The 56749-nt window shown below is 71.9% G+C and carries 53 protein-coding genes (2 of these 53 cut by a window edge); 27 read left to right on the top strand and 26 right to left on the bottom strand.

Going from position 1 to position 56749, the window contains the following annotated elements; all coding sequences use genetic code 11:
* A protein-coding gene (locus ACIQID_RS11850; protein ID WP_400285747.1) for a glycosyltransferase crosses the window boundary here: on the top strand, positions 1 to 540 show its final stretch. 687 nt of this gene lie to the left of the window's left edge; only the last 540 of its 1227 coding nucleotides appear in the window; the start codon falls outside the window, past its left edge; its stop codon occupies positions 538 to 540.
* Between the two features lie 3 nt (positions 541 to 543).
* Here ACIQID_RS11850 and ACIQID_RS11855 read toward each other — a convergent pair whose 3' ends face one another.
* A complete protein-coding gene (locus ACIQID_RS11855) occupies positions 544 to 1122 on the bottom strand; it encodes a hypothetical protein (protein ID WP_400285092.1) in 579 nt (192 codons plus the stop codon).
* A 37-nt stretch (positions 1123 to 1159) separates the two neighbouring features.
* Entirely contained in the window at positions 1160 to 1321 is a 162-nt protein-coding gene (locus ACIQID_RS11860) for a hypothetical protein (RefSeq protein ID WP_331201380.1), read from the bottom strand.
* Positions 1322 to 1407: 86 nt separating this feature from the next.
* Between ACIQID_RS11860 and ACIQID_RS11865 the strand changes: the two genes are divergently transcribed.
* Positions 1408 to 2376: a helix-turn-helix domain-containing protein gene (locus ACIQID_RS11865; RefSeq protein WP_312674726.1), complete on the top strand. Its 969-nt coding sequence runs from the start codon at positions 1408 to 1410 to the stop codon at positions 2374 to 2376.
* Between the two features lie 518 nt (positions 2377 to 2894).
* On the opposite strand, the gene ACIQID_RS11870 is transcribed toward ACIQID_RS11865, so the two are convergent.
* Positions 2895 to 3593, bottom strand: coding sequence for an NRDE family protein (locus tag ACIQID_RS11870; protein WP_400285097.1), 699 nt, complete (start codon positions 3591 to 3593; stop codon positions 2895 to 2897).
* Positions 3594 to 3693: 100 nt separating this feature from the next.
* Between ACIQID_RS11870 and coaBC the strand changes: the two genes are divergently transcribed.
* Positions 3694 to 4893: a bifunctional phosphopantothenoylcysteine decarboxylase/phosphopantothenate--cysteine ligase CoaBC gene (gene coaBC / locus ACIQID_RS11875; RefSeq protein ID WP_400285100.1), complete on the top strand. Its 1200-nt coding sequence runs from the start codon at positions 3694 to 3696 to the stop codon at positions 4891 to 4893.
* Positions 4894 to 4978: 85 nt separating this feature from the next.
* Positions 4979 to 7198 (top strand): AAA family ATPase, encoded by a 2220-nt coding sequence (locus ACIQID_RS11880; protein WP_312674729.1) that lies wholly within the window; start codon positions 4979 to 4981, stop codon positions 7196 to 7198.
* A gap of 69 nt (positions 7199 to 7267) precedes the next feature.
* On the opposite strand, the gene ACIQID_RS11885 is transcribed toward ACIQID_RS11880, so the two are convergent.
* Positions 7268 to 7855, bottom strand: a complete 588-nt coding sequence (locus ACIQID_RS11885; protein ID WP_071329262.1) for a nitroreductase family protein — start codon at positions 7853 to 7855, stop codon at positions 7268 to 7270.
* Between the two features lie 99 nt (positions 7856 to 7954).
* Positions 7955 to 8863, bottom strand: a complete 909-nt coding sequence (locus ACIQID_RS11890) for a LysR family transcriptional regulator (RefSeq protein ID WP_400285105.1) — start codon at positions 8861 to 8863, stop codon at positions 7955 to 7957.
* 138 nt (positions 8864 to 9001) lie between these two features.
* Here ACIQID_RS11890 and ACIQID_RS11895 point away from each other — a divergent pair, with 138 nt between their 5' ends.
* Complete coding sequence (locus ACIQID_RS11895; RefSeq protein WP_400285108.1) at positions 9002 to 12520, top strand: bifunctional proline dehydrogenase/L-glutamate gamma-semialdehyde dehydrogenase; 3519 nt, start codon at positions 9002 to 9004, stop codon at positions 12518 to 12520.
* A gap of 84 nt (positions 12521 to 12604) precedes the next feature.
* Here the strand turns inward: ACIQID_RS11895 and ACIQID_RS11900 are convergent, their stop codons facing one another.
* From ACIQID_RS11900 to ACIQID_RS11920, 5 genes are all read right to left on the bottom strand, one after another.
* A complete protein-coding gene (locus ACIQID_RS11900) occupies positions 12605 to 13687 on the bottom strand; it encodes an ABC transporter permease (protein ID WP_400285111.1) in 1083 nt (360 codons plus the stop codon).
* Positions 13684 to 14568 carry an ABC transporter ATP-binding protein gene (locus tag ACIQID_RS11905; RefSeq protein WP_400285750.1) on the bottom strand — a complete coding sequence of 295 codons (885 nt, stop codon included), beginning with the start codon at positions 14566 to 14568 and terminating at the stop codon, positions 13684 to 13686. Before ACIQID_RS11905 ends, ACIQID_RS11900 begins: the two co-directional genes overlap by 4 nt.
* 106 nt (positions 14569 to 14674) lie before the next feature.
* Positions 14675 to 15856: a benzoate/H(+) symporter BenE family transporter gene (locus ACIQID_RS11910; protein WP_312674737.1), complete on the bottom strand. Its 1182-nt coding sequence runs from the start codon at positions 15854 to 15856 to the stop codon at positions 14675 to 14677.
* A 38-nt stretch (positions 15857 to 15894) separates the two neighbouring features.
* Positions 15895 to 16584, bottom strand: a complete 690-nt coding sequence (locus ACIQID_RS11915) for a response regulator transcription factor (protein ID WP_312674739.1) — start codon at positions 16582 to 16584, stop codon at positions 15895 to 15897.
* Positions 16581 to 17834: a sensor histidine kinase gene (locus tag ACIQID_RS11920; RefSeq protein WP_331201372.1), complete on the bottom strand. Its 1254-nt coding sequence runs from the start codon at positions 17832 to 17834 to the stop codon at positions 16581 to 16583. Before ACIQID_RS11920 ends, ACIQID_RS11915 begins: the two co-directional genes overlap by 4 nt.
* Positions 17835 to 18025: 191 nt before the next feature.
* Here ACIQID_RS11920 and ACIQID_RS11925 point away from each other — a divergent pair, with 191 nt between their 5' ends.
* Both ACIQID_RS11925 and ACIQID_RS11930 read left to right on the top strand, forming a co-directional pair.
* Positions 18026 to 20050, top strand: coding sequence for a carboxypeptidase regulatory-like domain-containing protein (locus tag ACIQID_RS11925; RefSeq protein WP_400285116.1), 2025 nt, complete (start codon positions 18026 to 18028; stop codon positions 20048 to 20050).
* 34 nt (positions 20051 to 20084) lie between these two features.
* Positions 20085 to 21272 (top strand): MFS transporter, encoded by a 1188-nt coding sequence (locus tag ACIQID_RS11930; protein ID WP_331201370.1) that lies wholly within the window; start codon positions 20085 to 20087, stop codon positions 21270 to 21272.
* Positions 21273 to 21287: 15 nt separating this feature from the next.
* Here the strand turns inward: ACIQID_RS11930 and ACIQID_RS11935 are convergent, their stop codons facing one another.
* A complete protein-coding gene (locus ACIQID_RS11935; RefSeq protein WP_331201369.1) occupies positions 21288 to 22094 on the bottom strand; it encodes a Cof-type HAD-IIB family hydrolase in 807 nt (268 codons plus the stop codon).
* A gap of 28 nt (positions 22095 to 22122) precedes the next feature.
* On the bottom strand, positions 22123 to 22968 hold the full coding sequence (locus ACIQID_RS11940) for an exodeoxyribonuclease III (RefSeq protein ID WP_187662601.1): 846 nt from the start codon (positions 22966 to 22968) through the stop codon (positions 22123 to 22125).
* Between the two features lie 37 nt (positions 22969 to 23005).
* Here ACIQID_RS11940 and pyrE point away from each other — a divergent pair, with 37 nt between their 5' ends.
* Positions 23006 to 23566 (top strand): orotate phosphoribosyltransferase, encoded by a 561-nt coding sequence (gene pyrE, locus ACIQID_RS11945; protein WP_025104912.1) that lies wholly within the window; start codon positions 23006 to 23008, stop codon positions 23564 to 23566.
* Positions 23563 to 24465 (top strand): ROK family protein, encoded by a 903-nt coding sequence (locus ACIQID_RS11950; RefSeq protein ID WP_400285125.1) that lies wholly within the window; start codon positions 23563 to 23565, stop codon positions 24463 to 24465. The genes pyrE and ACIQID_RS11950 overlap by 4 nt, the downstream gene beginning before the upstream one ends.
* Positions 24466 to 24473: 8 nt before the next feature.
* On the opposite strand, the gene ACIQID_RS11955 is transcribed toward ACIQID_RS11950, so the two are convergent.
* From ACIQID_RS11955 to ACIQID_RS11965, 3 genes are all read right to left on the bottom strand, one after another.
* The gene (locus tag ACIQID_RS11955; RefSeq protein WP_400285128.1) at positions 24474 to 24842 is read right to left on the bottom strand and encodes a hypothetical protein; all 369 of its coding nucleotides are present in this window, start codon (positions 24840 to 24842) and stop codon (positions 24474 to 24476) included.
* Positions 24843 to 24964: 122 nt separating this feature from the next.
* The gene (locus tag ACIQID_RS11960) at positions 24965 to 26107 is read right to left on the bottom strand and encodes an MFS transporter (RefSeq protein WP_400285131.1); all 1143 of its coding nucleotides are present in this window, start codon (positions 26105 to 26107) and stop codon (positions 24965 to 24967) included.
* A gap of 1 nt (position 26108) precedes the next feature.
* Positions 26109 to 27011, bottom strand: a complete 903-nt coding sequence (locus tag ACIQID_RS11965; RefSeq protein ID WP_085605640.1) for a MurR/RpiR family transcriptional regulator — start codon at positions 27009 to 27011, stop codon at positions 26109 to 26111.
* A 166-nt stretch (positions 27012 to 27177) separates the two neighbouring features.
* Here ACIQID_RS11965 and ACIQID_RS11970 point away from each other — a divergent pair, with 166 nt between their 5' ends.
* The 8 genes from ACIQID_RS11970 to ACIQID_RS12005 all read left to right on the top strand — a co-directional run bounded on the left by ACIQID_RS11970 (position 27178) and on the right by ACIQID_RS12005 (position 36574).
* Complete coding sequence (locus ACIQID_RS11970; protein ID WP_136052925.1) at positions 27178 to 28728, top strand: ABC transporter substrate-binding protein; 1551 nt, start codon at positions 27178 to 27180, stop codon at positions 28726 to 28728.
* Between the two features lie 67 nt (positions 28729 to 28795).
* A complete protein-coding gene (locus tag ACIQID_RS11975; RefSeq protein WP_071329247.1) occupies positions 28796 to 29767 on the top strand; it encodes an ABC transporter permease in 972 nt (323 codons plus the stop codon).
* Positions 29764 to 30651 carry an ABC transporter permease gene (locus ACIQID_RS11980; protein WP_312674752.1) on the top strand — a complete coding sequence of 296 codons (888 nt, stop codon included), beginning with the start codon at positions 29764 to 29766 and terminating at the stop codon, positions 30649 to 30651. Before ACIQID_RS11975 ends, ACIQID_RS11980 begins: the two co-directional genes overlap by 4 nt.
* Positions 30648 to 31553, top strand: a complete 906-nt coding sequence (gene murQ, locus ACIQID_RS11985) for an N-acetylmuramic acid 6-phosphate etherase (RefSeq protein WP_400285137.1) — start codon at positions 30648 to 30650, stop codon at positions 31551 to 31553. Before ACIQID_RS11980 ends, murQ begins: the two co-directional genes overlap by 4 nt.
* Complete coding sequence (locus ACIQID_RS11990) at positions 31553 to 32743, top strand: anhydro-N-acetylmuramic acid kinase (RefSeq protein ID WP_400285140.1); 1191 nt, start codon at positions 31553 to 31555, stop codon at positions 32741 to 32743. The genes murQ and ACIQID_RS11990 overlap by 1 nt, the downstream gene beginning before the upstream one ends.
* Positions 32740 to 33867 carry an enolase C-terminal domain-like protein gene (locus tag ACIQID_RS11995; RefSeq protein ID WP_400285143.1) on the top strand — a complete coding sequence of 376 codons (1128 nt, stop codon included), beginning with the start codon at positions 32740 to 32742 and terminating at the stop codon, positions 33865 to 33867. Before ACIQID_RS11990 ends, ACIQID_RS11995 begins: the two co-directional genes overlap by 4 nt.
* Entirely contained in the window at positions 33864 to 34946 is a 1083-nt protein-coding gene (locus tag ACIQID_RS12000; RefSeq protein WP_400285146.1) for a serine hydrolase domain-containing protein, read from the top strand. The genes ACIQID_RS11995 and ACIQID_RS12000 overlap by 4 nt, the downstream gene beginning before the upstream one ends.
* Positions 34943 to 36574, top strand: a complete 1632-nt coding sequence (locus tag ACIQID_RS12005) for an ABC transporter ATP-binding protein (protein ID WP_400285149.1) — start codon at positions 34943 to 34945, stop codon at positions 36572 to 36574. The genes ACIQID_RS12000 and ACIQID_RS12005 overlap by 4 nt, the downstream gene beginning before the upstream one ends.
* 24 nt (positions 36575 to 36598) lie before the next feature.
* Here ACIQID_RS12005 and ACIQID_RS12010 read toward each other — a convergent pair whose 3' ends face one another.
* From ACIQID_RS12010 to ACIQID_RS12030, 5 genes are all read right to left on the bottom strand, one after another.
* Positions 36599 to 36763, bottom strand: coding sequence for a hypothetical protein (locus ACIQID_RS12010; RefSeq protein WP_168429049.1), 165 nt, complete (start codon positions 36761 to 36763; stop codon positions 36599 to 36601).
* Positions 36760 to 37329: a YdeI/OmpD-associated family protein gene (locus ACIQID_RS12015; RefSeq protein WP_312674759.1), complete on the bottom strand. Its 570-nt coding sequence runs from the start codon at positions 37327 to 37329 to the stop codon at positions 36760 to 36762. The genes ACIQID_RS12010 and ACIQID_RS12015 overlap by 4 nt, the downstream gene beginning before the upstream one ends.
* A 1-nt stretch (position 37330) precedes the next feature.
* The gene (locus ACIQID_RS12020; RefSeq protein WP_025104898.1) at positions 37331 to 38140 is read right to left on the bottom strand and encodes an HAD-IIA family hydrolase; all 810 of its coding nucleotides are present in this window, start codon (positions 38138 to 38140) and stop codon (positions 37331 to 37333) included.
* Between the two features lie 95 nt (positions 38141 to 38235).
* Positions 38236 to 38868 (bottom strand): metal-dependent transcriptional regulator, encoded by a 633-nt coding sequence (locus tag ACIQID_RS12025; protein WP_312674760.1) that lies wholly within the window; start codon positions 38866 to 38868, stop codon positions 38236 to 38238.
* A gap of 9 nt (positions 38869 to 38877) precedes the next feature.
* Positions 38878 to 39546, bottom strand: coding sequence for a TetR/AcrR family transcriptional regulator (locus ACIQID_RS12030; RefSeq protein WP_400285154.1), 669 nt, complete (start codon positions 39544 to 39546; stop codon positions 38878 to 38880).
* Between the two features lie 70 nt (positions 39547 to 39616).
* Here ACIQID_RS12030 and ACIQID_RS12035 point away from each other — a divergent pair, with 70 nt between their 5' ends.
* Together ACIQID_RS12035 and ACIQID_RS12040 are read left to right on the top strand one after the other, a co-directional pair.
* Entirely contained in the window at positions 39617 to 41230 is a 1614-nt protein-coding gene (locus ACIQID_RS12035; RefSeq protein WP_400285157.1) for an amidohydrolase, read from the top strand.
* Between the two features lie 52 nt (positions 41231 to 41282).
* Positions 41283 to 42728, top strand: coding sequence for a Na+/H+ antiporter NhaC family protein (locus ACIQID_RS12040; RefSeq protein WP_400285160.1), 1446 nt, complete (start codon positions 41283 to 41285; stop codon positions 42726 to 42728).
* A 1-nt stretch (position 42729) separates the two neighbouring features.
* On the opposite strand, the gene ACIQID_RS12045 is transcribed toward ACIQID_RS12040, so the two are convergent.
* Both ACIQID_RS12045 and ACIQID_RS12050 read right to left on the bottom strand, forming a co-directional pair.
* Positions 42730 to 43029, bottom strand: a complete 300-nt coding sequence (locus tag ACIQID_RS12045) for a hypothetical protein (protein ID WP_400285163.1) — start codon at positions 43027 to 43029, stop codon at positions 42730 to 42732.
* Positions 43030 to 43049: 20 nt separating this feature from the next.
* Positions 43050 to 44336: an Nramp family divalent metal transporter gene (locus tag ACIQID_RS12050; protein WP_400285165.1), complete on the bottom strand. Its 1287-nt coding sequence runs from the start codon at positions 44334 to 44336 to the stop codon at positions 43050 to 43052.
* A gap of 103 nt (positions 44337 to 44439) precedes the next feature.
* Here ACIQID_RS12050 and ACIQID_RS12055 point away from each other — a divergent pair, with 103 nt between their 5' ends.
* Entirely contained in the window at positions 44440 to 45105 is a 666-nt protein-coding gene (locus ACIQID_RS12055; protein WP_331201358.1) for a TrmH family RNA methyltransferase, read from the top strand.
* A gap of 27 nt (positions 45106 to 45132) precedes the next feature.
* Here ACIQID_RS12055 and ACIQID_RS12060 read toward each other — a convergent pair whose 3' ends face one another.
* Together ACIQID_RS12060 and ACIQID_RS12065 are read right to left on the bottom strand one after the other, a co-directional pair.
* On the bottom strand, positions 45133 to 45471 hold the full coding sequence (locus tag ACIQID_RS12060; RefSeq protein ID WP_071329417.1) for a hypothetical protein: 339 nt from the start codon (positions 45469 to 45471) through the stop codon (positions 45133 to 45135).
* A 119-nt stretch (positions 45472 to 45590) separates the two neighbouring features.
* Positions 45591 to 46913: an MATE family efflux transporter gene (locus tag ACIQID_RS12065; protein WP_312674766.1), complete on the bottom strand. Its 1323-nt coding sequence runs from the start codon at positions 46911 to 46913 to the stop codon at positions 45591 to 45593.
* Between the two features lie 94 nt (positions 46914 to 47007).
* On the opposite strand from ACIQID_RS12065, the gene ACIQID_RS12070 reads away from it, so the two are divergent.
* From ACIQID_RS12070 to ACIQID_RS12085, 4 genes are all read left to right on the top strand, one after another.
* Positions 47008 to 47553 carry a DUF1992 domain-containing protein gene (locus tag ACIQID_RS12070; RefSeq protein WP_400285170.1) on the top strand — a complete coding sequence of 182 codons (546 nt, stop codon included), beginning with the start codon at positions 47008 to 47010 and terminating at the stop codon, positions 47551 to 47553.
* A gap of 45 nt (positions 47554 to 47598) precedes the next feature.
* The gene (locus ACIQID_RS12075; RefSeq protein WP_400285173.1) at positions 47599 to 49584 is read left to right on the top strand and encodes a M13 family metallopeptidase; all 1986 of its coding nucleotides are present in this window, start codon (positions 47599 to 47601) and stop codon (positions 49582 to 49584) included.
* Positions 49585 to 49695: 111 nt separating this feature from the next.
* A complete protein-coding gene (locus tag ACIQID_RS12080; protein WP_312674769.1) occupies positions 49696 to 50661 on the top strand; it encodes a serine hydrolase in 966 nt (321 codons plus the stop codon).
* 397 nt (positions 50662 to 51058) lie between these two features.
* Positions 51059 to 51457: a hypothetical protein gene (locus ACIQID_RS12085; protein ID WP_400285176.1), complete on the top strand. Its 399-nt coding sequence runs from the start codon at positions 51059 to 51061 to the stop codon at positions 51455 to 51457.
* A gap of 90 nt (positions 51458 to 51547) precedes the next feature.
* Here the strand turns inward: ACIQID_RS12085 and ACIQID_RS12090 are convergent, their stop codons facing one another.
* Positions 51548 to 52990 (bottom strand): MFS transporter, encoded by a 1443-nt coding sequence (locus tag ACIQID_RS12090; RefSeq protein ID WP_400285179.1) that lies wholly within the window; start codon positions 52988 to 52990, stop codon positions 51548 to 51550.
* Positions 52991 to 53046: 56 nt separating this feature from the next.
* Here ACIQID_RS12090 and ACIQID_RS12095 point away from each other — a divergent pair, with 56 nt between their 5' ends.
* Together ACIQID_RS12095 and ACIQID_RS12100 are read left to right on the top strand one after the other, a co-directional pair.
* Positions 53047 to 53667 carry a hypothetical protein gene (locus ACIQID_RS12095; protein ID WP_312674772.1) on the top strand — a complete coding sequence of 207 codons (621 nt, stop codon included), beginning with the start codon at positions 53047 to 53049 and terminating at the stop codon, positions 53665 to 53667.
* A 48-nt stretch (positions 53668 to 53715) separates the two neighbouring features.
* Positions 53716 to 54405: a GNAT family N-acetyltransferase gene (locus ACIQID_RS12100; RefSeq protein WP_400285183.1), complete on the top strand. Its 690-nt coding sequence runs from the start codon at positions 53716 to 53718 to the stop codon at positions 54403 to 54405.
* 12 nt (positions 54406 to 54417) lie between these two features.
* Here the strand turns inward: ACIQID_RS12100 and ACIQID_RS12105 are convergent, their stop codons facing one another.
* Positions 54418 to 55887, bottom strand: coding sequence for a peptide MFS transporter (locus ACIQID_RS12105; RefSeq protein WP_312674774.1), 1470 nt, complete (start codon positions 55885 to 55887; stop codon positions 54418 to 54420).
* Positions 55888 to 56003: 116 nt separating this feature from the next.
* On the opposite strand from ACIQID_RS12105, the gene ACIQID_RS12110 reads away from it, so the two are divergent.
* A protein-coding gene (locus ACIQID_RS12110) for a glycine--tRNA ligase (protein ID WP_400285187.1) crosses the window boundary here: on the top strand, positions 56004 to 56749 show its 5' portion. The gene runs 640 nt beyond the window's last position; only the first 746 of its 1386 coding nucleotides appear in the window; its start codon is at positions 56004 to 56006; its stop codon lies off the right edge, out of view.

The following is a 56749-nucleotide window of genomic DNA, read 5'->3' on the forward strand; positions in this document are numbered from 1 at the left end:
TGGCTCGGGCGGATGAGTCCGGAGAAGCGCCTCCTCCCGTTCCTCCAGGCCTGGGTGGACGCGGGCATCGACGCAGAGCTCGAAGTGATCGGCGGCGGTGGGCAGCGCGCCGCGGCCGCACGCATCGTCGCGGGGCGCACGGACGTGCGCTTCGCAGGCAGGCTCTCCTATGCGCAGACCCTGGAGCGGATCGCCGCCGCCGACGCGCTCGTGCAGACGTCCATCGGGTTCGAGACCCAGGGCATGACGCCGTTCGAGGCGGCCACCCTCGGCACGCCCTCCGTCGTGTGCGACCCCGACATCGCTGCGGAACTCCAGGGCGGGCTCTGGGCGGTGCCGACGGCGGATCCGCACGCGCGCGGGCGGGACCTCGAGGCGCAACGGATCGACGCGCTCGCCGCGACGCTGCGGCAGGCGGCCGCGGACATCGCGGACGGGACCGCCCCACAGCCGGTGCCGGCTGTGGCGGACGCCTTCCGGCAGTCGTCGCGGACGGCCGCCATGATCGAGGTCTACGAGCGGGTGCTCACCCGATCCTGAAGATCACAGGAACCCGTAGAAGCTCGACGAGAGCCAGCTCAGCACGATCGTCAGCAGACCGGCGCCTGAGATGCCGATGGCGATCCCGGCGAGCAGCCGCGGACCCGGGCGTCGCGCCGCGATGAGGCCGAGCACGAGCGCAGCCCCGTAGCCGAGGAAGGTGAGGATGCCCGACGCCCCCTCGATCAGCCCGATGATGCTGTAGGTCCGGTCCGACATGTAGACGAACGGCCGCGCGAGGATCAGGAACACGTCGATCGCCAGGGTCGCCAGTGCGACGATGAGCGCGGCGCGCCCGAGGCCGTCGCCGGCTGCGCGGGGGCCCGGTGCCGCGGAGGGTGGGAAGCCGGCGGATCCGGGGGCGGCCGGGTACGACTGCGGGGCCGCGGTGGGGAAGGCCTGCGGAGTGGCGGTGGGGAAGACGTGACCCCCGCCGGGGGCGGGGGCGTACGGCGCTCCCGGTGCGGGAGCTTGCGCGCCGGGGTACTGCGGCTCCGCCGGGAGCGACGGAGGGATCGGGGCCGCGGCCGGGTCGACGGCGCCGTCGCGCGAGGGGTGTCCGGGCTGCTGGGGGTCGCTCATGACCCGAGCGTAGCCCTCCTCCCGGACAGTCGGGAGGTCAGCGGTAGACGTGGCCGGGGTCGGCCTGCGAGAGGGCGTCCTGTCCGGTGACGCGGCTCCAGTCGGTGGGGGTGGGGCGGTAGCCGTCGCGCCGCAGTTCGACGAAGGTGGCGACGACCGCCCAGATGACGAGGGCGAGGAGGAGGATGAGGAGTACCATGGCAGAAAAGCTACGCGCGGTCTGATGCTGCCACGAGAGGCAGATCGGGCACTGTTCGTAGGAAAACTGCCATTCCGGGAGCTGTGATGAAGACCGTCGCGTGCGTGGTGCAGGACGGCTTCGCGCCGTTCGAGTTCGGAGTCGCCTGCGAGGCGTTCGGCTTGGACCGATCGGCCGACGGGGTGCCGAACTTCGACTTCCGCATCGTCGCCCCGCACCCCGGGGTCGTGCGCTCCAAGATCGGCTTCTCCATCAACGTGGAGCACGATCTGTCGTTCGCCGCGGAGGCCGATCTCGTGGTGTTCTGCCCGGTGCCGCGCGAGGTCTGGGGTGACATCGACCCGCTCCTCGTCGAGGTCGCCCGTGCGGCGGTGGCGCGCGGCGCCTGGGTCATGAGCGTGTGCAGCGGGTCGTTCATCCTCGCCGCGGCCGGAGTCCTGGACGGGCGGCGGGCGACGACGCACTGGATGTACGCGCACACGATGGCCGACATGTACCCCGCCGTCGACATCGATCCGGACGTGCTCTTCGTCCAGGACGGCCGCATCATCACCAGCGCGGGCACCGCCGCGGGCATCGACGCCTGCCTGCACCTGCTGCGACAGGAGCTCGGGGCGGAGATCACCAACCGGATCGCGCGTCGGATGGTGGTGCCGCCGCAGCGGGACGGGGGTCAGGCGCAGTTCATCGATCGCCCCATCCCGGTCGCGCCCACGGACTCGCTCGCCGCGGTGGCCGACTGGGCGGTGGAGAACCTCCGCGAGGAGCTGACGGTCGACCAGCTCGCCGCGCGGGCGCTCATGTCGCCGCGGACCTTCGCGCGCCGCTTCAAGGCCGAGTACGGGGCGACCCCCGCCGCGTGGCTCGGTCGGCAGCGGATCATCCAGGCCCAGCGCCTCCTCGAGCGCACCGACCTCCCGCTCGAACACATCGCGACGGACTGCGGCTTCGGATCCGCGGCCGTCCTCCGGCAGAACTTCGCCCGCGTGCTGGGCGTGACCCCCACCGCCTACCGCGCCCGCTTCTCCTGCGCCGACGCCCTCCCCGCCGCCTGACCCCCTCCCTCCTGTCCTCCCGTCCTTCAGCCGCGCGGGATCGATCTCGTGCCCCGTCTCCACGCACCCGGGCCACTTCCCGTCCCGCTACCGGCCCCCGCTGACGTGCGGGATCGAAAACGCGCGGCACCGAGCCGGGTCCGGAGCGTTTACCGTCCCGCATCAGGCCGAACTGTCGCGCGACAGGCCGCGGCATTCTGGTCCAGCCCCGCCGGCGGGCATCGCCGCCACGCTCCGCAGCGGATCTCGTCGAACTGAGGGGTCGATCGCCCGCATCGGGGCGGGATCAGAAAGGCCCCGCGGGATGGACGGCCGGGTGCGTTTTCGATCCTGCGCGGGAAGCAGCGGGGCGGGCGGGATCAGGAAGGCCCCGCGGGATGGACGGCCGGGTGCGTTTTCGATCCTGCGCGGGAAGCGGCGGGGCGGGCGGGATCAGAAAGGGGCCGCGGGTGGAGGGCGGGGGTGCGGTTTTCATCCCGCGGCGCGAGGGCGGAGGGGCGGAGGGGGGAAGAGAGGGGTCAGTGCCAGTGGGCGGGGGAGGGGAGGGTGACGTCGCGGACGTCGACCCCGGCGGGCGTGACCGTGGCGACCGCGTAGAGGAGGGACTGCGTCGGGTACCCGTGCGGGCGGTTGTCGCGGATGATGGCGCGGTCGTCTTCCGGGGGCAGGGCCGCAGAGGATCCGAGGAGCGCGGTCCACTCGGCCGCCCAGTCGGCGCTCGCCGCGGCGGGCCCCAGTGCGCGGAACTCCGGGAGCCAGGCGGCGATGCGCGGGGTCTCCTCGTCGTCGAGGTCGTCGTGGGCGATCATGTGGGTCCCGGGCTCGACCGGGGTCTCCCGCAGCTCGGCGCCGTCCCAGGAGAGCACCCTGGCGCCGTCCGGACCGACCTCGAGCAGATTGAAGCCGTGCATCGGCGGCGCGCCCTGCGGGGAGCGACCGGTGACCGCGGCGAGCGGAAGGGTGCCGCGGGAGACCGCCGCGGTCGCGGAGAGGTCCTGCACGTCGGCGCGGTTGAGGAGCACGGCGAGGCGTCGTTCGGCGGGGTTCGCAGCGAGCCAGGCTCCACCGGCGCGGCGGTCGCGGATGCCGATCACCCCCGGATACTCCTCGGGCCACCACTCGCCCAGGGCGTCCCACTCCCGGGCCGGGTCCTCGTCGCGGACGGCCAGCAGCCGCGCGGATCCCGCAGCCTCGACATCGATCACCACCGTGCACACGTCTCCGAGTCTAGGTCGAGGTCGGCCGAGGCGGCCGGGGTCGGGGAGCGAATCCGTGCACGACGACCCGGGCGTCCGCACCCTGGGGCAGAATCGAGGCGTGAACATCGTCGTCGGAGTCACGGGCGGCATCGCCGCGTACAAGACGGTGCACCTCGTGCGCCTGCTCACCAAGGCCGGTCATGATGTGTCCGTGGTGCCCACGGAGGACGCGCTGCGCTTCGTGGGTCTGCCCACGTGGGAGGCGCTGAGCCGGCACCCGGTGACGACGAGCGTGCATGAGGACGTCGCCCGCGTCCGGCACGTGGCCCTGGGGCAGGGGGCCGACCTCGTCGTGATCGCCCCGGCCACGGCGAACTCCCTCGCGAAGATGGCCGCGGGCCTGGCCGACGATCTCCTCGGCACGACGCTGCTCGCCACCGAGGCGCCGGTGCTCGTCGCGCCCGCGATGCATGCGGAGATGTGGCGGAACCCGGCCACGCAGGCGAACATGGCGACGCTCCGGGAGCGCGGCGTGCACGTGGTCGGACCGGCCGACGGCGAGTTGGCCGGCGGCGACAGCGGCCCCGGTCGCATGGTCGAGCCCGAGGAGATCCTCGCCGCAGCGCAGGCACTGCTGGCCCCGGGTGACCTCGCCGGCGTGCGGGTCGTCGTCTCGGCGGGTGGGACGCGGGAGCCCATCGATCCGGTGCGCTTCCTCGGCAACCGGAGCAGTGGCCGCCAGGGGGTCGCGCTCGCGGCGGAGGCGGCGGCGCGCGGCGCGGAGGTGGCGCTCGTCGCGGCGAACGTCTCCGGGGACGTGCTCGCGGAGGCCCGCCACCCGCACGTCCGGATCGTCCGGGTCGGCACGGCGTCCGAGCTGTCCGCGGCGATGAAGGAGGCGTGCGCGGCGGCCGACGTCGTGCTGATGGCGGCGGCCGTGGCCGACTACCGACCGGTCGAGGTCTCCGCGCGGAAGCTCACCAAGGACCGCGGCGGCGTCGGCACGATCGAACTCGTCGAGAACGAGGACATCGTCGCCGCGCTCGTCGAGGCGCGGCGGGAGGGGCAGCTCATCGTCGCGTTCGCGGCGGAGACGCCGGAGGACGAGGCCGAGATGCTCGCCCGCGCACGCGGCAAGCAGGAGCGCAAGGGGGTCGACCTGCTGGTGGTGAACGAGGTCGGCTGGGAGCAGGGTTTCGAGCGTGGCGAGAACGCCGTGCACGTCCTCGGTCGCGGAGGAGCCCTGGCGCGGACCGCGGCCGGGACCAAGCGCGAGGTAGCGGCGGCCGTCTGGGACGAGGTCGCCCGCGAGAGGTGAGGGACGGTGGAGCCGCGCACCGCAGAATGCTAAACTTGAGCCAACCAAACTCAACTTTCAGAAGGAGCATCTCCAGGAGGAGCGCATGACCACCCCGCAGACCGGATCCCCGAACCAGGAACAGCAGTCCGCCCTCGAGCAGTTCGGCATCAACCTGACCGACCGCGCCCGGGAGGGCAAGCTCGACCCCGTCATCGGACGGGACAGTGAGATCCGGCGCGTCAGCCAGGTGCTCACCCGCCGCACCAAGAACAACCCGGTGCTGATCGGTGAGCCCGGCGTCGGCAAGACCGCGGTGGTCGAAGGCCTCGCGCAGCGCATCGTCGCGGGCGACGTCGCCGAGTCCCTCAAGGACAAGGAGCTCGTCTCGCTCGACATCTCCGCGCTCGTCGCGGGTGCGATGTACCGCGGCCAGTTCGAGGAGCGCCTGAAGCAGGTGCTCAAGGAGATCACCGAGTCGGACGGCCAGGTCATCACGTTCATCGACGAGCTGCACGTGCTCATGGGCGCGGGCGGCGGCGAGGGCTCGGTCGCGGCCTCGAACATGCTCAAGCCGATGCTGGCCCGTGGCGAGCTGCGGCTCATCGGCGCCACCACGCTCAACGAGTACCGCGAGTTCATCGAGAAGGACGCCGCCCTCGAGCGGCGCTTCCAGCAGGTGTACGTGGGCGAGCCGACGGTCGAGGACACGATCGCGATCCTCCGCGGGCTCAAGGGGCGCTACGAGGCGCACCACGGGGTGACCATCTCCGACAGCGCGCTCGTGGCCGCAGCCTCCCTCTCCAACCGCTATCTGCCCGCGCGGCAGCTTCCGGACAAGGCCATCGACCTGATCGACGAGTCGATGTCGCGACTGAAGATGGAGATCGACTCCTCTCCCGTCGAGATCGACCAGCTCAAGCGTCAGGTCGACCGGCTGAAGCTGGAGGAGCTCGCGCTCAAGCGGGAGAAGGACGCCGCGTCCAAGGAGCGGCTCGGCACCCTCCGCGAGAACCTCGTCGAACTCGAGAAGGAGCTCGCCGGACTCGAAGCGCGGTGGGCGCGGGAGCGGCAGGGCCTGAACCGGGTCGGGGAGCTGAAGAAGCAGCTTGACGACGCGATCACCCAGCGCGACCTCGCGATGCGCAACGCCGACTACACGAAGGCGTCGAAGCTCGAGTACGAGACGATCAAGCGCCTGGAGCGTGACATCGCGGAGGCGGAGCAGGCCGAGGCCACCGCCTCGAGCGAGCCGCGCATGGTGAACGAGCAGGTCACCGAGGAGGACATCGCGGCCGTGATCGCGGCCTGGACCGGCATTCCCGTCGGGCGGCTGCTGCAGGGGGAGAGCGAGAAGCTCCTGCACCTGGAGAACGAGCTCGGCAAGCGTCTCATCGGCCAGAAGGACGCCGTCAAGGCCGTGTCCGACGCCGTGCGCCGCTCGCGCGCGGGCATCAGCGATCCCGGTCGGCCGACCGGATCGTTCCTGTTCCTCGGACCGACCGGTGTCGGCAAGACGGAGCTGGCCAAGGCGCTCGCGCAGTTCCTCTTCGACGACGAGCACGCCATGGTGCGCATCGACATGTCGGAGTACGGCGAGAAGCACTCGGTCTCGCGACTCGTCGGCGCCCCTCCGGGATACGTCGGCTACGAGCAGGGCGGTCAGCTCACCGAGGCCGTGCGGCGTCGGCCGTACAGCGTGATCCTGCTCGACGAGGTCGAGAAGGCACACCCCGAGGTGTTCGACGTGCTGCTGCAGGTACTCGACGACGGGCGGCTGACCGACGGGCAGGGGCGCACGGTCGACTTCTCGAACGTGATCCTCATCCTGACCTCCAACCTGGGCTCGCCCATCCTCATCGACCCCGTGCTCTCCGTGGAGGAGAAGCGGGAGCAGGTGATGGCGCTCGTGCGCCAGGCGTTCCGGCCCGAGTTCCTCAACCGTCTCGATGACATCGTGATGTTCCAGGCGCTCACCGAAGACGACCTCGCGCAGATCGTGGAGCTGTCGGTCGACCAGCTGCACGACCGGCTGCGCGATCGTCGCCTCACGCTGGCGGTCACTCCCGGGGCGCGGTCGTGGCTGGCCGAGCGGGGTTACGACCCGGTGTTCGGCGCCCGCCCGCTGCGTCGCCTCATCCAGACCGAGGTGCAGAACAAGCTGGCGACCGCCCTCCTCTCGGGCGGCGTCCACGACGGCGACACCGTCCGGGTGGACGTGGCGGCCGACGGTACGGGCCTCGTGCTCACCGCGACCGCTCCGGAGCCGGAGCCCGAGGACGAGGACGACGACGACGTGATCGAGGCCGAGCTGCTCGACGACTGATCGGGATCGGCAGGGACGACGAAAGGCCCGGTAGGCGTGACGCCTACCGGGCCTTTCGCGTGTCGGCGCTCAGGCGCTGAGGACGACCGTCTCCGCGATCGGACGGCGCACCCGCGGGGCGACCTCGCGCTCCTGCAGCACCTCCGGCAGGGCCTCGATGTCGCCGAACTCGCCGACGGCGATGACGGTGGCGGGGGTGAAACGGGCGTCCAGGTCGGCGAACTCGCGGACGACCTCGGGGTCGAAGCCGCTCATCTGGTGCACGACGAGGCCGTCGTGGTGGGCCTGCACGGAGAAGTGCGCCACGGCCTGGCCGAGGTCGTAGAACGCGTGGCTGATCGGCGTGCCGTCGGCGGTCGCGGTCTCGGCGATCGCGACGACGAGCACGGCCGCGTTGCCGGCCCAGGCCTGGTTGAAGCCCATGAGCGCGTCGACGATCTGGGCGTGCAGGGCGGTGCCGCGGCGGGCGACGATGAAGCGCCAGGGCTGGATGTTGTTGGCGGAGGGGCTCCAGCGGGCGGCCTCAAGGGCGGTGGCGAGCTTGGCCTCGTCGATCGGGTGCTGCGCGTCGTAGGCGCGGGGGCTCCAGCGGCCGGCGAGGACGTCGAGGACGGGGTGCTCGGTCGGGGCGGTGCGGTCGATGACGGGAGTGCTCACGGAAGTGCCTTTCGGACGGAGGGGATCGGACGCCGTCGTCCGGGTACACGGGGGATGAACCGATGCATGTGCATGCATATTCCCGGAGGTCGGTTCGCGTCAGTCCAGGAGGTTGCGGGAGGCGGCGTCGGCGAGCGCGGCGCGGACGGCGCGGATCGACGGGGCGTCCGCGGAGACCCGACGCGCGGAGGAGAAGATCTCCCGGCGCGGCTCCTGCGGCAGCGGTGCGAGGTCGACCGTCGGGGTGTCGCCCGCCCACACGAGCTCGGGGAGCAGTCCGACCGCGAGTCCCGCGTGGATGAGCCGGACGTGCGCGGTGAGGTCGGCCAGCTCGAAGCGCACGTCGGGCTCGAACCCGGCGGTACGGCAGAGCTGCTCGGCCCAGGCGCGGGAGGCGGTCCCGGCGGGTTCGAGCACCCACGGCTCGGCGCGGGTCGCCCACAGGGTGGCCACGGGGTCGGCGACCCCCGGGGCTCCGGGGCGCCGGGCAAGGGCGATGGCATCGTGCGCGAGCACGACGCGGTCGAGGTCGGCGTGGATGGGGCGCGTGCGGCCCGGATACTGCTCCGCGAGGATGAGGTCGTAGTCGCGGCTGGAGACGCCCACCAGTCCCGACTCGGGGTCGCGCTCCGTCACCTCGACGCGCAGGGCGGGGTGGCGCTCGCCGAGGGCTGCGAGGGCGCGGGGCAGCAGGGAGTGCGCGGTGGACTGGAACACCGCGAGGCGCACGGTGCCGGTCACCTCGGTGAGCGACTCGGCGACCGCGACCTGGGCGTGCTCGAGCTGATCGAGGATGCCGATGGCCTCGGCCACGAGCACGTTCCCCTGCGGTGTGAACTGCACGCCGCGACCGACCCGACGCAGCAGCGGCACCCCGACATCGCGCTCCAGCGCGGCGAGCTGCTGCGACACGGAGGCCTTGCTGTAGGACAGCGCATCGGCCACGGCGGAGAGTGTGCCGCGGCGCGACAGCTCCACCAGCAGACGCAGGCGATGGACGTCGAGCACGGCCGTTCCGATCGTTCGGGATGAGTGAACAGAATCCACTCGAATCGGTTGATAGACGGAGTCTACCGAGCGGCTGGACAATGATCCAGCCGCACACGACACCCGGGTGTGCGAGGCCGAGGAAGGTACCCCCGCTTCATGACCGTCATCGACGACACCACCCCCCGCACCGAAGAGGTCGCCGCGCTCGTGCAGCGCTGGCTCGCCGAGAGCGAGACCCACCCGGTCGAGCCGGCCGCCCAGCGCCTCTCCGAGGTGCTCAAGGACCCGAACGGTCTGGCCTTCACCGTCGGCTTCGTCGACGGCGTCATGCGTCCGGAGGATCTGCGGGTCGCCGGCCGCAAGCTCGCCGAGCTCTCCGACATCACGCCCACGCTGCTTCCCGGCTACCTCCGGGCCGCCATCAAGGCCGGCGGGTTCTGGGCGCCGAAGCTCCCGAACGTCGTCGTGCCGATCTCGCGGCGCGTGCTGCGCGCCATGGTCGGCCACCTCGTGCTCGACGCCACGCCGTCCAAGCTCGGACCCGCGATCGCGAAGCTCCGCAAGACCGGCAACCGTCTCAACCTCAACCTCCTCGGCGAGGCCGTGCTCGGCGAGCGCGAGGCGGGACGTCGGCTGCAGGGCACGTACGACTTCCTCGCCCGTCCGGACGTCGACTACGTCTCGATCAAGGTCTCGAGCGTCGTCAGCCAGCTCTCCATGTGGTCGTTCGACGAGGCCGTCGCCGACGTCGTCGAGAAGCTCACCCCGCTGTACCGGCTCGCGGCGAAGGCCGAGGCGAAGGGTGCCCGCACCGGCACCCAGAAGTTCATCAACCTCGACATGGAGGAGTACCGCGACCTCGACCTGACGATCGCGGCCTTCACGAGCATCCTCGACCAGCCGGGCCTGGAGGACCTTGAGGCGGGCATCGTGCTGCAGGCGTACCTCCCGGACGCGCTCGGCGCCATGCAGCGGCTCCAGGAGTGGGCCGCCGCACGCCGCGCCAAGGGCGGAGCCCCGATCAAGGTGCGCGTGGTCAAGGGCGCGAACCTCGCGATGGAGGAGGTCGACGCGAAGGTGCACGGCTGGCCGCTCGCGACCTACGGCACCAAGCAGGACTCCGACACGAACTACAAGCGCGTGCTCGACTGGGCGATGACGCCCGAGCGGCTCGATGCCGTGCGCATCGGCGTCGCCGGTCACAACCTCTTCGACATCGCCTACACCTGGCTGCTCGCGAAGGCCCGCGGTGTGACCGACCCTTCGACAGGCTCAGGGACCCAGGGGGGCGCGGCCTCAGGACCTCAGGGGCAGAAGGGCGCCCTCGTGGAGTACGAGATGCTGCTCGGCATGGCGACCGGGCAGGCCGAGGCCGTCCGCAAGGACGTCGGCCGTCTCCTCCTCTACACGCCGGTCGTGAACCCGGCGGAGTTCGACGTCGCGATCGCCTATCTCGTGCGGCGCCTCGAGGAGAACGCGAGCCCCGAGAACTTCATGTCGGCCGTGTTCGAGCTGGCCTCGAACCCGACCCTGCTCACCCGCGAGCGGGAGCGCTTCGAGCGCTCGCTCGCCGCGCTCGTCGCCGACCCGTCGGTGCCGGGCCCGAACCGCACGCAGGACCGCACGGCTCCGCGCCCCGAGAACACCACGGACGGCTTCGCGAACGAGCCCGACACCGATCCCGCACTCGCCGCGAACCGCGCGTGGGGTCGGGAGATCCTGCACCGCTCGGTCTCCTCGACGCTCGGCCGGGACGCGATCGCCGCCGGGCGCATCGAGACCGACGCCGAGGTGGACGCCGTGTTCGCCGCCGCCACCTCCGCCGCCGAGAAGTGGGCGGCGCTCCCCGCCGCCGAGCGCGCCGCCGTCCTGCACCGTGCGGGCGACGAGCTCGCCGCCCGCCGCGGCGAGCTGCTGGAGATCATGGCGCACGAGGCCGGCAAGACCATCGCCGAGGCCGACCCCGAGGTCAGCGAGGCGATCGACTTCGCGCACTACTACGCCGAGAGGGCGAAGGATCTCGAGGCCATCCCCGGCGCCGAGTTCGTGCCGTCGAAGGTGACCGTGGTCACGCCGCCGTGGAACTTCCCCGTGGCGATCCCCGCCGGCGGTGTGCTCGCCGGCCTCGCCTCCGGATCCGGCGTGATCATCAAGCCCGCGAAGCTCACCCAGCGGTGCGGCGCGGTGATGGTCGAGGCGCTGTGGGCCGCGGGCGTCCCGCGCGATCTGCTCGCCCTCGTCGACCTCGCCTCCCGCGACCTCGGCACCCGACTGGTCGCGAGCCCCCAGGTCGACCGGGTCATCCTCACCGGGGCCTACGAGACCGCGCAGCTCTTCCGCTCCTTCCGGGCCGACCTTCCGCTGCTCGCCGAGACCAGCGGCAAGAACGCCATCATCGTGACGCCGTCGGCCGACCTCGACCTCGCGGCCGCCGACGTCGCCCGCAGCGCGTTCGGCCACGCCGGGCAGAAGTGCTCGGCCGCGTCGCTGGCGATCCTCGTCGGGTCGGTGGCCGACTCGAAGCGCTTCGAGCGGCAGCTCGTGGACGCGGTCACCTCGATGCGCGTCGGGCTTCCCGATGACCCCGCCACGCAGATGGGGCCGATCATCGAGCCCGCGAACGGCAAGCTCCTCACCGCGCTCACCACGCTCGACAAGGGCGAGCGCTGGCTCGTGGAGCCCCGGAAGCTCGACGACGAGGGGAAGCAGTGGACGCCGGGGGTGAAGACCGGCGTGCGCGAGGGCTCGTATTTCCACCTGACCGAGTTCTTCGGACCCGTGCTCGGCATCATGCACGCGAAGGACCTCGACGAGGCCATCCGGCTGCAGAACGCCGTCGACTACGGCCTCACCGCGGGGCTGCACTCGCTGGACTCCGCCGAGGTCGCGACCTGGCTGGACCGCGTCGAGGCCGGCAACCTGTACGTGAACCGGGGCATCACCGGCGCCATCGTGCAGCGTCAGCCGTTCGGCGGCTGGAAGCGCTCGGCCGTGGGCGCCGGAGCCAAGGCCGGCGGCCCGAACTACCTCTTCGGACTCGGTGAGTGGCGTGCGGGCGAGCTGCCCGCCGCGGCATCGGGGGCGGCGGTGACCCCTGCCGTGACCGGGCTGCTGGAGGCGGCTGCTCCCGAGCTCGACCCCGTGGGCATCGAGTGGCTGCACCGTGCCGCGGCCGCCGACGAGCGCGCGTGGATCGACGAGTTCGGCGCCGTGAGCGACAAGTCCGGACTCGGCGTCGAGCGCAACGTGTTCCGGTACCGTCCGGTGGCCGTCGACGTGCGCATCGCCGAGGACGCGACGCTCGCCGAGGGGGTCCGCGTGCTCGCCGCGGCCCTGCGCAGCGGCAGTCCGTTCACCGTGTCGGCCGCGTCGCTGCCGTCCCGCGTGGAGAAGGCACTCAAGGCCCAGGGTGTGACCGTGAAGACCGAGTCCGATGCCGCGTGGACCAAGCGCTACGCGAAGGGCGCCCGGTCGTGGCAGCGGGTGCGGCTCGTCGGTGGGGATGCCGCCGCGCTGCACACGGCCCTCGACGGCAGCCCCGACGTCGCGGTGTGGTCGCACGCCGTGACCGGAGCGGGCCGGGTCGAGATGCTCCCGTTCCTGCACGAGCAGGCCGTGTCGATCACCAACCACCGCTTCGGCAACCCCACCACGCTCTCCGAGGGCCTCCTCTGACGCCGAGACCTCGGGTACACGTCGAGACCCCCTGCTGCACGCACGTGCAGCAGGGGGTCTCGGCGCGAAAGCGGGGTCTCGGGATCAGCCGCGCAGAGCCTCGGAGAGCTTCACGCGCGAGCCCATCCGCAGCAGGGAGTTCTCGTAGATCTTCGCGCCGACGACGATCGCCGCGACGCAGCTCGCGAGGAGGATCGCGAGGCTCAGGAGCGGCTCCCACCACTGCGCCTCCCCGACGAAGAGGCGCATGGGCATGCCGACCGGAGCCGAGAACGGCACGTACGACATGATCGTCAGCACCAGCGGGTTGTCGTTGAACACGATCACCAGCACGTACGGCGCCATGATGAGCATCGTGATGGGGGTCGTCGTCGCGCCGATGTCCTCCTGCCGGGAGACCATGGAGGCCGCCGCCGCGAACATCGCCGCGAGCAGGATGAACCCGAACAGGAAGAACACCGCGAACCAGATGATGGGGGCGCCGAGGGTGGTCAGCACCTCCCGCTGACCCGTCACGATGAGGCCGATCGTGGCGACGGCCGCGAGGGCGAGGATCTGCCCCATCGCGAGCACCGTGTTGCCGATGACCTTTCCGGCGAGCAGCGTGCGCGCGGGGATCGCCGACAGCAGCACCTCCACGACCCGGGTCTGCTTCTCCTCGACCACGCTCTGCGCGATGGTGCCGCCGAACGTGGCCGCGGCCATCATGAACACGAGACCGAAGGCGATCGCGATGAAGTAGCGCAGCAGCGGGTTGGTGGTGACCGGTTCGAGGATCACGACCTCGGGGGACAGCGACAGCGCGGACACGAGCGAACCGGGCGCGTCCTCCAGGGCGACGATCGCGTAGCCCGCGGCGTTGTCGCCCGGGAGCACCGCCGCTTCGACGTCGCCGTCGCGGACCAGCTCCTCGGCCTCGGCGCGCGAGGCGACCTCGGTCACCTCGACGTCGGGCAGCGCGGAGACGGCGCCCGTGGTCTCCGAGGTCACCGCGACGGGCATGGCGTCGGCGTTCTGACTCGCGAAGCCGCCGAACAGCACGCCGGCGAGGGCGATGAGCAGCAGGATGCCGGTCGAGATCAGGAACGCCTTGCTGCGGAGCTTCGAGCCGATCTCCCGCTCGGCGACCAGCCAGATCCCGTTCCGCACGGGGGTCGAGGCGTTCACTGGATGACCTCCTTGAAGATCTGGGCGAGGGAGGGGTGCTTGGGCGCGAAGCTCGCGACGTCGCCGCGCGCGACCGCCGACTGCAGCACGCGCTGGGCGGTCTCGGGGCCGTCCGCGTCGAAGAGGGCGTATCCCCCTTCGAAGTCGACGACCGTGACCCCCGGCTCGGTGCGCAGCCACCCGGCGTCGCCCGCGGAGATGAGCTCGTACCGGTCGCGGGCGTGCTCGGCGCGGAGCCCGTCCCGGGATCCGGCGGCACGGATGGTGCCCCCGGCGAGGATGACGAGGTCGTCGCAGAGACGCTCGACCACGTCGAGCTGGTGGGAGGAGAAGAGGATGGACGCGCCGCGGGCCGCGCTGGCCTGCAGCACTCCGGCGACGACGTCCACCGCGAGGGGGTCCAGGCCGGAGAAGGGCTCGTCGAGGATCAGCATCTCGGGGTCGTGCACGAGCGACGCGGCGATCTGCGCCCGCTGCTGGTTGCCCAGCGACAGCGACTCGATCGTGTCGTCGAGGCGCTCGCCGAGTCCGAGCTCCGTGAGCAGCGCGGTCGCTCGCTCCGTCGCCTCCGGCTTGCTGAACCCGTGCAGTCGGGCGAGGTAGACGATCTGCTCCCGCACCTTCATCTTCGGGTACAGGCCGCGCTCCTCGGGCATGTACCCGAAGCGGCGGCGGTCGGCGGTGGTGAGGGGCGTCCCGTCGAGGTCGACTCGTCCGCCGTCCGACGACAGCAGACCGAGGATGATGCGCATGGTCGTGGTCTTGCCGGCGCCGTTGCCGCCGACGAAGCCGGTGAGCCGGCCCGGCGCGACCGTGAACGACACGTCGTCCAGCACCCGGCGGCTGCCGTAGCTCTTGGTGATGCCGGAGAGTTCCAGCAGTCCGGTGGTCATGTCGTGGTGCTCCGTCCGAAGGTGATCCGCATGACCTTCACGCTATTGAGCACGGGCGGGGCGGGGCATCCCCCACAGGGGGGACGGCCACGGATCAGCCGCGGGGCGGACGGCCGGCGTGCAGCACCGTGCGCACGAGCAGGCCGGCGACCAGCGCCCAGAACGCCGCGCTCACCCCGAGCACGGCGATGCCGGAGGCGGCGACGAGGAACGTGACGACCGCGGGGAGGCGCTCGCCGGGGTCGTCGATCGCCTGTTGGACGGCCGCGCCGAAGGCGCCGAACAGCGCCAGCCCCGCGACCGCCGGGATCACCGCCGTCGGGGCGAGCACGACGAGCGTGGCGAAGGCGGCGGAGAACGCGCCCAGCACGAGGTAGGACGCCCCGGTCGAGACCCCGGCGAGCCAGCGCCGGTCGGGGTCGGGGTCGGCGTCGGGGGACGCGGCGAGGGCCGCGCTGATGGCCGCGAGGTTGATGGCGTGCCCGCCCGCCGGAGCGCCGAGGGCCGTGCCGAGACCGGTCACGAGCATCGCCGGACGCCACGGGACCTCGTAGCCGAAGCTGCGCATGATCGCGATGCCCGGCACGTTCTGCGACGCCATGGTCACGATGAACAGCGGCAGGGCGATGCCGACCAGGGCCCCGACCGTGAAGGCGGGCATCGTCAGCTCGAACCGCGGCAGGAGGGCGGCCGGGTCGACCGGGGTCCCCGCGGAGACCAGCGAGACGGCGACGACAGCCGCCGCGGCGACGAAGGCCAGCGGCACGGCCCACCGGGGAGCCAGCCGGGCGAAGACCAGCCAGGTCAGCACCACCGGGAGCACGCCCCACGGGTTCGCGACGACCCCCGTGATCGGCGCGAGGCACAGCGGCAGCAGCACTCCCGCCAGCATGGCCTGGGCGATCGACGGCGGGATCCGCGCGATCAGGGCCCCGAGCGCGGGCCAGAGCGCCGTGAGGAGGATGAGGGCCGCGGTCACGAGGAAGGCTCCGACGGCAGCGGGCCAGCCGCCCTCGACGCTGCCGGTCGCCACGAGCAGTGCGGCGCCGGGGGTGGACCACGCGGCCGTGATCGGCATCCGGTAGCGCCAGGCCAGCACGATGCAGGCGAGCCCCATCGCGAGGCTCACGGCGAGGAGTCCGCTGGCCGCCTGCGCCGCCGACGCGCCGACGGCATCGAGGCCCGTGAGCACCACCGCGAACGAGCTCGTGAACCCCACGAGCGCCGTGACGATCCCGGCGACGATCGGACGGGACACGGGGACGGCGGCGGGCATGGCTCCGAGAGTATCGCGGGGGAGCGGTCCGCCTCCGGTCAGGCCAGCCCCATCCGATGCGCGAGCACGACGGCCTGCACGCGGTCCCTGGCGCCGAGCTTCTGCAGGATGCGGGAGACGTGGGTCTTCACGGTGGCCTCCCCGATGAACAGGGCGCGGGCGATCTCGGCGTTGCTGCGAGCGTCGGCGAGCAGGGTCAGCACCTCGGCCTCCCGCTCGGTCAGCGGCTCGGCGAGGACGGGGGAGATGGGCGCCTTCGCCACCGCGCGGGCGGGAGCGGCGCCGGTCTCCGGAGTCGCGCCGGCGAAGCGGGTGAGCACCCGGCGCGTCACCTCGGGCGCCAGCATGCCGTCCCCGGCCGCGAGCGCGCGCACGGCGGAGATGAGATCCTCGGCACCCGCGTTCTTGAGGAGGAATCCGCTCGCGCCGGCTTCGAGCGCCTGATAGAGGTAGTCGTCGCGATCGAACGTCGTCACGATCGCGATCGCGGCGCTCACCGTGGGGTCGGCCACGAGACGGCGCGTCGCCTCGATCCCGTCCATGTCGGGCATCTGCACGTCCATCGTGATGACGTCGGGGCGCAGGTCGGCGGCCTGTGCGACGGCCTCCGCCCCGGTCGAGGCCTCGCCGACGACGGTGATGTCGGGCTGGGTGTCGAGGATCGTGCGGAAACCGGCGCGGAGGAGGGCATGGTCGTCGACGAGGAGCACCCGGATCGGCGCGGTCACCGGGCGTCCTCTGGCACGGGCGCGCCGAGGGGCACCCGCGCGCGCACCCGCACCCCGCCGGGCGCGCGCGGAGCGATCTCGAACGTGCCGCCGGAGGCCGCCGCGCGCTCCCGCATCCCGAGCTGGCCGAGGCCGGGACGCAGCTGGGCGATGGCACGGCCGGTGTTCACGACCTCGACCTCCACGCCGTCCTCGTCGTAACGCACGCGCACGTCCGCGGTCGCCCCTGGTCCGGCGTGCCGTCGGGCGTTGGTCAGCGACTCCTGGGCGATCCGGTAGAGGTTCACGGCGACGAGCGAGGGTACCGGCACCGGATCGCCGATCACGGTGTACGCGGTGGGGAGACCCGCCTCCGTCGATGCCTCCGCGAGGGCGGCGATGTCGTCGAGGGAGACGGTCGACGCCGGCTCGGTCGCGTCGCCGCCGGGGGTGCGCAGCGTCTCCAGCAGTTGGCGCAGCTCCTGGATCGCGTCCCGCGCAGAGGACTCGATCCCGGAGAGGATGCGCGCCGACTGGGCCGGATCGCTCTCGAGCACGAGGCGCGCGGCGCCCGCCTGCACGCCCATCACCGATACGTGGTGGGCGACGACGTCGTGCAGCTCCCGGGCGATCCGCACCCGGTCGAGGGCCACCGCCTGCGCCGCGGTGACCTCGCGCTCGCGCTCCAGTTCGCGGGTGCGCTCCTCTAGCACGGTGCGCTGCTCCGCCGCCGCCCAGGAGCGCTCGCCGAAGTAGTAGGCGCCGCCGAAGTACAGGACGTTGAGGAGGATCTGGATGAGCATGAAGGCCACATAGGGCGACATGGCACCGGCGACGACGTCTGCCTTGTCCGCCTCGCTGATCGCGTCGCGGTACATGGTGATGAGGAGCCACACGAACATGCCGACGATGATCGCGACACGGACGACGAGTGCCTTCCGGCGGTCGTTCATCCAGGCGCCGACCGTGTAGAGCGCGATGAACATCGCGATGTTGCCGACGTAGATCTCGGGTACCCGGACCGTCACGGCCGTGAAGTACGCCAGGGACACCACGACGGCCACGGTGCCGGGCCAGCGCCGACGGAACCCGAGCGGCGCCGAGACGACGACGGCGTAGACGAGGGCCGTCCACAATGGGGCCTGCTCGTCGCCGTAGACCTGGGCGATGGAGGAGAGCGCCGCGCTGAGGATCGCGCCGACGAAGAGGACGAGCGCGAGGAGGAGGTCGCCGCGCTGGTCGCGCAGGGTCGGCGTCCGGGTGAAGGCCATCCCTCCACCGTACGGCGGGGGCCGTCGCGCGGCATCCCCCGCGCGACGGAGGCGGCCGCCTGTGATCTGCCTATTCCTTTCCGATGCGTCGATCGTCTACCTTCGGAGAAGGCGTTGCCGGGGGATCGGCAGAGCTCGAGGTCGACCGCGACAGCACCGGGCTGCGCCGGCCTCCTCCGGAGGGTGGGGACATGGCGCGACGACGCGCGTTCTTTCGGTCGATCATGGGCGGCGCCGCGGCCCTCGCACTCGCACTGGGCGGCGCGACCGCAGCCGGTGCCGCGTCAGGGGGATCGCTGGCGGGGACGGTGACGGCGGAGGCGGACGGTTCGCCTCTCGCGGGCGTCACCGTCTCGGTGTCGACCGACGACGCGTCGGTCTTCGAATCCACGGTGACCGATGCCACGGGTGCGTACCTCGTGCCGGACCTTCCGGCGGGCGAGTATGTCGTGGCCTTCGATGCGTCCGGGACGGACTTCATCTCCGAGTTCTGGGACGATGCGTCGTCGCGTGCGGCCGCGCAGCGTCTCATCATCGCCGAGGGGGAACCCGTCGACGGCGTCGATGCCGCCCTCACACTCGGTGGGGCGATCGCCGGCTCCGTGATGCGGCAGGCCGACGGCTCGCCGCTCGAAGGCGTGACCGTGTACGTGGACTCCGCCGACTTCTCTCGGTCGGGTGTCGCGCAGACCGGCGCCGACGGGACCTATCGGGTCGACGGTCTCCCTGCCGGCGACTACCGCGTCCGTTTCGACCCCGCCGAGCCGACGCTCGCCGCCGAGTTCTGGGACGACGCCTACGCAGACCGCCGAGCGACGGCCGTCCGCGTGACCGCGGGGCAGGACCGAGGGGGAGTGGATGCCCTTCTCGCCGAGCTCGGCGTGATCCAGGGATCGATGACGTTGGCGGTCGACGGCTCGCCCGTGGCCGGGTGGGTCACCGCCACCGACGACGCGACGGGAGCCTGGGCGCAGGCCGACGTCGCGCCGGACGGGTCGTACACCCTCTCGGTGCCGCCGGGGGAGTACGTGGTGGCGTTCGTTCCCAACGGCGGACGCGGCATCCCCGAGTACTGGAAGGATGCGCGGCAGGAGAAGGACGCGACCAGGATCGCCGTGGCGCCGGGGCAGGCCATCGCGGACATCGATGCGACTCTCGACGCGAGCGGGATGATCACCGGCGTGGTGCGCACGTCCGGCGCGCTGTCCGGCGACGCGATCGTGGAGGCGTACAGCGGGGACACCCTCGTCAGCATGGCCTACACGCAGCCCGACGGCTCGTACCGCCTGGCCGTCCCCGCCGGGACCTACATCGTGCGGGCCACGGCGAACGTGTACGACATGATCTTCGCCCCGCAGTTCTTCGACGGCGTCGCGACCCGGGCCGAGGCGACCCCTGTCGTGCTCGCCGCGGGCGGCGATCGCGCGGGAGTGGACTTCGACCTCGCGCCGGGCGGCGCGATCGACGGGACGGTGTCGACCGCGGGCGGTGCCGCGGTCTCCGGGGCGACGGTCACGGCCCTGCTCTGGACACCGTCCGGCTGGAGGGACGTGGCGACGCTCGACACGGAGGGGCGATTCACTCTGGGTGGGAGAGCGGATCCCGAGGCGCCGGGTGGTTCGTTGCCCGCGGGGGTCTACACGCTGCGGGTCGAGATGCCCGGGTTCTGCACCGGGTACTTCGGCGGCGCGCAGTCGCTCCTCGGGGCCGGCACCTTCCGGGTGGAGCCCGGAGCCACCGTGTCGGGACGGGACGTCATGCTGTCCGCGGAGTGCACGGCACCGTCAGTGCCGCCGACGCTCACCCTCTCGCAGGCTTCGATCCTCGCCGGGGAAGTGCTGACCATCTCGGGATCGGGCTTCGCGCCCGGGGAAGCGGTCACGCTGGAGATCCGGTCGGAGCCGGCCGAGCTCGGTCGGGCCGTGGCGGGGATCGACGGGGCGTTCTCGAACGACTTCCGCATTCCCGCGGGGTTCCCGGCCGGAACGCACACCGTGGTCGCGCTGGACGCGCTGCGGAATGTGGTGGCGAGTGTGCGGGTCGACATCGTCGCCGGCGCCTCGGGAGGCGCGTCGGGAGAAGCCGTGACACCGCCGCGGAACGAGGAGAACCTCGCCGCGACCGGCGGCGAGTTCCCGTCCTTCGCGCTGATGGTGGCGGTCGGGCTCCTCCTCGGCGGAGGAGCGCTGCTCCGACGCCGTCGTCGGCACGGCTGAGGGGGTCCCGGGCGGGGGCCTGCCAGGATCGAGTGTGACCTCCTCGACGCGCCCGCGCCTGGCACCGCTCTACCTCGCCGGATTCACCACCGCGTTCGGCGCGCACGGTATCGCCGCCGCCCTGGGCGCCGAGACCGAGGACATCGGCTGGACGCTGCTGGCCTTCGGCTTCACGCTCGCGCTGTACGACCTCGCGGAGGTGCTGCTCAAGCCGCTCTTCGGGGCGCTCAGCGACCGGGTCGGGGTGCGCCCGGTGGTCGTCGGCGGGCTGCTGGCCTTCGCGGCGTTCTCGGTGGTCGGCGCCCTGGTCCCGGGCATGATCGGCCTCGTGATCGCGCGCTTCGGCCAGGGGGCCGCGGCCTCGGCGTTCTCGCCGGCCTCCTCCGCCGCGGTGGCGCGGTTGACGGACGAGGCGTCGCGCGGCCGGTACTTCGGTCGCTACGGGTCCTGGAAGAGCCTCGGATATGCGCTCGGCCCCCTGCTCGGTGCGGTGCTCGTGGTGGCCGGCGGTCTGCCGGCTCTGTTCGGGGCACTCGCCGTCCTCGGGCTGGCCGCGGCCGGATGGGTGCTGGTCGCCGTCCCGGCCGTGCCGGTGCTGCCGCGGAAACGGGTGACCCTCGTCGACCTCGGGCGGGAGCTCCTCGCCCCGGGATTCCTCGTCCCGACGCTGGTGCTGGCGGCGACGACCGGCGCGCTCGCCGTGGCTGTCGGCTTCCTCCCGCTGCTGGGCCGGGAGGCCGGACTCGGCACCGTGGGCAGCATGGCGATCGTCACGGTGCTGGCGGTCGTGTCGAGCATCGTGCAGCCGCTGGTCGGATCGGCGCACGACCGGGGCCGGCTCTCCGTCCGCCTCGGCGCGGTCGGCGGGCTGCTTCTCATCGGCGTCGGCGTCGGATTCTCGGCCCTCTGGGTGACCCCGGTCGTCCTGGCCCTCACGGGCGTGCTGGTCGGCGCCGGGGTGGGGCTGGCGACGCCGGTGGCGTTCTCGCACCTCGCGGCATCGACGCCCGCCGAACGGATGGGGCGCACGATGGGCAGCGCGGAGCTGGGCCGGGAACTGGGTGACGCGGGCGGCCCGCTCGTCGCCGGCGCCGTGGCGACGGCGACGGTGCCGGCGGTCGGGATCGGCGTCATCGCGGTGCTCACGGCGGGAGCGGGCGCCCTGGCTCTCCTCGGGCTGCGACCGCCGCGTGCCGACGCGCGTCCGAACGGGGCCGCCTGACCGCGGTGGCCCGGTTCAGGGGCCGAGCAGGCGCTCGATCACGCGGGCCACGCCGTCTTCGTCGTTGGTCGCGGTGGTCTCGTCGGCGGCCTCCTGCACGACGGTTTCCGCGTGCGCCATGGCCACGCCGTGACCGGCCCAGCGGAGCATCTCGACGTCGTTGAGGGCGTCCCCGAACGCCACGACGTCGGAGCGATCGATGCCGAGGTGCGTGCAGAGGCGCGCGAGACCCGTCGCCTTCGTGACCCCCTGCGCCATGACCTCGACGAACGGGGCCCCGGACAGCGTGGCCTCGAACCCGGTGAGCCCGAGGGACCGCAGGGTCTCGAAGAGCGCCGCGGGGGCGAGCTCGGGGTGCCGGATCACGAGCTTGAGCGTCGGCGCGGCCAGCACCTCGTCCAGCGGCACGCCGCCCATCGTCGCGGGGTCGCGCTTGTGATCGGACAGCTGCGCGATCGCCGCATAGCCGTGCTGCGCCACGAACGTCTCGCCGCCCTCCCGTACACTCGCGAAGAGCAGGCCGGGGACGCTGGCGCGCAGCGCGTCGGCGAGAGTGCGAAGGGTGGCGGGCGGCAACTCCTCGGCGAACAGCATGCGGCCCTCGGTGAGGTGCGTCGCGTACGCGCCGTTGCCGCACAGCGCCCACCCGTCGAATCCGGCGTCGGCAGCGATCACGCGAAGGCCGATGGGCTGGCGGGCCGTGACCGGCACCACCGCGACGCCCGCGTCCCGCGCGGCGTCGAGCGCGGCTCGGGTGCGCGGCGACACCGCGGATGAGCTGTCGAGCAGCGTGCCGTCGAGGTCGGTCGCGATCAGCCGCACGGGAAGGGTCCCTGAGCCTGTCGACGGGTCAGGAGAAGATCATCGGCAGGTCGTCGTCGGCATCGTCGCCGCCGAAGTCCACATCGACCACCACGGGCACGTGGTCGCTGGGCTGCTCGCCCTTGCGCTCGTTGCGGTGGATCGAGGCGCCGGTGACGGCATCGGCGAACGTCTTCGAGCCGAGGATGAAGTCGATGCGGATGCCCTCGTTGCGCGGGAACTTCAACCGCTGGTAGTCCCAGTAGGTGTAGCCCTCGGGGAGCAGCGGGCGCACGACGTCGGTCACGCCCGCGTCGGTCAGCGCGAAGAACGCGTCGCGCTCGGCGGGGGAGACGTGGGTGGAGCGGCCGACCACGATGTCGGGATCGCCGTTGTCATGGTCGAACGGGATGATGTTGAAGTCGCCGACGAGGGCGAGCGGAAGGTCGGGGTTCGCCGACAGCTCGGCCGCGGTGGACCGCTTGAGCTGCTCGAGCCAGTGCAGCTTGTAGGCGTAGTGCGGGTCGTCGAGCGAGCGGCCGTTGGGCACGTACAGGCTCCAGACGCGCACGCCGTCGACCATGACGCCCAGGGCGCGCGCCTCCTGCGGGGCGTCGGGGCCCTCGTGGCCCTTCGCGAACCCGGGCATGCCGTCGAAGGCGGTGCGCACGTCGGTGACGGGCAGCCGGCTCGCGATCGCGACGCCGTTCCACTGATTCAGGCCGTGCACCTCGACGTGGTAGCCGGCCTCCTCGAACGGTGCATACGGGAACTGCTCCGGCTTGCACTTCACCTCCTGCATCGCGAGCACGTCGATGTCTTCACGGACGGCGAACTCGACGGTGCGGGTGACGCGGGTGCGGATGGAGTTGACGTTCCAGGTGGCCAAGCGCATGCGTCCAGCCTAGGGTGTGCCTCCTACACTGGATGCCGTGACCGCACTCGACGCAGACCGCCAGACCCTCCTCGCCCTCATCACGGACGAGGCGGTGTTCCACGGCGATTTCACCCTCTCCAGCGGCAAGAAGGCGACGTACTACGTCGACATGCGCAAGCTCACCCTCGACCACCGCGCCGCCCCGGCGATCGGCCGCATCATGCTCGACCTGATCGCCGATCTCGACGTCGTCGCCGTCGGCGGTCTGACGCTCGGCGCCGACCCGATCGCGAACGCCGTCCTGCATGCCTCGGTCGGCACCGACCGTCCGCTCGACGCGTTCGTCGTGCGGAAGGAGCCGAAGGACCACGGCCGCGGTCGCCAGATCGAGGGCGCCGACGTGAAGGGCAAGCGCGTGGTCGTGCTGGAGGACACCTCGACCACCGGGCAGTCCGCGCTCAAGGCGGTCGAGGCGCTGCGCAAGGAAGGCGCGGAGGTCGTCGCGGTCGCGGTGATCGTCGACCGCAAGACCGGTGCGCAGGCCGCCATCGAGGCCGAGGGCCTGGAGTGGCGCGCGGCCTTCGACCTCGACGACCTCGGACTCGACCCGCAGTGACCCGCTACGCGCTGGCCGTCGACGTGGGCGGCACGAAGATGGAGGCCGCCCTCGTCGCCGACGACGGCGCGCTCGTCCCCGGCAGCCGCAGCCGGCAGCCCACCGGTCGTGAGGCGACGTCCGCGTCGTTGACGGCGGCGGTCGACGCGATCGTGCGGCATGCGCTCGCCGCCCTCCCCGCCGACGCGGAGCTCGTCGGCGCCGGGATCGGCAGCGCGGGTCCCGTGGATCGCACCCGCGGTGAGATCCTGCCGGTGAACATGCCCCTCGCCCGCGGGTTCGGCCTCGTCGACGCCGTCGCCCGTGCGGCCTCGACCGCACTCGGACGGGACGTCCTGGCGGTCCTGGGTCACGACGGCGGCGCGCTCGCGCTCGCGGAGTCGTGGCTGGGGGCGACGCAGCAGGCGGGAGCCTCCCTGTCGATCGTCGTGTCCACCGGCGTCGGCGGCGGTTTCGTCGTGGGCGGTGCGTATGTGCCCGGGGCCAGCGGCAACGCCGGGCACCTCGGCCAGGTGCGCCGCGAGGGCGGGCTCACTCTCGAGGAGATCGCCTCCGGACCTGCCAGTGCCGCCTGGGCGCGGGAGCAGGGCTGGTCCGGCGCGACCGGGGAGGACCTGGCCCGGGATGCCGCGGCCGGTGTCGCCGTCGCCCGCGCGGCGATCGAGCGCTCGGCCCGCGCCGTCGGGGAGGCGCTGGCCGATGCCGCCACCCTCGTCGACCTCGACGTCGTCGCCATCGGCGGCGGCTTCTCGCGGGTGTCGGCGGACTACATCGACCTCGTCCAGCAGGCTCTCACCGCCAGCGCCGTGCACGAGTACTCCCGTCGCACCCGCGTCGTCCGCTCGGGCCTGGGCGACGAGGGGCCGTTGATCGGCGCCGCCGCCCTCGTCCTGCGCTGACGGGAGTGTCAGCCCCCTGACACGAGCAGGTGTCGCGGGGGCCCTTCGAGCCGGGCGACGGCGATCTTCAGATCCGTGACGTCCGTCGCCACCGCATCGATGCGTGCGGTGAGCTTCTCTTCGACGGTGTCGATGCGTGCGGTGAGCTTCTCTTCGACGGTGTCGATGCGTGCGGTGAGCTTCTCTTCGACGGAGTCGATGCGGGCGCCGAGCCTTCCTTCGACGGAGCCGATGCGTGTGGAGAGCCGGTGGTCGACGGTGCCGAGACGCTCGTCGATGCGACGGATCATCCACGCCCCTGCCGCGAACAGGCTCGCGCCGAGGGTGAGCACGACACCGATCGCGCTGACGATGATCGTGAGGGTGTCCGGGGACACGGCGCTCCCTTCCTCGGTGCGGGTGTGGCTTCGACGATACGTGGTCGCCGTGCGGGCGCCGGTCGGAATTCCGGCATCTGTGAAGAGGTCGTGTGCAGGCGCGATGGGGGAGGAAGAGTGAGTCACCGCAGTGCCGGGACGGCGCGCCCGGAGCGAGACGCCACGAGCATGAGCACCGGGATGACCGCGCACAACACGGCGGACACGAGGAACGTGACGCTCGACGCCGGGTCGCGCCCGATCAGCAGGACGAGCGTCGGGACGAACGTGCCGCCGACCGCGCCGCAGGCCACGAGCGCCCCGGTGACGGCGGCGCTGCGGGCCGGATCGAGTCGGTCGAGCGCGAGTCCGAGGATGAGGCCGTAGCTCGGGGCCAGCAGGACCACGACGACGGCCAGGATGAGCAGCGCCGCGACCGGCTGCTCGCCGAGGAGCACGCCGGCGAGCACCAGGAGGACGGCGGCAGCCCCCGTCGCGGTCGCCAGCAGGGCGAGCGGCGGAACCGCCGCGCGCCGGAGAGCGGCGGCGCCGAAGCGGCCGACGGCCATCAGTGCCCAGAAGGCGCAGGTGCCGAGGGCGGCGGTGGCGGGCTCGATCGCGAGCGCCCGCTCCGGGATCACGGCCGACCAGCCCGATAGGACGGTCTCCACGCCGACGTAGAGCGGCAGTGCCAGCGCGAAGGGGAGGAGGACGAGCAGGGAGCGTGCGTCCCGTCGCGCCGGGGCCTCGGTCGAACGGGCGAGAGTGGTGGCGCCGCCGAGCACCGCGACGGTCGCCAGGGGTACGGTCGCGAGCAGCGCCAGGGCCGGACGGGCGCCGGCCCCGAGCGCCACCACGAGCGGTGTGACGGCGGCGCACACGGCGACCGTGCCCATCAGGGCGCTCAGCACTCCGGTCGCGCTCCCCGTGCTGGCGGCCTTGGCTGCCACGGAGCCCGCTGCCTCGACGAGACCGAACCCGAGTCCCGCGAGCGCGGCGGCCGCGATGAAGACGCCTGGATCCGTCGCGAGGGCGACACCGACGATGGCGGCCGCCTGCAGGAGGCTGCCCAGCACGAGCGTCGTCCGGGGCGGACGACGCACCAGGAGCGGACCCGACAGCAGCACGCCCACGAGGAGTCCCGCGAAGAGGACGGGCACGGCGGCACTCAGGTCGGCGTCCGTCGCGTGCTCTGCGGACGGAAGGACGGCCGGGACGAACGCCGCGGTCACGCCGAGGCCGCCGAACGCCGTGAACAGCCCGACGCGGAGTCGGCTCGCGCTCATCTCAGGCACCGCCAGCGCGCACGTGATGCACGGCGGCGAAGGTGTCGCGGAGGGCCTCCATCGAGCGGTCGTAGTTGGACTGCGCGACCCCGATGAAGATGCAGTCGACGACCATGAGCTGGGCGATCCGGCTGCCCAGGGCTCCGGAGCGGAAGCCCGTCTCGCGCGCCGCGGTGGTCAGCACGATGTCGGCCTGACCGGCGAGCGGGGAGCCGGCGTGGTTGGTGATGGCGATGGTCGTCGCGCCCGCCTGCCGGGCGAGCAGGAGGAACTCGATGGTGTCGGTCGTGGCGCCCGTGTGCGAGACGGCGATCGCGACGTTCCCCGGCCCGAGGGTGGCGGCCGAGGTCCAGGCCGCGTGCGGGTCGGACCATTCCAACGCCGTCCGCCCGATCCGGGTGAGCTTGCGCTGGAGGTCGAGCCCGACGATGGAGCTCGCCCCCACGCCGAAGATGTCCACCCGGGTGGAGGAGGTGATCGCCTCGACGGTGGCGCGGAGCGCGTCGGTGTCGAGCACCTTGGCGGTATCGGCGAGGGAGAGCGTCTCGGCGAGCGACACCTTCGCGACGATGTCGGCGAGGGTGTCGTTGCGGTCGATGTCGCCGGACACCGCGGGGAGCGCGGCGGTGTCGAAGGTCTCGCGCTCGACCTCCCGCAGCACATGGTTGCGCAGCTCGCGCACATGCTCGTACCCGAGTCGTTTGCAGAACCGCACGACGGACGTGGTCGAGGTGTCGCAGCGGTGCGCGAGCTCGGCGACGGAGAGCCCGGCGGTCCCGGCGGGGTCGGCGAGGAACAGGTCGGCGATGCGCTGCTCGCTCGGACGGAGTTCGGGGCGCAGGGCGCGCATCCGCACGAGCACGAGGTGGGTGCCGGCGTCGTCGCGGGCGGCATCGTGGGGCATGGGGTCTCCGATCGGTGTTCATAACACTAGAGGAACTTCTGTTACACGCGTAGGTACTTTCGTGTACTTTTGGTACTTACCCAGACCGACGATGTTCGCGGGGCATCAGGCAGCACCGCCTGATCCGAGCCAGGGCGACGCGGTCCCAGCCAGGAGGAAAACAGCAATGAGCACAGCACGGTGGGCGTCTCTCGGCGCCCTCACCGCCACGGGCCTCGCCGCGGCGCTCGTCATCACCGGGTGTTCCGCACCGGCGTCGAACCCGTCCGACACCGGATCCGGAGCCGCCGGCGGCGACCTGGTCATCGGCGTCACGAGCGATCCCGACACCCTCTTCCCGTGGAAGGCCACCCAGTTCCAGGCGGTCAACGTCCTGCAGAACCTGTACGGCACCCTGACCGAGTTCGACGAGGAGCTCAACGTCGTCCCCGGTCTCGCCGAGTCCTGGGACGTCTCCGAAGACGGCCTCACGGTCACCTTCCACCTCCGCGAGGGCGTCACGTTCGCGGACGGCAGCGCCTTCGACTCCGCCGACGTGAAGTACTCGCTGGACGCGATCGCCGATGAGGCGACCGCTGCCGTGGCCGCGAGCTCGCTCGCCTCGGTCGCCGCCGTCGAGGCCACCGACGAGAGCACCGTCACCCTCACCCTCAGCGCCCCGGACGCCGCCCTCCCCGCGAACCTCGCCGTCATCAACATGGCGATGCTCTCGTCGGACGACACCGAGGAAGCGCTCAACACCACCCCGAACGGCACCGGCCCGTTCGTGCTGGACAGCCGCAAGGCCAGCCAGTCCCTCACCCTCGCCAAGAACGACGACTACTGGGGCGACACCGCGCTGCTCGACACCGTCGAGTTCCGTGTGATCCCCGACGAGTCGTCCATCGTGTCGGCGATGCAGTCCGGCAACGTGCAGCTGGCCGTGTTCGACGACCCGCTCGTCGCGCAGACCGCCGAAGGGGCGAACGTCGAGGTCGCCACGACCCCGCAGCTCAGCTACCACGCCCTGCAGCTGAACGCGCAGCGCGGCGACCTCGCCGACGTGAACGTGCGCCTCGCGATGCAGTGCGCGATCGATCGCCAGGAGGTCCTCGACACCGCCGCGCTCGGCGAGGGCGAGGTCACCGGTCCGATCACCTCCCCCGCCTTCAAGTCCGACCCCGACGCGCGCCCGTGCCCCGAGCGCGACCTCGACAAGGCGGCCGAGTACCTGAAGAAGGCGGGCAAGGAGGACGGCGTCACCGTCAAGACGATCGTGTCGCAGGGCGAGTACGCCACCTCCGTCAACGAGGCGCAGAACCTCAAGGCGCAGCTCGCCGACGCGAACATCACGCTCGACCTGGAGGTGCTGGAGTCCGGCGCGTTCGTGGACCGCTGGATCGCGGCCGACTTCGACGCCGCGGTGGCCCTCAACGGCGGACGCCCGGACCCGGACGGCATGTACGGCCGCTACTTCACCAGCACCGGCAACCTGAACCAGGTCGCCGGATACTCCTCGCCCGAGCTCGACGCGCTGTTCGCCGAGGGACGCGAGACGGCCGACCCCGAGAAGCGCAAGGACATCTACGCGCAGGTCTCCGAGAACCTCGAGGACAACGCCGCCTGGATCTGGCTGTTCACCAGCTACACCTACACCGCGACGGCCTCGACCGTCGACGGCTTCACCCCGATGGCGAACGGCTCGCTGCAGTACCTGCGGACCACCTCCATCCAGTAGCGGAACGAGGGGGCGCGGACACCCGCGCCCCCTCGGCTCCCCGACGACAGGCACCTCTCCCACGCGCATGTTCAGACAGCTCCTCCGCAACAGCGTGCTGCGACGCATCCTCGCAGCCCTCGGCACCCTCTTCGGCGTCGCCGTCTTCGTCTTCCTGATGCTGCGCGCCATCCCCGGCGACCAGATCAGCTCCGGTCTCGGTACCGAGGCGGCGGCCCTCACTCCGGCGCAGCGCGCCGCCCTCGAGGCGTACTACGGCCTCGACCAGCCGCTCGTCGTGCAGTTCTTCTCGTGGCTCGGCAACATCTTCACCGGCAACCTCGGCTTCTCCTCCCGGGCGCAGACGAGCGTCCTCGACCTCACCGCCGCCGCGCTCCCCGTCACCTTCGAGCTCGCGATCATCTCCATCGTGATCGCGCTGGCCATCGGCATCCCGCTCGGCATGCTCTCCGCCTCGAAGCCCGACTCGTTCCGCGACGGCGTCGGCCAGGTCGTCGGGCTCGCCGGGCTCTCGATCCCCGCCTTCCTGCTCGGTACCGCGCTGCTCGCGATCCTCGCCCAGTCGTTCGGGTTCAACCCCAACGGGCAGGCGTACGCCACGCTCTTCGAGAACCCGCTGCTGAACCTCCAGCAGATGCTGCTGCCCTCGATCGTGCTCGGCTTCGGCATCGCCGCACCGATCATGCGCACGACCCGCACCGCGGTGCTCGAGATCCGCTCCAACGACTTCATCCGCACCGCCAGGGCGAAGGGCGTGCCCCCGCGTCGGCTGCAGGTGCGCCACGTGCTCGGCAACGCCCTGGTGCCCATCGTCACGATGACCGGTCTGCAGTTCGGATACCTGCTCGGCGGCGCCGTCGTGGTGGAGCAGATCTTCTCGCTCCCCGGGATCGGGCGCCAGGTGCTTCTCGGCATCCAGCAGAAGGAGTACGCGCTCGTGCAGAGCACCGTGCTGGTGATCGCGCTCGCCTTCGTCATCGTCAATCTGCTCACCGACCTGCTCTACCGGGTCATCGATCCTCGGGTGCGTGCCGCATGACCGACATCTCTCAGACCCCGACCATCGCCCCCGGCGGCGGACGCACCATGGAGCGCGTGCGTCTTCTGCTGCGCAGCCGCAGCGGCCTCGCCGGCCTCATCATCGTCGTGCTGCTCGCGGTGCTGAGCCTCATCTCGGCGTTCGGCCTGCTGCCGTTCGACCCGCTCGCGCAGGATCCGCCGTCCCGGCTGCAGCCGCCGTCCGCGGTGCACTGGTTCGGCACCGACCAGTTCGGCCGCGACGTGTTCTCGCGGGTCGCCGCGGGCGTCGCGAACTCGGCGCTCATCTCCGTGGTCGCCGTGGCGTTCGCGACCGTGGTCGGCACGGTCTGCGGCCTGATCGCCGGCTTCTACCGCGGCTTCTCCGACGGGGCGATCACGGCTGTCACCAACGTGCTGTTCGCCTTCCCGCCGCTGTTGCTCGCCCTGTCGTTGGCGTCAGTGTTCGACCGCAACTGGTTCACGATCGCCGTGGCCATCGCGATCGTCTACGTGCCGATCTTCATCCGCGTCACCCGAGGCCCCGTGCTGTCGCTGCGCGAGGTGGAGTACGTCAAGGCGGCCAAGAGCACGGGGCAGAGCCGTATGGCGACCATGTTCCGCCACGTGCTGCCCAACATCACCTCGATCATCATCGTGCAGGTCACGCTCTCCCTCTCCTGGGCGGTGCTCACGGAGGCTTCGCTGAGCTTCCTCGGACTCGGCACGCCGCCGCCGGCGCCCTCGCTCGGCTCGATGATCTTCGAGGCGCGCACCCTCGTCACGATCGCCCCGTGGACCATGATCGCCCCCGGCGTGATCGTCGTGCTCCTCGTCGTCGGCCTGAACCTGCTGGGCGACGGGCTGCGCGACAGCCTCGACCCGCGGAACCGGGGCAAGCGATGATCGCGGAAGACCTGGGCGCCCTCGCCACCGAGGCGAGCGACCCCCGTTACGCCCGCCTCGATCAGATGAGCGTGGCCGAGCTCGCGCAGACCATGAACGAGGCCGACGCCACCGTGCCCGCGGCCGTGCAGCGCGCCCTTCCACAGATCGTCCCGGCGATCGAGCAGACGGCCGCGCGCATGGCACAGGGCGGACGTCTGGTGTACGTCGGCGCAGGCACCCCCGGACGCATCGGCGTGCTCGACGCCTCCGAGTGCCCGCCCACGTTCAGCACCCCGCCGGAGCTGGTGTTCGCGATCATGGCCGGCGGTCCCGGAGCCATCGTGAACCCCGTCGAAGGCGCGGAGGACGACGCGGAGGCCGGTGCCGCGGCCATCGACGCCGCGGGCATCGGCCCGCTCGACACCGTGATCGGCATCGCGTCCAGTGGCCGCACGCCGTACGTGGTCGCCGCCGTCCGGAGGGCGCGGGAGCGCGGGGCGCTCAGCGTCGGCCTGTCGTGCAACACCGGCACCGCGCTGAGCGCGGTCGCCGAGCACGGCATCGAGGTCGAGGTCGGCCCCGAGGTGCTCGCCGGCTCCACGCGCCTCAAGTCCGGCACGGCGCAGAAGCTCGTCCTGAACATGTTCTCGACCATCGCGATGGTGAGGAACGGCAAGGCCTACGGCAACCTGATGGTCGACCTGAAGGCCACGAACCACAAGCTCCGCGAGCGCGCGATCCGCATGGTGCGGACGATCGCCGATGTCGATCGCGACACGGCGGCCGCCGCGCTGGAGGGCGCCGGGTGGGACGTGAAGCTCGCCGCGATCATGATCCGCCGCGGGGAGGACCTCCCCGCGGCCACCGACCGACTCGCGGCGGCCGACGGCCGTCTGCGCACCGCACTGGAGGAGAACTGATGCGCGTCCTGGGACTGATCTCCGGCACCTCGCACGACGGGATCGACGCCGCCGTCGTCGACTTCGCCACCAACGGGGGCTTCACGGCGCACGGCGTCGACCTCCGGGGCACGGTGCTCGCCTCCACGAGCGTCCCCTACGATCCCGAGCTGCGGGCACGCCTCATCGCCGCGCTCCCTCCGGCGCAGACCACCCTGGCCGAGGTGGCCGAGCTGGACACCCTCATCGGCCAGGCGTTCGCCGACGTCGCGGCCGACGTGGCGGCAGAGATCGGCGGTGTCGACGCGGTGTGCTCGCACGGCCAGACCGTGTACCACTGGGTCGACGGCGCCCACGCGCTCGGCACCCTCCAGATCGGGCAGCCCGCCTGGATCGCCGAGAAGGTCGGTGTGCCCGTCGTCTCCGACATCCGTATCCGCGACATCACCGCGGGCGGCCACGGCGCGCCGCTCGTGTCGTTCCTCGACGAGCTGCTGCTCCGTGGTCGCGCCGGCGTCTCGGCGGCGTTGAACCTCGGCGGCATCTCGAACATGACCGTCGTCCGCCCGGACGGCCTCGTCGCCTACGACATCGGCCCCGCGAACGCCCTGGTCGACGCGGTCATCGTCGCGCACGACCTCAATCCGCTCGGCTACGACGACGACGCGGCGATCGCCCGGACCGGGCGGGTCGACGAGGCGCTGCTGGACGCGATGCTCGCAGACCCCTACTACGCGCTCACCCCGCCGAAGAGCACGGGCAAGGAGCACTTCCACCTCGCCTACGTGCACGAGCACCTCGCGGCGCAGGGACGCGAGATCGCGGTCGCCGACGTCGTGCGCACGCTCACCGAGCTCACGGTCCGCACGGTCGCCCGCGACGTCGAGGCCGCAGGGATCGGCTTCCTCGCCGTATCCGGCGGCGGCTGCCGCAACCCGCTGATCCTCGACGGGCTGCGGACCGCGCTGCCGCAGACCGAGGTCGTCCTGGCCGACGAGCTCGGCGCCCCCGCCGACAGCAAGGAGGCCATCCTCCTCGCGCTCATCGGCTGGTCGACCCTGCACGGCGTCCCCGCCATCGTCCCCGGAGGGACGGGGGCGCGCGAGCCGCGCATCCTCGGCACGATCACCCCCGGCGCCGGTCCGCTGCAGATGCCCGAGCCGGTCGCGGCCATCGAATCCCTCACCCTCACGGAGGCGGCGGGATCGTGACCGTCGTCGAGCGGATGCGCGTGCTGCGGGTGCCTTCGCCCCTGGTGCGTCCCTTCGTCACGGCCGTCCGACGCACGGACCACCTCGACGTCGTGCTCGTGGAGGTGACCGACGCCGACGGCCGCCGCGGGTACGGGGAGGCCGCGACGAGCTGGCGCGTCACCGGGGAGAGCCCGGAGAGCGTGACGGCCGCGGTCGCGGGTCCCTTCGCCGACGCCGTGCTCGGGCGCTCCGTCGACGATCCCGGGCTGCCGGACGCCCTCGCCGCGGCCGCCTGGGGAAACGCCGCCGCCCGCAGCGCGGTGGCCTGCGCGGTCGCCGACCTCGCCGCACGCCACCGCGACGAGCCGCTCGCGCAGACGCTCGCCCCGCACGCAGACGCGCCCACGCGCATCCGGACCGACATGACGCTGTCCGTGGCGGAGCCGACGGCGCTGGCCGTGACCGCCGCCGAGTATGCGGCGGCGGGATTCCGGTGCCTCAAGATCAAGGCGTCCCGCGAACACGATGCGGTCGCGGGTCTCCTGGCCGTCCGCGCCGCGGTCGGCGGCGACATCACGCTGCGCGTGGACGCGAACCAGGCGTGGGACGCCGAGACCGCGATCCGCGTCATCCGGGCGGCGGAGGACGCGGGCGTGGGTCTCGAACTCGTCGAGCAGCCGGTCGCCGCGCGCGACCTCGATGCGCTGGCCGCGGTGACGGCCGCCGTCGACACCCCGATCATGGCGGACGAGTCGGTCCGCACCGCGCAGGACGTCCGGGACATCGCCGTGCGCGGAGCCGCCGGGCTCGTGAACGTCAAGCTCGCCAAGACCGGCGGGCTCCGCGAGGCGCTCGCCTGCGTGCAGGCCGCCCGCTCCGCCGGACTCGGCGTCATCATCGGCTGCATGATGGAGTCGCACGTCGGGGTGGCCGCCGCGGCGCACCTCGCCGCCGCGGTCGCTCCGGACGTCGTGCACGACCTCGACGCGGCATCGTGGCTGCGCCGGTCGCCGGTGACCGGAGGGCTCACCGCCGCCGCGGAGTGGCTCACCCTCGCCCCGACCGCAGGACTGGGGATCACCGGGATCGCGCCCGATGCCGAGGTGCTGCTCGACCGCTCCCACACAGGAGCACTCGTATGAGCGCCGCCGAGGCGATCGCCGCGGTCCTCGCCGGGCCGACCGCGCCGCGCGGAGCCGTCGCCGGTGTCGCCACCCGCACGAGGCGGGACACGGCCGCCGGCGGCTTCGCCGACCTCGCGGGGACGCCGGTCACGACGGACACGGCGTTCGACCTCGCCTCGGTCACCAAGGTCGCCGCGACCACCACCGCGCTCCTCGGGCTGGCCTCCCGGGGGGACCTCCGGTTCGACGATCCGGTGGACCGCTTCGTCGCCGGAACCGCCTGCGCCCCCGGGACGACCGTGCGGCACCTGCTCCTGCACCGGGCGGGGCTCTGGGAGTGGCAGCCGCTCTACCTCGACGGCACGCACGCCGACGGCGCGGCCGCCGCCGACGCGCTCCCGCTCCGCTACGGCGTGGACGAAGGACGGCACTACTCCGACCTGGGCTTCCTGATCCTCGGACGGATCATCGCCGCCGTGACCGGCCTCTCCCTCGACGCCGCCGTGCGCGAGCTCGTGACCGGCCCCCTCGGGCTCGCGCGCACGGGCTACGGGCCCGTCCCCGGTCCGGTCGCGTCGTCCACGGGCGACGGCGATGCCGCCGAGCGACGGATGGTCGCCACCGGCACGCCCTACCCGATCCTCACCTCTCGCCGGCACTTCCCCTGGCGCGAGGGCGAGATCGCCGGCGTCGTCAACGACGGCAACTGCTTCCACGCCCTGAACGGCGCCTCCGGGCACGCCGGCCTGTTCGGCACGGTCGACGAGCTGCTGACCCTCGGCGTCGCGCTCGCCGACCCCGAGGCGCACCCCGACCTCTGGGACCCGGCGCTCGTGGCCGAGCTGTTCCGCGACGGCCCCGACCCCGGTCAGGCCCTCGGCTGGCGCAGCGACACCGTGACGGCGGACGGACGCCCGACCCGGATGCTCTGGCATCCCGGCTACACGGGGTGCGCGCTCGGCGCGGTCCCCGCCACCGGGACCGCCGTCGTCCTGCTCGCGAACCGGCTGTTCGCCGATGAGATCGCCCCCACCGAGACCCTGTGGCGCGCAGCGCTGCCCGCACTCCTCGACCCCGAAGGAACGAGTACCCCATGAGCACCACCCCGCCCGTGCTGAGCATCGACGGCCTCGCGGTCGCCTTCCGGACCGGCTCCGAACTGGTCACCGCCATCAGCGACATCACGATCGACATCGCCGCCGGCGAGACGGTCGCCGTGGTCGGCGAATCCGGCTCCGGGAAGTCCACCACCGCGGCCGCGGTCAACCGTCTGCTGCCCGAGAACGGCGTCATCACCGCGGGGAGCATCCGCTTCGAGGGCCGCGAGCTCACCGACCTCCCCGAGAACGCGATGGTGTCCCTCCGCGGGGCCGGAATCGGCCTCGTGCCGCAGGACCCGATGTCGAACCTCAACCCCCTCATGCGCGTCGGCGAGCAGATCGGCGAGGCCCTCGAAGTCCACGGGCACACCAGCGGAGACGCGACGAAGGCCCGTGTCGTCGAGCTGCTGGAGATGGTCGGCATCCCCGATGCCGCCCGCCGGGCGACCCAGTACCCGCACGAGTTCTCCGGGGGCATGCGGCAGCGTGTGCTCATCGCGATGGGGCTCGCCTGCAAGCCGAGGCTGCTCATCGCCGACGAGCCCACCTCGGCGCTCGACGTCACCGTGCAGCGGCGGATCCTCGACCAGCTCGACCAGCTGACCGACGAGCTGGGCACCGCGGTGTTCCTCATCACCCACGACCTCGCCCTCGCCGCCGAGCGCGCCGACCGCATCGTCGTGATGTTCCGTGGCCGTGTCGTGGAGGAGGGCACGTCGGCGGACGTCCTCGGCAACCCGCAGCACGAGTACACCCGGCAGCTGCTCGCGGCCGCACCGAGCCTCGCGTCCCGCCGCGACGCCCTCCCGGCGCGCGAGGTCGCGGCCGACGCCGTGCCCTTCGTCGAGATCCGGGACCTGCGCAAGGAGTTCCCGCTCCGGAACGCGAAGGCCGGGGAGCCGCAGACCTTCACGGCGGTCGACGGCGTGAGCTTCTCGATCCGCCGCGGCACGACCGTGTCCATCGTGGGAGAGTCGGGCTCGGGCAAGTCCACCACGGCGAACATGGTGCTGGGACTGGAGGACGCGACCTCCGGGGCCATCCTCTTCGACGGCACCGACCTCACGACCCTCCGCCGCAAGGAGCTGTTCGCGCTGCGCCGCCGCGTGCAGCCCGTCTTCCAGAACCCCTACGCCTCGCTCGACCCGCGGTACACCGTGGAGCAGTCGATCGCCGAGCCGCTGCGCGTGCACCGGATCGGGACCGCCGCCACCCGGCACGCCCGCGTCCTGGAACTCCTGGAGCAGGTCGCGCTGCCCGCGGCCATGGCCGAGCGGCTGCCGCACGAGCTCTCCGGCGGACAGCGGCAGCGGGTGGCGATCGCCCGCGCCCTGGCCCTGGAGCCCGAGCTCGTCGTGCTGGACGAGGCGGTCTCCGCGCTCGACGTGCTGGTGCAGGCGCAGATCCTCGAGCTCCTCGCCGACCTGCAGAAGCACCTCGGGCTCAGCTACCTCTTCATCAGCCACGACCTGGCGGTCGTGCGCATGATCTCCGACGAGGTGCACGTGATGCAGCGCGGCGTCGTGGTCGAGAGCGGCACCCCGGAGAGCATCTTCGACACGCCGCAGCATCCGTACACCCGGGAGCTGCTCGCCGCGATCCCCGGAGCGTCGCTCGCCTCCTGAGGCCTCGGGGCGGCGGCCGTCGGCTCAGCGCCGGCGGTCGTCGTCGTCCCAGGGGCCTTCCCACCAGCCGGCGCGGCCGTCGTCCTCGCCGCCGCGGCGGCGGGAGCGCACGAACTGCACGACGAAGACCGTCAGCGACGTGAGCGTGATGAGGATCAGGACGAGGAACAGCAGGTCGCTCTGGTTCATGGGCGCTTCCCCTCCGCGGCATCCGCCACGATCTTCGCGATGCGCGCGGCCTTGGTCTCCGCGCGCTTGGCCATCGCGATGTGCGTGAGGCCGAACTTCTTCACCGACTTCGGGAACGCATCCCAGCTCGCCCGCGCCGCGGGCACCGCGTCGAGGGCGGCCGTGAGCTCCGGCGGCTCGATGCCGGCCTCGGGGCCGTCGAGCACGGTCCACGAACCGTTCGCCTTCGCCGTCTCCAGCGCCCGGATGCCGGCGGGAGCGAGGAGCCCCGCGGCCTCCAGCTCCGCGATACGGATCTTGTTCGTCGCCGCCCAGCCGCTGCCCGGGCGTCGAGGGGAGAACCACTGGCCGCGCGTCTCGTCGTCGAACGTGCGCACCGGGCCGTCGATCCACCCGAAGCACAGCGCCTGCCGGACGGCATCCTCGTACCCGACGCCGACGGCGGATCGACCGCGCACGCTCAGCAGCCACACCCCGGCCGTGCGTTCGTGGTTCGCCTCGAGCCAAGCGCGCCAGGCCGCGGCGTCCGCCGCCGTGACCCGCTCGCCGTCGTCGAGGGCGCCCACGTCAGTCCTCGTCGAGCGTGGGGATCGAGTCGGTGATGGTCGGCAGCAGGTCGGCGACCGAGTCGACGATCTCGTCCGGACGGAAGGGGTACTGCTCGATGATCCGCTGGTCGCTGATGCCGGTGAGCACGAGCACCGTGTGCAGACCCGCCTCGATGCCGGCGACGATGTCCGTGTCCATCCGGTCGCCGATCATGCCGGTCTTCTTCGAGTGCGCGCCGATCTTGTTCAGCGCCGAACGGAACATCATCGGATTGGGCTTGCCGACGACGTAGGGCTCCTTGCCGGTGGCCTTGGTGATGAGGGCGGCGATCGCTCCCGTGGCCGGCAGCACCCCGTCGGCGCTCGGGCCGGTGGCGTCCGGGTTGGTCACGATGAAGCGCGAGCCGTTGATGATGTGGCGGATGGCCTTCGTGATGGCCTCGAACGAGTAGTTGCGGGTCTCGCCGACGACCACGAAATCGGGGTTCGTCTCGGTCATGATGAAGCCGGCCTCGTGCAGCGCGGTGAGGATGCCGGCCTCGCCGATGACGAACGCGGAGCCGCCGGGGAGCTGCTGCGCGAGGAAGTCGGCGGTCGCGAGCGCTGACGTCCAGATGCGCTCTTCCGGCACGATCAGGCCGCTCGCACGGAGGCGGGCCGAGAGGTCGCGGGCGGTGAAGATCGAGTTGTTCGTGAGCACGAGGTAGGGGATCTCGTTGCGCTCCCATCCGGCGAGGAGTTCGGAGGCCCCGGGGATGGCGTCGTTCTCATGGACGAGCACGCCGTCCATGTCGGTGAGCCAGCATTCGATGTCGTCACGGTGTGCCATGTGCTCAGCCTAGAGGCCCCACCTTTCCTTTCGAATCGCCTGATTGGCTCCATCCCCGGCCGATTTGCCGCAAAGTGCGCGATTCGAAGCGGGGGTCAGGCCGACAGCCACACCACGTCGCGGGCGGCGGGGGGCAACGGCGGCTCGGTGCCGTCGAGGGCGATGCCGGAGGGGGTCACCGTCACGGACGTCCCCACGACGACCCCGTGGGCGTCGAGGGTCCGCAGGAGCTCCGGGTCGCGGTCGTCGACGCGGAGCACGCGGCCGGTGTGTCCTTCCGGGGCATCGGCGAGCAGGACGAAGGGCTCCCGTTCGATGCGGCCCTCCGCGTCCGGGATGGCGTCTCCGTGCGGGTCGAAGCGCGGTCGTCCCAGGCGCTCGTCGATGCCCTCGAGCAGCCGGTCGCTGATGGTGTGCTCCAGCACCTCGGCCTCGTCGTGCACCTCGTCCCACCCGTACCCGAACTCCTGCACGAGCCAGGTCTCGATGAGGCGGTGGCGGCGGACCATCGCGAGGGCCCGGGTGGTCCCCGCGTCCGTCAGCCGGACCGCTCCGTACGGCACGTGCGACACGAGTCCCGCCGCGGCGAGCTTCTTCACCATCTCCGTGACCGACGACGGCGCGATGCCGAGCTTGGCCGCCAGGACCGAGGGGGTGATCGGCGCATCCTGCCACTCGGTGTGCGCGTAGACGGTCTTCAGGTAGTCGTCAGCTGCCGGGGATGCCACCCCACCACTCTACGGCGCGGACCGCTCCCCGCCCTCGCGGGCCCAGGCGGTGAGGCCGCGGATGAGGGCGCGCGCGCCGATCTCGAACGTCCGTCGCGCGGGGTCGTCGCTCAGCTCGGCCCGCGCGCTCTCGGCCGCGGCGAAGGTGGGGTACGCGGGGGCGAGCTCCTTCGGCGCCATGTTGTCCGCCGGAGCGAGGGCGTCCAGCGCGGAGCCGATGATGAACGACTCCAGCGCGACGATGGCATCGACGATCGTCTCGCGGGGCCAGCCGTCGTCGGTGAGCAGCACCGCGATCTGCTCGTAGTCCGCGAACGAGCCCTCGTCGGCGTCGATGGGGGAGCTCGCGAGCATGACCATGGCCTGCGGGGCGGCGACGGCCGCGTCGCGATAGCTGTGCGCCCAGGCCAGCAGGGCGTCCTCCAGCGGCCGCTCGCGGGGCACCGGGGTGGCGAGCGAGCGGCTCACGCGGCCGCGCATGGCCCGGATCACGGCGTCGCGGTTCTCGAAGTGGTGATAGAGCGCCGAGGTGCGCACCCCGAGGGATTCCGCGAGCGCGGTCATGGTGAAGCGCTGCGGGGTGCGTTCCGCGCTGAGCCGGAAGGCGGCATCGAGGATCCGCTCCTCGGTGAGCACCGGGCCGGAGGGGCGGCCCACGCTGCGGGGAGACTTCGTCATCGGGGCTCGATTCGGGTTCCGTGTCTGCTACTTTATTGAAACTCTTTCAATTCGCTCGAGGAAGAACGTCATGACGGGTTTCGACGCCGACACTATCGTCACCGGCGCGCGCGTCGTGACCATGGACCCCCGCCGCCCGGAGGCGACGGCCTTCGCCGTCCGCGACGGTCGCTTCCTCGCGGTCGGCGGCGACGACCTCGTCCGCGAGCTGCGCGGGACCGGAACCGTCGTGCACGACCTCGGCGGCGCCGCCGTCACCCCCGGCCTCATCGACGCGCACCTGCATCCGCTGCAGGGCCTCGAGCTCACCGCGGGGATCGACCTCGGGGGCATCACCACCGCCGCCGCGTTGCGCGCCGCCCTCCGGGCCGAGGCCGACCGGGCCCTCGCCGAGGACGCCGAGCCGTGGGTGCGCGGGTGGAATCTCGACTACGACGTGTTCCACGAGATCCCCATGACCGCCGACGCCATCGAGGACGCGGTGCGCGGCCTCCCCGCGCTCCTCATCGTGTTCGACGGGCACACCGCGCTGGCCAGCCGCGAGGGGCTGCGGCGCGGCGGCATCACCGGGGCGCGCGAGACGGACGACTCCTCCCTCGTCGTGGTCGACGCCGAGGGGATCCCGACCGGCGAGCTGCGCGAACTCGGCGCGTACGAGCCCGTGCGCCTCGCGGCCCCCGCCCTGGACCGCGCGCAGACGCTCGCCGCCGGCCACGAACTGCTGCAGGGACTCCGATCCTCCGGCCTCACCGGCGGCACGATCATGGACGGCGGCTTCGCGACCCTGGACCTGCTGGACGCCGTGGAGCAGGGGCCGGGTCTGCCGATCCGCATCGTGTCCGCCATCGATCACGAGCCCGGATTCGACGCCGCCCGCACGGCCGAGAACCTGCGGATGCGCGACCGCCGGGGAGAGCGCTGGCGGGGCGGGGTCGTCAAGCTCTACGCCGACGGCGTGGTGGAGACGGGAACGGCCTGGCTGTACGAGCCCGACACGGCGGGGGAGGGGACCGCGCCGTTCTGGAAGGACGCCGCCGCCTACGCCCGCACCGTGCGCCGCTATGCCGAGGCCGGCTTCCAGGTCGCCACGCACGCCATCGGCGACCGCGCGGTGGGGGAGGTCGTCGACGCGTACCTCGCCGCCGGGGTCCGCAGCGCCGGCGGGGCACCCCACCGGATCGAGCACCTGGAGACCACGACGGATCGCGACGTCGCGCGCCTCGCGGCCGCGGGCATCACCGCCTCGATGCAGCCGCTCCACCTGCAGTGGCGCAAGGCCGACGGCTCGGACGACTGGTCGCGGCGTCTCGGCCCGGCCCGTGCCGCCCGTGCCTGGCGCGTGCGCGACTACTGGGAGGCCGGAGCCCCGGTCGCCCTGGGATCGGACTGGCCCATCGCCCAGAACGACGCCCGCATCGGCCTCGCCTGGGCCCAGCTGCGCCGTCGTCCCGGCGACCGCGACGCCCCCGTCTTCGAGCCCCACCAGGTGCTCACTCCCTACCAGGCGCTGCACGGCTACACCGTGGGCGCCGCGCGTGCCCAGGGCGACACCGACCTCGGTCGGATCGCCCCCGGGTTCCGCGCCGACTACGCCGTGTGGGCGGAGAACCCGCTGCACGTCGCGCCGGACGACCTCCCCGACCTGCCCGTACAGCGGACGGTCGTCGGCGGCGTCGAGCCCTGACCCCCGCTCGACCCCTCATACCCCCTTCCTTCTTCACACCGAGGTGAACCCCATGCCCGAATTCGGCGCCCTCGCGCTCCTGCCCATCGCGGTGATCCTCGTGGTCGCCGTCGCCACCCGGCGCACCCTCTTCGCCCTGCTCTGCGGCACCGTCGCCGGCGCCCTGATCCTGGGCGGCTGGGGCGGCTTCGACATCTGGGTCGCGTACACGGGCACGGCGCTGTCCAACGAGACCGCCCAATGGCTGCTGCTCATCGTGGCGCTGTTCGGCATCCTCATGATGCTGTTCGAGAAGTCGGGCATCGTGACCGACTTCGCCCGCTGGGTGGAGCGGTTCGTGACCTCGCGCCGGAAGTCGACGCTGCTGACGTTCCTGCTCTCGGTGGTCCTGTTCGTGGACGACTACCTCAACGTGCTCACCACCGGCACCTCGATGAAGCAGGTGACCGACCGGTACCGCGTCCCCCGTACGCAGCTCGGCGCGATCATGAAGATGACCGCCGCGCCGATCGCCGTGCTCGTCCCGGTCTCGACCTGGGCGCTGTTCTTCTCCGGACTCTTCGAGGCCCAGGGCGTGACCGTCGGGGGCAGCGGATTCGGCGCCTACCTGCAGTCGATCCCGTTCATCTTCTTCGGGTGGGCGGCGATCGCGGTCGCCCTGCTGATGAGCGTCGGCTGGCTGCCGCGCTTCGGTCCGCTGAAGAAGGACGCGCTGCGGGCGGAGCGCGACGGCGACGTCTTCCCCCTCGGCACGACGGATGCGGAACGCCGCGCGGAGGGAGCGGCGCTGCTCTCCGAGCTGCGCGCGGACGACCCCGACGGTTCGACGGCGCAGCGGGTCGCCGTGGCGCTGGAGACCTCGACGGAGGCGGGGCGCCGGCCGCAGCCGTGGTCGTTCCTCCTCGCGATGGCGGTCCTCGTGGGCGTCACCATCGCGACCGACGCCAACGTCGTCGCCGGCACCGCGGCCGCGCTCGCCGTCACGATCGTGCTCGTCCTCGTGCAGCGCCGTCTCTCCGTGCGGGGCGTGCTGGACGCGGCGCTGGAGGGCATCGAGAGCATGCTCTTCGTGATGGTGCTCACCGTGCTGGCGTTCATGGTGCAGGAGATGAACATCACCCTGCAGCTCGCCGAGTTCGTCATCCAGGTCACGGAGCCGGTGCTCACCCCGGCGCTGCTGCCCGCCATCGTGTTCGCCGTCTGCGGCGTCTACGCCTACGCGACCGGCTCGTTCTGGGACCTGGCGGCGGTCATCACCCCGGTGGTGCTGCCGCTCGCGCTGGCCCTCGGCGCGGACCCGATCCTGGCGGGCGCGGCGGTGTTCTCCGGGGCGGCGCTGGGCAGCACGACCTGCCTCTACGGGGACGGCATCATCCTCGCCTCGCGGTCCATCGGCATCAAGCCGATCAACCTCATGCTGGCCATCCTCCCCTACGCGGGGATCGCCGCCGGGATCTCGCTCGTGCTGTACCTCGTGACGGGCTTCCTCGCGGCCTGAATCAGGCGCTCGTGGAGCCGAGCAGGATCACGGCCGCCTGCCCCGCGAAGAAGAGCACGAGGAACCCCAGGAGGGCGGCGGCGAGCGACAGGCGCCCGTCGAAGCCCTCCACCTCGGCGATGCCCACCTTGCGGGCACGGAAGGCGAAGATCAGGGTGGCGACGCCGAGTGCGAGCTGCACCCACGGGCTGGCGGGGCCGATGACCTTCGGGAACGCGATGAGCAGACCGCCGATGACGCCGGTCGCGAAGCCGCTCCAGGTGAGGAGGCGGACGGTGCGACGGGCGGAGGCGGCAGACATGATGTCGAGCCTATCCGGCGTCATGCCCCCGTCAGCACCAGCCAGAGGAGGGCGCCGTTCAGGGCGATGAGGAGCACGGATGCCACGATGCCGGCGACCGTCGTCCACGCCCGGTTGACCCAGACGCCGAGCGTGCGGCGCTGCGCGGTGAGGGCCACGAGCGGGATCAGCGCGAACGGGATGCCGAACGACAGCACGACCTGGCTGAGGACGAGGGCGAGCGTCGGGTCCACCCCGATGCCGAGGATCACCAGCGCGGGGATGAGTGTCACCAGGCGCCGCGCCAGCAGGGGGATGCGCACGTGCAGCAGGCCGTGCATGATCTCGGCGCCCGCGTACGCGCCGACGGAGGTCGAGGCGAGACCCGAGGCGAGCAGCCCCACGGCGAAGAAGGTCGCCACGGCCGGACCGAGGCCCGCGGCGAGGGCGGCGTGTGCGCCCTCCAGGGAGTCGGTCCCCGCGACGCCCGCGAGGTTCGCCGCCGCGAGGAGCAGGATGCCGAGGTTCACGGAGCCCGCGATGACCATGGCGATCGTCACATCCCACCGTGTCGCCGTGAGCAGGCGGCGGATCCGCGAGGTCTCGACCCGGGCGGCCTCCTCGGTCGTCTCGGCGCTCGTCGCACCGAACCGGTCGCGGGCCAGGGAGGAGTGCGCGTAGATCGCGTGAGGCATGATCGTCGCGCCGAGGATCGAGGCGGCGAGGAGCACGGACCCCGTGTCCTCGAAGCGCGGCACGAGGCCGCTCACCACGCCGGCCGGGTCGGGCGGCGCGAGGAACAGGCCGGCCATGAAGCCGATCGTGATCACGAGCATGAGTCCGATGATCACGAACTCGAAGGGACGGGCGCCGCGACGGTTCTGCACCGCGAGCAGGACCATCGACACGGCCCCGGTGATGAGTCCGCCCCAGAGCAGCGGGACGCCGAAGAGCAGGTTCAGGGCGACGGCGCCGCCGATGACCTCGGCGAGGTCGGTCGCCATCGCGACCAGCTCCGCCTGCAGCCAGTACGCGCGGCGGGCCCAGGGACGGCGCAGCCGCCGGCCCAGCACCTCCGGAAGGCTCTGGCCGGTGACGACGCCGAGCTTCGCGGACAGGTACTGGATCAGCCAGGCCATCACGTTGCCGGCGACGACCACCCACACGAGCAGGTAGCCGTACTGCGCCCCTGCGGTCATGTTGCTGGCGACGTTGCCCGGGTCGAGGTAGGCGACACCCGCCACCAGCGCCGGTCCCAGCAGCCACAGCAGGCGCGGCGAAGCGGTGCGAGCGGGGATCAGGAGAGAGGCGGTGGGATTTTTAGGCACACCGAAACCGTAGCGTATTTTTCGGCGTGCCTAAATATGGTGGGCCGGTGTGCGGCCCCTCCGTCAGACGGCGGCAGGGCCGACGCGGCGATAGCCTGGCGGGATGGATGCGCAGCGCCCCGAGAGCCCGGAACCGACCGCCCCCGGGGGGTCCTCGGCGCAGCCCGGATACGGCGTCGGGCCGTGGCCCGGAGGGCCGTCGGCCTGGCCCGAGGGAGAGCAGTACGATCCCGAGCTCCTCGCGCACGGCGACACGCGGAACGTCATCGACCGCTATCGGTACTGGCGCATGGAGGCGATCGTCGCCGACCTCGATACGCGGCGTCATCCGTTCCACGTCGCGATCGAGAACTGGCAGCACGACATGAACATCGGTTCCATCGTGCGCAGCGCCAATGCGTTCCTCGCCGACACGGTGCACATCGTCGGCCGCCGTCGCTGGAACAAGCGCGGCGCCATGGTGACCGACCGCTACCAGCACGTCGTGCACCACGAGGACATCGCGGCCTTCGCCGCCTGGGCTGCCGCGGAGGGGCTGCCCGTCATCGCGATCGACAACGTCGACGGGGCCGTGCCGGTGGACCGCGCCGACCTGCCGCGCTCGTGCGTGCTCCTGTTCGGGCAGGAAGGGCCCGGGCTGTCGCCGGAGGCGCTGACCGCCGCTTCGGGTCACATCGAGATCACGCAGTACGGCTCGACCCGCTCGATCAACGCGAGTGCCGCCGCCGCCGTCATCATGTACGAGTGGTGCCGTCGCCACGCGGAGTGACCACGAGGAGCGGTCGCGCCTGCTCCGTCAGGCCGGATCGATCCCGAACAGGTGTCGCGAGATCGCGCTGACGTCGCGGTCGAGACCGTCCATGCGCCGGCTCAGGCCATGCACCTCCTTCCGGAGATCCCCGATCTCGGCTTTCACGCCGACGATCTCGCCCTTGATCCCGACGATCTCGCCCTTGATCCCGCCGATCTCGCCCTTGATCCCGCCGATCTCCGTGTGGATCCCGCCGATCTCCGTGCGGACCGTGCCGATCTCCGTCTTGATGATCCTCACGAACATCGTCGCCATGAGCGTGATCGTGGCGTACATGCCCGAGGCGAGAACCCCGATCGTCGTCCATACCTGTGCGTCGTTCATCCCCAGCATCCCTTCAGTGTCGCTCCATGCTGGACCGGAGGGCGAGAGGGGCGGGGTGCTGTATTCCGCTCTGCCCGGCGACGGGGGATAAGTCGTTCTCTCCGTCGGCTGTGGAGGACTTATGCCGACGCGGCGAGCCAGCGCCCGGAGCGCACTCGCCACCCCAGCGTCGCCAGCCGTGCGAGCAGGTACACCCCGAAGAACGCGACGGCGAGCCACACGAGGCCGGCGGTGCCGTCGACCCCCGTCGCGGCGATGATGCCCAGGGCGGGCAGGAACGGCACGAGGTTCAGACCGCCCGCGATCGCCAGGTACCGGGCGTCGTCGGCCCCCATGAGCACGCCGTCGAGCACGAACACCACGCCTGCGATCGGCTGCGCCACCGCGAGCACGAGCAGGGCCGGCTGCACCACCTCCGCCACGGCCCGGTCGCCGGTGAAGACGATGCCGAGCACCCCGGAGAGGGCGGCGATGACGGCGCCGACCACGACCCCGAACCAGGCGCCCCATGCGACCGTCCGCGCCAGCACCCGGCGCACCTGCTCCTCGTCCCCGGCGCCCAGCTCCTTGCCGATCAGCGCCTGCGCGGCGATCGCGAGTGCGTCGAGGGCGAAGGCCGCCGCCGAGAAGATGGTGAACACGATCTGCCAGCCGGCGAGCTCCTCAGTGCCGATCCCCGTCGCCACGGCCACGGTCGCGAGCAGGGCGACGCGCAGGCTCACGGTGCGGAGGAACAGCCAGCCGCCCGACGTCGCGGTGTGGCGCAGACCGTCCCGCTGGGCCCGCAGCGACGCGCTGTGCCGGGTCGCGAGGCGCCGGACCACGAGCGCGTACGCCGCGACCATGCCCCATTGCGCCGTCACCGTACCTGCCGCGGAGCCGGCGATGCCCCAGCCCAGCCCGTAGATGAAGAGCCAGTTCAGCAGGGCGTTCGCCGCGAAGCCGAGTCCCGCGATCCACAGCGGGGTCATGGTGTCCTGCATCCCGCGCAGGAGACCGGTGGCCGCGAACACGATCAGCATCGCGGGGAGACCCCACATCGAGATCACGAGGTACTCGTTGGCCTGTGCCGCGACCTCCGCGCTCGCGCCGAACAGGGACACGAGCCCGGGGGACGAGACGGCGCCGACGACGGCGAGCACGGCACCCAGGCCGAGCGCGAGCCACATGCCGTTGATCCCGACCGAGACCGCCTCCCCCGGATGACCGGCCCCGAACCGACGCGCGACCGCGGGGGTGGTGGAGTACGCGAGGAACACCATGAGGCCGACGATCGTCTGCAGCACGGCTCCGGCGATGCCGAGCCCGGCGAGGGGGACGGTGCCGAGGTGGCCGACGAGGGCGGCGTCGACGATGAGGAAGGCCGGCTCCGCGATGAGCGCGCCGAGCGCGGGGACCGCCAGGCGCAGGATCTCGCGGTTCAGGGAGGTGCGGGCGGCCATCCTCCGAGCCTATGACCTGTCGTCGACACCCGAGACCTCCGGCCTCGACCGGACGTAGGGTGAAGGAGGAGCTCCGAGCGGACGGAGGCGCATCATGACGGATCCCCGGGAGGCGGCCGCGCGCTATCGGGCCCGGCAGCAGCACGACGGTAGTGCTGAGGACGAGGTCGAGACCGGCACCCCGTCCGTAGCGGCCGCGGTCGATCGGGCCGCCTTCGTCGAGTCCGCCATCCAGGTCGCCATCCGCCGTGGTGACTTCGACGACCTCCCGGGAGCCGGGAAGCCGCTCGAGGGGCTCGGCGATCATCACGACCCGGACTGGTGGATCCGTCGGAAGATCGAGTCCGAGGGGCTGACCGGGCTCGGCCCCCCGGCCATCCTCCTGCGCACGGAGGATCGCGAGCTCGACGGGCAGCTCGACCTCCTCGGCAGGGAGTCCGACGTGCGGGAGGTGCTCGAGGACTTCAACCGTCGTGTGCGCGAGGCCCGCCGGCAGCTGCAGGGCGGACCGCCCGTCGTGACCCCGCTGCGCGATGTCGATGCCGAGGTCGCCGCGTGGGCGGAACGCCGCGCGACGCGGCCCGCCCCTGCCGAAGCGGCACCCCCGCGCCGACGCTTCGGGCGTCGACGCCGGGACTGACCTCTTCTGGACACCGTGGGGGACCCCGGCCATAGGCTGGAGCGCATGACCGACGTGCTTCCCGCGGGCCTCGCGCTCGACGACCTCAGCCCCGACATCCGCCCGCAGGACGATCTGTACCGTCACGTGAACGGCGCCTGGATCGCTCGCACCGAGATCCCCGGAGACAAGGCGCGCTGGGGCTCCTTCCATCTGCTGGCCGAGCAGGCCGAGAAGGACGTCCGTGCGATCGTCGAGGAGTCGCAGGAGGCGGAGGAGGGCACCCTCGCCCGCAAGATCGGCGACCTCTTCGCGAGCTTCATGGACACCGACCGCATCGCCGCGGCCGGCGTGACCCCGCTGGCCGAGACGTTCGCCGAGATCGACGCGATCGACGGCATCCCCGCCTTCCTGCGCACCGTGGGGACCTACGACCGGGAGGGCCGGGCTGCGGTCATCGGCCTCTACGTCGACGGCGACCCCGGGAACCCGGAGCGCTACCTCCCGGTGCTCGTGCAGGCCGGGCTCTCGCTGCCGGACGAGAGCTACTTCCGTCTCGACACCTTCGCGGAGACCCGCGCGGCGTACCGGGAGCACCTCGAGCGCCTGCTCTCGCTCGCCGGCGTCGCCGATGCCGCGGCGCAGGCCGAGCGCTCCATCGCGCTGGAGACCGAGCTCGCCGGGCACCACTGGGACAACGTGCGCAGCCGGGACGCGGTGGCGACCTACAACCTCAAGACGTGGGACGAGCTGCAGGAGCTCGCAGGCGTCGACCTCGCCCCGTGGCGCGCGGCCGTGACGCCGACGAATGCGCAGGCGTTCGACGAGGTCGTCGTCGCGCAGCCGAGCTTCTTCGAGGGGCTGGGCGCTCTGCTCACTCCGGAGCGGCTGGACGACTGGAAGGCGTGGCTGCGGGCGAAGGTCGTGCACGCGGCGGCGCCCTACCTCACCGACGAGCTCGTGCAGGAGAACTTCTCGTTCTACGGCACCCAGCTCACCGGCGTCCCCACCCTCCGCGAGCGCTGGAAGCGCGGCGTCTCCGTCACCGAGGGGGCACTCGGTGAGGCGATCGGCAAGGTCTACGTCGAGCGTCACTACCCGCCGACGGCGAAGGCGGCCATGGACGAGCTCGTCGCCAACCTCGTCGAGGCCTATCGGCAGAGCATCGAGACGTTGGAGTGGATGACCGCGGAGACCCGGCAGCGCGCGCTCGCGAAGCTGGACGCGTTCACCCCGAAGATCGGCCACCCCGAGGTGTGGCGCGACTACTCGGCCCTCGTGATAGACCGGACCGATCTCCTCGGCAACGTGCGCCGCGCGGCGATCTTCGAGCACGACCGCAACATCGACAAGGTCGGGAAGCCGATCGACCGCACCGAGTGGCACATGCCGCCGCAGATGGTGAACGCCTACTACAACCCCTCGATGAACGAGATCGTCTTCCCCGCGGCCATCCTCCAGTACCCGTTCTTCGACGCCGGGCGCGATGCGGCGGCGAACTACGGTGGGATCGGCGCGGTCATCGGGCATGAGATCGGCCACGGCTTCGACGACCAGGGCAGCCGGTACGACGGCGAGGGGCGCCTGCAGGACTGGTGGACCGACGCCGACCGTGCGGCCTTCGAGGAGCGCACCAAGGCGCTCATCGCCCAGTACGACGCCCTCGTGCCGGAGGGGCTGGACGCCGAGCATCACGTGAACGGCGCCCTCACGATCGGTGAGAACATCGGCGATCTGGGCGGCCTCGGCATCGCGCTGAAGGCGTACGAGCTGTCGCTGCGCGCCGATCCGTCGGTGCCGGAGCCTGTCGAAGGGCCGGTCATCGACGGCTACACCGGTGTGCAGCGGCTGCTCCTGTCCTGGGCGCAGGTCTGGCAGCAGAAGAGCCGCGAGGCCGAGACGCTGCGCCTGCTGACGATCGACCCGCACTCGCCCAACGAGTTCCGGTGCAACCAGATCGTCCGCAACATCGACGCCTTCTACGACGCCTTCGGCGTCACCGAGAAGGATGCCCTCTGGCTGCCGGAGTCGTCCCGTGTGACCATCTGGTGACGAACCTCCGGACTCTGTGAGGCTCGCTCCGGCGGTGGGGTTACGATAGCCCTGCCGCCGGGCGCCCCTTCCCGGATGCGCAGTATCCCTCCCCCTCCTGAAGGACCACGCGTGGGTGCGACCGACCCTGGTGACGCGTTCCGGAACCCCTCGGCTCCCGGAGCGTCCGGGAGCGCGCCCGAGTCGTCCAGCGGTCGACGTTCGCAGCGGCCGGGAGCCCGTCGGCTGCCGCGCCGCGTGGCCGTCGGTCGGCGGTCGTTCACGTCGACGCTGAAGGCTCTCGAAGGCCTCGCGAACGCCGGGGCGCAGGTGTCGGTGCACGTCGTCGACCTCGACTCCCATGTGCACGTGCTGGCGGGCGACGACCACGTCACCATGCCCGTCGCCGGGCTCGGGGTGGTCCCGTTGCTCATCGAGGTGGCGGCGGCGTTCGAGTCCGGTGCCCTCGACCCGCTCGAGATCGTGGAGCGCACGAGCGTCGAGGCCGTGGAGAGCTCCGGGCTGTGGCGGCACCTGCGGGCCCCGGCGCTGCCGCTGGAAGACCTCGCCGTGCTGGCCGCGACCGCCGGCGATCCGATCGCCGTGAACATCCTCCTCCAGAAGGTGGGGCACGACCGGGTGCGGGAGCGCATCGAGGGGCTGGGGCTGCGTCGCACCGCCCTGCTCGACCGGTTCCGCGATCGCCGCGGTCCGGACGACGCCCCGCAGGTCGCGGTGGGGTCGGCGCGCGAGCTGGCCGGACTGTTCTCCGCGCTCGTGAACTCCCAGGTCGTCGATGCCGCCGTCAGCGCCCAGGTGTCGGAGTGGCTCAGCCTCAACCAGGACCTCAGCCTCGTGGCCGCCTCGACCGGGCTCGACCCCTTCGCGCACGAGCACGACGCGCACGGCCTGCTGTTCGTGAACAAGACCGGCCGCGACCGGGGAGTGCGCGCCGAGGCGGGGGTGCTCGCGGGGCCGCGGGCCGGTGTCGCCTACTCGATGATCGTGTGCTTCGATGACCTGTCGATCAGCCACCGTCTCCGCGCGCACGACGCCTTCCGCGTGCTCGGCGTCGAGCTCATGGAGTACACGCACTGACCCCGCCTGACCCCGCGCGCGGCCTCAGGCATCCGCGTGGCATCAGGCTTCCAGGGCGGCCATGAGCCTGACTTCCCGTGGTCGCCTGACTTCCCGTGGTCGCCTGACCTCCCGTGGTCGCCTGTTTCGCCTCCCCTGGATCCTGCGCGCGAAGGCAGGCATCCGCGTGGCTTCAGGCTTCCAGAGTGGCCATGACCCTGACCTCCCGCGGTCGCCTGACCTCGCGCGTTCTTCTGTTTCCGCGCCCCCTGGATTCCGCGCGTGAACGCAGGCAGCCGCGTGGCATCAGGCTTTCGGGCGTGTAGCCAGCCTGATGTCGCGTGCTCGCCTGAAGCGGCGCGAGCGCCTGATGTGGCGTGCTCGCCTGCTCGTGCGAGGCACGGGCTAGCATCGGGGGATGCCTCAAGCCTGGTCCCCGCACCGCCGCGACGACGGAGAGCTGCTCGGCTGGATCCATCCGGAGGGCGAGGACTGGGTCGCCGTCGATGTCCTCGGGCGCAGGGTCTCCGGCCCGGGCGAGTGGCTCGACGCGGAGGCCGCGCTGGAGGAGCACGGCATCGCCTGGCTCGCTGATGCGTGGATGCTCGAGGGAGAGGACGACCGCCCGCTGCGGGTGCGCATCCTCGAGGTCACGCCGGACGAAGAGGGCGCGCCGGGGCGCATCGTCGTGAAGGTCGACGACTTCGGGGACATGACCCGACCCGCGACCGCACGGTTCACTCTGCCGTGGCCGCTTCCCGCCCGGCTGCGGCCGCCGCGTGCCGACGACCCGGATCCGCGCACGATCTCCCGCTGAGACCCGGCGCCGCACGTCGCAGATCCGTCGCACGTCGCACGTCTTGCGGGAATCCTTGCGACATCACGCGAATCTCCGACCCCGCGCGAGTCAGCCCGGGAGTGACGGGTGCTGCTCCGTGGCGCGGCGCCGCGGGATGAACAGGGACAGGACCACGGCAACGATGCCGGCGGCGATCGCGAGCCAGAAGCACACCTCGAACGCGGTCCTCGTCGGCACGGCCACCCCGCCGACGTCGACGCTCATCGCCGCGAGCACGCCGCCCATCACGGCCGAGGCCGTTGAGGTGCCTACGGAGCGGAACAGTGCGTTGAGGCCGTTCGACGCCCCGGTCTCGTTCGCGGGCACGGAGCGCATGATGATCATGGGCATCGCCGCGAAGGTGAACCCGATGCCGACGCCGATGAAGATGTTGGCAACGAAGATGTGCCACACCTCGGTCGACCACAGCAGCACGAAGACGTAGGCGAGGACGATCGCGACGGCCCCGACGGTGAAGAGCGGACGCGGCCCCACGGTGCGCTCCAGCCACCCGGACAGCGGCGAGATCACCATCATGACCAGACCCGCCGGCATGATCACGAGGGAGGCGGCCACCATGTCGAGCCCGAATCCGGCGCCGCCCACTGCCGGCATCTCGAGCATCTGCGGGAACGTGACGTTCGAGGCGAACAGGGCGAAGCCCATGCCGATGGCGGCGATGTTGGTGAAGAGGACGGCGGGCCGGGCGGCGACGCGCAGGTCGAGCAGCGGATCGTCCGTGCGCAGCTGGTACCAGCCCCACAGCAGCAGCACGGCGACGCCGCCGATCACGCAGACGAGGGTGAGCGGCGCCGTCCAGCCCCACTCGGCGCCGCGGGAGACGAAGAGCAGCAGGCCGGTGAGGCCGATCGCGAGTCCGATGGCCCCGAGCACGTCGAGGCGCCCGGGGGAGCGGAGCACGTCCTCCGGCACCACGGCGAGCACCAGGAGCAGCCCGAGGACTCCGAGGGCGGCGGCGAGCCAGAACAGCATGTGCCAGTCGGCGTTCTCGGCGAGCAGCGCGGCGACGGGCATGCCGATCGCCCCGCCGACGCCCATGGTCGCGCTCATCAGGGCCACCGCGGTGCCGAGGCGTTCGGGGGGCAGCACGTCGCGCATAATCGCGATGCCGAGGGGGACGACGCCGGTCACGGCCCCCTGGAGGGCCCGGCCGATGATGACGCCGACGATGGATCCGGAGAGTGCGGCGATGACCGACCCCACGATGAGGATCGCGAGGAGCACGATGACGACGCGGCGCTTGCCGTACATGTCGCCGAGACGGCCGGAGATGGGGGTCGCGACGGCGGCCACGAGCAGGGTGATCGTGACCACCCAGGTGGTGTCCTCGCGGGAGGAGTTCAGCAGCTGCGGCAGCTCGGCCTGCAGCGGCACGACGAGGGTGAACATGAACGACGAGCACAGGCCCGCGAACGCCAGCACCGCGATGATCGCCCACCGCGGAGGGGTGCGGGAGAGGCGTTTCCTTGCTCTGTCGTCGTTCGCACCCACCGGCTCAGGCTATCGGCGTTCCCGGTATCGCGGGGCCGATGTGGTTGCATGGACGGATGACGGATGACACCGCGCCCGCGCAGCACCCCGCCGACTCCCCGTACCACCGCCGGCTCCCGATCGGGGAGGTGCTCGACGCCTCGGCGCTCGCGGAAGGCCTGCCCTGGGCGTTCGAGAGCATCACGATGCGACCGCTGGAGCCGATGCTCGTGCCGGAGGAACCCCGAGCCGGCGAGCACGACCCGGCCGCGTGCGGCCACTGCGGTCCGAGCGTGCACACCATCTGGCACGACGACCTCTGGCAGGTGCGTTCCGGGTGGGACGTCGGCGGACTGCCCTTCATCGGCGGCGTCGCACCGCGCGAGCACTGGCTCCTCGAGAACGCCCCGCAGGACGTGCTCGCCGGCCTCGGACCGCTGATGCAGCGCGTGTCGGAGGCGGTCAAGAGCATCCCCGGCGTCGCCCGCTGCCACTTCGGCCGCTGGAACGACGGCTCCGCGCACATGCACATGTGGGCGCTGGCCCGCCCGGCCGGGATGATGCAGGGACGCGGCGCGGTGCTCGCGTTCTGGGACGGGATCCTGCCGCCGCTGCCGGCGGAGATGGCCGAGGACCACCTCCGCATCGTCGCGGAGGCGCTCGCCGCGGGCGGGGGACAGGCCTTCCCGTACCGATGAGCCGGAGTCGGTTTCCGCGAACGGGCGGAGGAGGGGCAGACTGGGATCGTGCGAACCATCCGCGATCTCGACACCGTTGAACTCATCCTCGACGCCCAGAGCCTGCTCGACTCCATCCGGGGTCCGCAGCGCGTGGTGGACGCCGGGACCCTCCGTGCCCTGCAGCAGTCGGGCAACTACGTCGTCGGCTTCTTCGACGGCGAGGGCGACGAGGAGCGCATGGTCGGCGCCTCGATCGCCTTCTTCGGCGAACCGGCCCGCCGTGCCATGCACTCGCACATCACGGCCTTGCTGCCCGAGTACCGGGGGCGCGGCTGGGGCCGGGAGCTCAAGGAGCACCAGCGGCAGTGGGCGTTCTCCCGCGACGTCGGTCGCATCACCTGGACCTTCGACCCGCTGGTCGCCCGGAACGCGCACTTCTTCCTCACCGTCCTCGGCGCGCGCGCCACGGGCTACTCGGTGAACCGGTACGGCATCTTCGGCGGTGGCGACGCGGGCGACGAGAGCGACCGCCTCGACGTCGAGTGGGCGCTCGCGGACATCGCCAAGCCCCCGGCGGACGACGCCGTCGTGGAGACGCTGGAGATCCCGGACGACATCGAGGGCATGCGGGAGTCCGACCCCGCGGCTGCGCACGAGTGGCGGCTGCGGCTGCGCGCGCAGATGGAGGGCCTGCTCGGCAGCGGCCTCCACATCGCGGGCTTCGAGACCGGCCGGGGCTACCTCTTCACCGCGTGATCGCCGGGGCCGTCACCGCACGCCTCGCATGAGCCGCAGCACCGGCTTCACGCTCAGCAGCAGTCCGATGCCGACGAGGATCGCGATGCCGCCGAGGATCGAGAAGTACGGCACCTCGTTCTCCGGATCGTAGAACTTCACGAGCTCGCCCGAGATGGCGGTGCCGAGGGCGATCGACAGGAAGAACAGCGCGACCATCTGCGTGTGGAAGACGGCCGGGGCGAGCTTCGTCGTCACCGACAGCCCGACCGGCGACAGCAGCAGCTCGGCGACGGTGAACACGAAGAGGATGCCGACGATCGCGAGCAGCGGCGTCGAGTTCGCACCGCCGCCGGAGAAGGGCAGGAACAGCAGGAACGCGGAGCCCATGATGATGGCGGCCAGTCCGAACTTGACGGGGGTCGACGGCTGGCGCTTCCCCAGCTTGGTCCAGATCGCCGCGAACACCCCGGACAGGATGATGATGAACACCGGGTTGATGGACTGCACCCACGACACCGGCATCTCCCACCCGAACAGGTCGCGGTCGAGCCGCTTGTCGGAGTAGATCGTCAGCACCGTGAACTGCTGCTGGTACAGCGACCAGAACGCGACGCTCGTGAGGAACAGCGGCAGGAACCCCCAGACCCGCGAGCGCTCGGTGGCATCGATGCGGCGGCTGCCGAGGATGACCGCGAAGTAGGCGACCGCGGCGATCACGGTGACCGCGATCACGATGGTGGCGAGGTTGTCGGCCTGGATGACCCCGGTCAGCACGAGCACCGCGATCACGACGACCGCACCGACCGCGATGCCGGCGACCAGCGGGTAGCGCGTGCGGGGGAGCGGGTTCGGCACCTCGCGCGCGGAGGCGGGCAGGCCGCGGCGGCCGAACGAGTACTGCACGAGACCCAGCGTCATGCCGAGGGCGGCGAGGCCGAACCCCCAGTGGAAGCCGAGCGTCGACTGGAGCAGTCCGGTGAGGATCGGGCCGAGGAAGGCGCCGAGGTTGATGCCGAGGTAGAACAGCGAGAACCCGGCGTCGCGTCGTTCGTCGTCCGGACGGTACAGCGTCCCCACGACCGACGTGGCGTTCGCCTTCAGACCTCCCGAGCCCAGGGCCACGAGCACGAGTCCGACCCCGACGCCGACGAACCCCGGCAGGAGTGCGAGGGCGAGGTGGCCCGAGACGATGACGATGGCGCTGACGAACAGCACCCGCTCCGAGCCGAACAGCCGATCGGCGAGCCAGGCCCCGAGGATGGTGGACAGGTACACCGAGCCGCCGTACGCGCCGACGATCCCGCCCGCCACCGCCTCCGGGAGGCCGAGGCCGCCATCGGCCACCGAGAAGTACAGGTAGATGAGCAGGATGCCCTGCATGCCGTAGAAGCTGAAGCGCTCCCACATCTCCACACCGAAGATGTGCACGAGCGACCACGGCTGTCCGAAGAAGCGGGTGTCCTCGTCGCGGGAGGCGGGCGGCTGCGCGGTGGTGCTCATGCGTGGGACGGTACTCCTCCCGCGGGTCCCGCGGCCAGGGGTTGCGCTCCGGCCCCGGATAGAATGGGGGTGCCCGTGCTCACGGGCATTCTCCGCATCCGACCATTGGAGCCACCGTGGCCGAACAGTCCCGCCTCGACAAGGTCATCGCCCTCGCCCGCCACCGCGGTTTCGTTTTCCAGGCGGGTGAGATCTACGGCGGTTCCCGGTCGGCCTGGGACTACGGACCCCTCGGCACCGAGCTGAAGGAGAATATCCGGCGGCAGTGGTGGCAGACGTTCGTGCGTGGCCGCGGCGACATGGTCGGCCTCGACTCCAGCATCATCCTGCCCAAGCGCGTGTGGGAGGCCTCGGGTCACGTCGCGACCTTCACCGACCCGCTCGTCGAGTGCCTGCAGTGCCACAAGCGCTTCCGTGCCGACAACCTCATCGAGGACTTCGAGGCGCGCAAGGGTCGCAAGGCCGAGAACGGTCTGGCCGACATCCCCTGCCCGAACTGCGGCACCAAGGGGCAGTACACCGAGCCGAAGGCGTTCTCCGGTCTGGTGAAGACCTACCTCGGCGTCGTCGACGACGAGTCCGGCCTCTACTACCTGCGCCCCGAGACCGCGCAGGGCATCTTCGTGAACTTCTCGAACGTGCTCACCGCGAGCCGCAAGAAGCCGCCGTTCGGCATCGGCCAGGTCGGCAAGGCGTTCCGCAACGAGATCACCCCCGGCAACTTCATCTTCCGCACCCGCGAGTTCGAGCAGATGGAGATCGAGTTCTTCACGCCGCCCGCCGAGGCGCCGCAGTGGTTCGACCACTGGGTGGAGGCGTGCTGGAACTGGTTCATCGACCTCGGGATCGACCCCGAGAACAT

The organism is Microbacterium sp. NPDC091676 (assembly GCF_044756645.1).
Taxonomy (GTDB): domain Bacteria; phylum Actinomycetota; class Actinomycetes; order Actinomycetales; family Microbacteriaceae; genus Microbacterium; species Microbacterium paraoxydans_D.

Coding starts and splice junctions, on each gene's coding strand:
- ACIQID_RS11855 (WP_400285092.1), bottom strand. CDS start 1,122: ATGAGCGACCCCCAGCAGCCCGGACACCCCTCGCGCGACGGCGCCGTC.
- ACIQID_RS11860 (WP_331201380.1), bottom strand. CDS start 1,321: ATGGTACTCCTCATCCTCCTCCTCGCCCTCGTCATCTGGGCGGTCGTC.
- ACIQID_RS11865 (WP_312674726.1), top strand. CDS start 1,408: ATGAAGACCGTCGCGTGCGTGGTGCAGGACGGCTTCGCGCCGTTCGAG.
- ACIQID_RS11880 (WP_312674729.1), top strand. CDS start 4,979: ATGACCACCCCGCAGACCGGATCCCCGAACCAGGAACAGCAGTCCGCC.
- ACIQID_RS11895 (WP_400285108.1), top strand. CDS start 9,002: ATGACCGTCATCGACGACACCACCCCCCGCACCGAAGAGGTCGCCGCG.
- ACIQID_RS11910 (WP_312674737.1), bottom strand. CDS start 15,856: ATGCCCGCCGCCGTCCCCGTGTCCCGTCCGATCGTCGCCGGGATCGTC.
- ACIQID_RS11920 (WP_331201372.1), bottom strand. CDS start 17,834: ATGGCCTTCACCCGGACGCCGACCCTGCGCGACCAGCGCGGCGACCTC.
- ACIQID_RS11925 (WP_400285116.1), top strand. CDS start 18,026: ATGGCGCGACGACGCGCGTTCTTTCGGTCGATCATGGGCGGCGCCGCG.
- ACIQID_RS11940 (WP_187662601.1), bottom strand. CDS start 22,968: ATGCGCTTGGCCACCTGGAACGTCAACTCCATCCGCACCCGCGTCACC.
- ACIQID_RS11960 (WP_400285131.1), bottom strand. CDS start 26,107: ATGAGCGCGAGCCGACTCCGCGTCGGGCTGTTCACGGCGTTCGGCGGC.
- ACIQID_RS11965 (WP_085605640.1), bottom strand. CDS start 27,011: ATGCCCCACGATGCCGCCCGCGACGACGCCGGCACCCACCTCGTGCTC.
- ACIQID_RS11970 (WP_136052925.1), top strand. CDS start 27,178: ATGAGCACAGCACGGTGGGCGTCTCTCGGCGCCCTCACCGCCACGGGC.
- ACIQID_RS11975 (WP_071329247.1), top strand. CDS start 28,796: ATGTTCAGACAGCTCCTCCGCAACAGCGTGCTGCGACGCATCCTCGCA.
- ACIQID_RS11980 (WP_312674752.1), top strand. CDS start 29,764: ATGACCGACATCTCTCAGACCCCGACCATCGCCCCCGGCGGCGGACGC.
- murQ (WP_400285137.1), top strand. CDS start 30,648: ATGATCGCGGAAGACCTGGGCGCCCTCGCCACCGAGGCGAGCGACCCC.
- ACIQID_RS11990 (WP_400285140.1), top strand. CDS start 31,553: ATGCGCGTCCTGGGACTGATCTCCGGCACCTCGCACGACGGGATCGAC.
- ACIQID_RS12000 (WP_400285146.1), top strand. CDS start 33,864: ATGAGCGCCGCCGAGGCGATCGCCGCGGTCCTCGCCGGGCCGACCGCG.
- ACIQID_RS12005 (WP_400285149.1), top strand. CDS start 34,943: ATGAGCACCACCCCGCCCGTGCTGAGCATCGACGGCCTCGCGGTCGCC.
- ACIQID_RS12010 (WP_168429049.1), bottom strand. CDS start 36,763: ATGAACCAGAGCGACCTGCTGTTCCTCGTCCTGATCCTCATCACGCTC.
- ACIQID_RS12020 (WP_025104898.1), bottom strand. CDS start 38,140: ATGGCACACCGTGACGACATCGAATGCTGGCTCACCGACATGGACGGC.
- ACIQID_RS12030 (WP_400285154.1), bottom strand. CDS start 39,546: ATGACGAAGTCTCCCCGCAGCGTGGGCCGCCCCTCCGGCCCGGTGCTC.
- ACIQID_RS12035 (WP_400285157.1), top strand. CDS start 39,617: ATGACGGGTTTCGACGCCGACACTATCGTCACCGGCGCGCGCGTCGTG.
- ACIQID_RS12040 (WP_400285160.1), top strand. CDS start 41,283: ATGCCCGAATTCGGCGCCCTCGCGCTCCTGCCCATCGCGGTGATCCTC.
- ACIQID_RS12045 (WP_400285163.1), bottom strand. CDS start 43,029: ATGTCTGCCGCCTCCGCCCGTCGCACCGTCCGCCTCCTCACCTGGAGC.
- ACIQID_RS12055 (WP_331201358.1), top strand. CDS start 44,440: ATGGATGCGCAGCGCCCCGAGAGCCCGGAACCGACCGCCCCCGGGGGG.
- ACIQID_RS12060 (WP_071329417.1), bottom strand. CDS start 45,471: ATGAACGACGCACAGGTATGGACGACGATCGGGGTTCTCGCCTCGGGC.
- ACIQID_RS12065 (WP_312674766.1), bottom strand. CDS start 46,913: ATGGCCGCCCGCACCTCCCTGAACCGCGAGATCCTGCGCCTGGCGGTC.
- ACIQID_RS12070 (WP_400285170.1), top strand. CDS start 47,008: ATGACGGATCCCCGGGAGGCGGCCGCGCGCTATCGGGCCCGGCAGCAG.
- ACIQID_RS12075 (WP_400285173.1), top strand. CDS start 47,599: ATGACCGACGTGCTTCCCGCGGGCCTCGCGCTCGACGACCTCAGCCCC.
- ACIQID_RS12085 (WP_400285176.1), top strand. CDS start 51,059: ATGCCTCAAGCCTGGTCCCCGCACCGCCGCGACGACGGAGAGCTGCTC.
- ACIQID_RS12095 (WP_312674772.1), top strand. CDS start 53,047: ATGACGGATGACACCGCGCCCGCGCAGCACCCCGCCGACTCCCCGTAC.
- ACIQID_RS12105 (WP_312674774.1), bottom strand. CDS start 55,887: ATGAGCACCACCGCGCAGCCGCCCGCCTCCCGCGACGAGGACACCCGC.